General features: G+C 33.1%; 56 protein-coding genes and 3 pseudogenes (2 of these 59 cut by a window edge). 52 read left to right on the top strand and 7 right to left on the bottom strand.

Features of this window, described 5'->3' with window-relative positions; genetic code table 11:
• The 29 genes and pseudogenes from asnS to ulaA form a co-directional block, all read left to right on the top strand.
• Window positions 1-1,294 carry the 3' portion of an asparagine--tRNA ligase gene (asnS, locus tag ACYQ39_RS00300; protein ID WP_459839878.1) on the top strand. The gene continues 101 nt to the left of window position 1, outside the view, so the window shows 1,294 of its 1,395 coding nt (coding positions 102-1,395); its start codon lies beyond the left edge, outside the window; the stop codon is at window positions 1,292-1,294.
• A gap of 252 nt (window positions 1,295-1,546) precedes the next feature.
• Window positions 1,547-3,403 carry a methyl-accepting chemotaxis protein gene (locus tag ACYQ39_RS00305; RefSeq protein WP_459839879.1) on the top strand — a complete coding sequence of 619 codons (1,857 nt, stop codon included), beginning with the start codon at window positions 1,547-1,549 and terminating at the stop codon, window positions 3,401-3,403.
• A gap of 171 nt (window positions 3,404-3,574) precedes the next feature.
• Window positions 3,575-6,153, top strand: a pseudogene (clpB, locus tag ACYQ39_RS00310) (ATP-dependent chaperone ClpB).
• Between the two features lie 275 nt (window positions 6,154-6,428).
• Entirely contained in the window at window positions 6,429-6,953 is a 525-nt protein-coding gene (locus ACYQ39_RS00315; RefSeq protein WP_459839880.1) for an ankyrin repeat domain-containing protein, read from the top strand.
• 217 nt (window positions 6,954-7,170) lie between these two features.
• Entirely contained in the window at window positions 7,171-7,341 is a 171-nt protein-coding gene (locus tag ACYQ39_RS00320) for a hypothetical protein (RefSeq protein WP_459839881.1), read from the top strand.
• Window positions 7,280-8,293, top strand: coding sequence for a M48 family metalloprotease (locus ACYQ39_RS00325; RefSeq protein ID WP_459839882.1), 1,014 nt, complete (start codon window positions 7,280-7,282; stop codon window positions 8,291-8,293). The genes ACYQ39_RS00320 and ACYQ39_RS00325 overlap by 62 nt, the downstream gene beginning before the upstream one ends.
• A 76-nt stretch (window positions 8,294-8,369) precedes the next feature.
• Window positions 8,370-8,903, top strand: coding sequence for a spore coat protein (locus tag ACYQ39_RS00330; RefSeq protein WP_459839883.1), 534 nt, complete (start codon window positions 8,370-8,372; stop codon window positions 8,901-8,903).
• Between the two features lie 205 nt (window positions 8,904-9,108).
• Window positions 9,109-10,083 (top strand): sulfurtransferase, encoded by a 975-nt coding sequence (locus tag ACYQ39_RS00335; protein WP_459839884.1) that lies wholly within the window; start codon window positions 9,109-9,111, stop codon window positions 10,081-10,083.
• Window positions 10,084-10,165: 82 nt separating this feature from the next.
• Window positions 10,166-10,825, top strand: a complete 660-nt coding sequence (locus ACYQ39_RS00340; protein ID WP_459839885.1) for a methyl-accepting chemotaxis protein — start codon at window positions 10,166-10,168, stop codon at window positions 10,823-10,825.
• A 33-nt stretch (window positions 10,826-10,858) separates the two neighbouring features.
• On the top strand, window positions 10,859-11,737 hold the full coding sequence (locus ACYQ39_RS00345) for a nucleoside hydrolase (protein WP_459839886.1): 879 nt from the start codon (window positions 10,859-10,861) through the stop codon (window positions 11,735-11,737).
• A 21-nt stretch (window positions 11,738-11,758) separates the two neighbouring features.
• A complete protein-coding gene (locus ACYQ39_RS00350; RefSeq protein ID WP_459839887.1) occupies window positions 11,759-12,829 on the top strand; it encodes a PucR family transcriptional regulator in 1,071 nt (356 codons plus the stop codon).
• A gap of 12 nt (window positions 12,830-12,841) precedes the next feature.
• Window positions 12,842-13,042, top strand: a pseudogene (locus tag ACYQ39_RS00355) (helix-turn-helix domain-containing protein); the annotation flags it as partial.
• Between the two features lie 4 nt (window positions 13,043-13,046).
• Complete coding sequence (locus tag ACYQ39_RS00360; protein WP_459839888.1) at window positions 13,047-13,700, top strand: YeeE/YedE thiosulfate transporter family protein; 654 nt, start codon at window positions 13,047-13,049, stop codon at window positions 13,698-13,700.
• Between the two features lie 58 nt (window positions 13,701-13,758).
• Complete coding sequence (locus tag ACYQ39_RS00365; RefSeq protein WP_459839889.1) at window positions 13,759-13,980, top strand: sulfurtransferase TusA family protein; 222 nt, start codon at window positions 13,759-13,761, stop codon at window positions 13,978-13,980.
• Window positions 13,946-14,494: a YeeE/YedE thiosulfate transporter family protein gene (locus tag ACYQ39_RS00370; protein ID WP_459839890.1), complete on the top strand. Its 549-nt coding sequence runs from the start codon at window positions 13,946-13,948 to the stop codon at window positions 14,492-14,494. The genes ACYQ39_RS00365 and ACYQ39_RS00370 overlap by 35 nt, the downstream gene beginning before the upstream one ends.
• A gap of 332 nt (window positions 14,495-14,826) precedes the next feature.
• On the top strand, window positions 14,827-17,349 hold the full coding sequence (locus ACYQ39_RS00375; protein ID WP_459839891.1) for an FAD-dependent oxidoreductase: 2,523 nt from the start codon (window positions 14,827-14,829) through the stop codon (window positions 17,347-17,349).
• 24 nt (window positions 17,350-17,373) lie between these two features.
• Window positions 17,374-18,111: a TVP38/TMEM64 family protein gene (locus ACYQ39_RS00380; RefSeq protein WP_459839892.1), complete on the top strand. Its 738-nt coding sequence runs from the start codon at window positions 17,374-17,376 to the stop codon at window positions 18,109-18,111.
• 131 nt (window positions 18,112-18,242) lie between these two features.
• Entirely contained in the window at window positions 18,243-19,496 is a 1,254-nt protein-coding gene (locus ACYQ39_RS00385; protein WP_459839893.1) for an ABC transporter substrate-binding protein, read from the top strand.
• 27 nt (window positions 19,497-19,523) lie between these two features.
• Window positions 19,524-20,396: an ABC transporter permease gene (locus ACYQ39_RS00390; protein ID WP_459839894.1), complete on the top strand. Its 873-nt coding sequence runs from the start codon at window positions 19,524-19,526 to the stop codon at window positions 20,394-20,396.
• 15 nt (window positions 20,397-20,411) lie between these two features.
• A complete protein-coding gene (locus tag ACYQ39_RS00395; RefSeq protein ID WP_459839895.1) occupies window positions 20,412-21,218 on the top strand; it encodes an ABC transporter permease in 807 nt (268 codons plus the stop codon).
• Window positions 21,219-21,252: 34 nt separating this feature from the next.
• The gene (locus tag ACYQ39_RS00400) at window positions 21,253-22,311 is read left to right on the top strand and encodes an ABC transporter ATP-binding protein (RefSeq protein ID WP_459839896.1); all 1,059 of its coding nucleotides are present in this window, start codon (window positions 21,253-21,255) and stop codon (window positions 22,309-22,311) included.
• Window positions 22,312-22,317: 6 nt separating this feature from the next.
• Entirely contained in the window at window positions 22,318-23,007 is a 690-nt protein-coding gene (locus tag ACYQ39_RS00405) for a TIGR04283 family arsenosugar biosynthesis glycosyltransferase (RefSeq protein WP_459839897.1), read from the top strand.
• A gap of 207 nt (window positions 23,008-23,214) precedes the next feature.
• On the top strand, window positions 23,215-23,937 hold the full coding sequence (locus ACYQ39_RS00410; protein ID WP_459839898.1) for a TIGR04282 family arsenosugar biosynthesis glycosyltransferase: 723 nt from the start codon (window positions 23,215-23,217) through the stop codon (window positions 23,935-23,937).
• Window positions 23,918-24,943, top strand: coding sequence for an aminoglycoside phosphotransferase family protein (locus tag ACYQ39_RS00415; RefSeq protein WP_459839899.1), 1,026 nt, complete (start codon window positions 23,918-23,920; stop codon window positions 24,941-24,943). Before ACYQ39_RS00410 ends, ACYQ39_RS00415 begins: the two co-directional genes overlap by 20 nt.
• A gap of 107 nt (window positions 24,944-25,050) precedes the next feature.
• A pseudogene (locus tag ACYQ39_RS00420) lies at window positions 25,051-25,381 on the top strand (4-hydroxythreonine-4-phosphate dehydrogenase PdxA); the annotation flags it as partial.
• An 80-nt stretch (window positions 25,382-25,461) separates the two neighbouring features.
• Window positions 25,462-25,758, top strand: a complete 297-nt coding sequence (locus tag ACYQ39_RS00425; protein WP_459839900.1) for a hypothetical protein — start codon at window positions 25,462-25,464, stop codon at window positions 25,756-25,758.
• Window positions 25,759-25,907: 149 nt separating this feature from the next.
• Window positions 25,908-26,372: a PTS sugar transporter subunit IIA gene (locus ACYQ39_RS00430; RefSeq protein ID WP_459839901.1), complete on the top strand. Its 465-nt coding sequence runs from the start codon at window positions 25,908-25,910 to the stop codon at window positions 26,370-26,372.
• Window position 26,373: 1 nt separating this feature from the next.
• Window positions 26,374-26,658: a PTS sugar transporter subunit IIB gene (locus tag ACYQ39_RS00435; protein ID WP_459839902.1), complete on the top strand. Its 285-nt coding sequence runs from the start codon at window positions 26,374-26,376 to the stop codon at window positions 26,656-26,658.
• Between the two features lie 15 nt (window positions 26,659-26,673).
• The gene (ulaA, locus tag ACYQ39_RS00440) at window positions 26,674-27,951 is read left to right on the top strand and encodes a PTS ascorbate transporter subunit IIC (protein ID WP_459839903.1); all 1,278 of its coding nucleotides are present in this window, start codon (window positions 26,674-26,676) and stop codon (window positions 27,949-27,951) included.
• A 54-nt stretch (window positions 27,952-28,005) separates the two neighbouring features.
• Here the strand turns inward: ulaA and ACYQ39_RS00445 are convergent, their stop codons facing one another.
• Complete coding sequence (locus tag ACYQ39_RS00445; RefSeq protein WP_459839904.1) at window positions 28,006-28,365, bottom strand: DUF6075 family protein; 360 nt, start codon at window positions 28,363-28,365, stop codon at window positions 28,006-28,008.
• A 218-nt stretch (window positions 28,366-28,583) separates the two neighbouring features.
• On the opposite strand from ACYQ39_RS00445, the gene ACYQ39_RS00450 reads away from it, so the two are divergent.
• Both ACYQ39_RS00450 and ACYQ39_RS00455 read left to right on the top strand, forming a co-directional pair.
• Entirely contained in the window at window positions 28,584-28,661 is a 78-nt protein-coding gene (locus ACYQ39_RS00450; RefSeq protein WP_459841593.1) for a hypothetical protein, read from the top strand.
• Window positions 28,662-28,856: 195 nt separating this feature from the next.
• Window positions 28,857-29,219, top strand: a complete 363-nt coding sequence (locus ACYQ39_RS00455) for an ArsR/SmtB family transcription factor (protein WP_459839905.1) — start codon at window positions 28,857-28,859, stop codon at window positions 29,217-29,219.
• Window positions 29,220-29,372: 153 nt separating this feature from the next.
• Here the strand turns inward: ACYQ39_RS00455 and ACYQ39_RS00460 are convergent, their stop codons facing one another.
• A complete protein-coding gene (locus ACYQ39_RS00460; RefSeq protein WP_459839906.1) occupies window positions 29,373-29,864 on the bottom strand; it encodes a hypothetical protein in 492 nt (163 codons plus the stop codon).
• A 167-nt stretch (window positions 29,865-30,031) separates the two neighbouring features.
• Between ACYQ39_RS00460 and ACYQ39_RS00465 the strand changes: the two genes are divergently transcribed.
• The 4 genes from ACYQ39_RS00465 (at window position 30,032) to ACYQ39_RS00480 (ending at window position 34,350) form a co-directional block, all read left to right on the top strand.
• Complete coding sequence (locus ACYQ39_RS00465; RefSeq protein ID WP_459839907.1) at window positions 30,032-31,132, top strand: GerAB/ArcD/ProY family transporter; 1,101 nt, start codon at window positions 30,032-30,034, stop codon at window positions 31,130-31,132.
• A 122-nt stretch (window positions 31,133-31,254) separates the two neighbouring features.
• Window positions 31,255-32,484 carry a family 4 glycosyl hydrolase gene (locus ACYQ39_RS00470; protein WP_459839908.1) on the top strand — a complete coding sequence of 410 codons (1,230 nt, stop codon included), beginning with the start codon at window positions 31,255-31,257 and terminating at the stop codon, window positions 32,482-32,484.
• Window positions 32,485-32,877: 393 nt separating this feature from the next.
• The gene (locus tag ACYQ39_RS00475) at window positions 32,878-33,156 is read left to right on the top strand and encodes a WDGH domain-containing protein (RefSeq protein ID WP_459839909.1); all 279 of its coding nucleotides are present in this window, start codon (window positions 32,878-32,880) and stop codon (window positions 33,154-33,156) included.
• A gap of 117 nt (window positions 33,157-33,273) precedes the next feature.
• Window positions 33,274-34,350: a glycerol dehydrogenase gene (locus tag ACYQ39_RS00480; protein ID WP_459841595.1), complete on the top strand. Its 1,077-nt coding sequence runs from the start codon at window positions 33,274-33,276 to the stop codon at window positions 34,348-34,350.
• 292 nt (window positions 34,351-34,642) lie between these two features.
• On the opposite strand, the gene ACYQ39_RS00485 is transcribed toward ACYQ39_RS00480, so the two are convergent.
• From ACYQ39_RS00485 to ACYQ39_RS00495, 3 genes are read right to left on the bottom strand one after another with little or no spacing between them, the layout of a single operon-like run.
• Complete coding sequence (locus ACYQ39_RS00485) at window positions 34,643-34,945, bottom strand: AzlD domain-containing protein (RefSeq protein ID WP_459839910.1); 303 nt, start codon at window positions 34,943-34,945, stop codon at window positions 34,643-34,645.
• On the bottom strand, window positions 34,945-35,670 hold the full coding sequence (locus ACYQ39_RS00490) for an AzlC family ABC transporter permease (protein WP_459839911.1): 726 nt from the start codon (window positions 35,668-35,670) through the stop codon (window positions 34,945-34,947). The genes ACYQ39_RS00485 and ACYQ39_RS00490 overlap by 1 nt, the downstream gene beginning before the upstream one ends.
• Window positions 35,671-35,730: 60 nt before the next feature.
• Window positions 35,731-36,972, bottom strand: a complete 1,242-nt coding sequence (locus ACYQ39_RS00495; RefSeq protein WP_459839912.1) for an LL-diaminopimelate aminotransferase — start codon at window positions 36,970-36,972, stop codon at window positions 35,731-35,733.
• Between the two features lie 257 nt (window positions 36,973-37,229).
• Here ACYQ39_RS00495 and ACYQ39_RS00500 point away from each other — a divergent pair, with 257 nt between their 5' ends.
• A complete protein-coding gene (locus tag ACYQ39_RS00500) occupies window positions 37,230-38,276 on the top strand; it encodes a HEAT repeat domain-containing protein (protein WP_459839913.1) in 1,047 nt (348 codons plus the stop codon).
• A gap of 36 nt (window positions 38,277-38,312) precedes the next feature.
• Here ACYQ39_RS00500 and ACYQ39_RS00505 read toward each other — a convergent pair whose 3' ends face one another.
• Window positions 38,313-38,444, bottom strand: coding sequence for a hypothetical protein (locus ACYQ39_RS00505; RefSeq protein ID WP_459839914.1), 132 nt, complete (start codon window positions 38,442-38,444; stop codon window positions 38,313-38,315).
• A gap of 321 nt (window positions 38,445-38,765) precedes the next feature.
• Between ACYQ39_RS00505 and glgA the strand changes: the two genes are divergently transcribed.
• The 8 genes from glgA (at window position 38,766) to ACYQ39_RS00545 (ending at window position 47,417) form a co-directional block, all read left to right on the top strand.
• Window positions 38,766-40,460, top strand: a complete 1,695-nt coding sequence (gene glgA / locus ACYQ39_RS00510; protein WP_459839915.1) for a glycogen synthase GlgA — start codon at window positions 38,766-38,768, stop codon at window positions 40,458-40,460.
• Between the two features lie 22 nt (window positions 40,461-40,482).
• The gene (locus tag ACYQ39_RS00515) at window positions 40,483-41,187 is read left to right on the top strand and encodes a DUF4912 domain-containing protein (RefSeq protein WP_459839916.1); all 705 of its coding nucleotides are present in this window, start codon (window positions 40,483-40,485) and stop codon (window positions 41,185-41,187) included.
• Window positions 41,188-41,325: 138 nt separating this feature from the next.
• On the top strand, window positions 41,326-42,978 hold the full coding sequence (locus ACYQ39_RS00520) for a glycoside hydrolase family 57 protein (protein ID WP_459839918.1): 1,653 nt from the start codon (window positions 41,326-41,328) through the stop codon (window positions 42,976-42,978).
• A gap of 83 nt (window positions 42,979-43,061) precedes the next feature.
• Complete coding sequence (glgP, locus tag ACYQ39_RS00525; protein ID WP_459839919.1) at window positions 43,062-45,617, top strand: alpha-glucan family phosphorylase; 2,556 nt, start codon at window positions 43,062-43,064, stop codon at window positions 45,615-45,617.
• 101 nt (window positions 45,618-45,718) lie between these two features.
• A complete protein-coding gene (locus ACYQ39_RS00530) occupies window positions 45,719-46,384 on the top strand; it encodes a DUF421 domain-containing protein (RefSeq protein ID WP_459839920.1) in 666 nt (221 codons plus the stop codon).
• 75 nt (window positions 46,385-46,459) lie between these two features.
• The gene (locus ACYQ39_RS00535; protein WP_459839921.1) at window positions 46,460-46,633 is read left to right on the top strand and encodes a hypothetical protein; all 174 of its coding nucleotides are present in this window, start codon (window positions 46,460-46,462) and stop codon (window positions 46,631-46,633) included.
• 11 nt (window positions 46,634-46,644) lie between these two features.
• Window positions 46,645-46,794: a DUF1540 domain-containing protein gene (locus ACYQ39_RS00540; protein WP_459839922.1), complete on the top strand. Its 150-nt coding sequence runs from the start codon at window positions 46,645-46,647 to the stop codon at window positions 46,792-46,794.
• A gap of 98 nt (window positions 46,795-46,892) precedes the next feature.
• Window positions 46,893-47,417, top strand: a complete 525-nt coding sequence (locus tag ACYQ39_RS00545; RefSeq protein WP_459839923.1) for a transcription repressor NadR — start codon at window positions 46,893-46,895, stop codon at window positions 47,415-47,417.
• Window positions 47,418-47,442: 25 nt separating this feature from the next.
• On the opposite strand, the gene ACYQ39_RS00550 is transcribed toward ACYQ39_RS00545, so the two are convergent.
• A complete protein-coding gene (locus ACYQ39_RS00550; protein WP_459839924.1) occupies window positions 47,443-47,673 on the bottom strand; it encodes a cold shock domain-containing protein in 231 nt (76 codons plus the stop codon).
• A gap of 451 nt (window positions 47,674-48,124) precedes the next feature.
• Between ACYQ39_RS00550 and nadA the strand changes: the two genes are divergently transcribed.
• The 8 genes from nadA to ACYQ39_RS00590 all read left to right on the top strand — a co-directional run.
• Window positions 48,125-49,033 carry a quinolinate synthase NadA gene (gene nadA, locus ACYQ39_RS00555; RefSeq protein ID WP_487247288.1) on the top strand — a complete coding sequence of 303 codons (909 nt, stop codon included), beginning with the start codon at window positions 48,125-48,127 and terminating at the stop codon, window positions 49,031-49,033.
• 13 nt (window positions 49,034-49,046) lie between these two features.
• Window positions 49,047-50,660, top strand: a complete 1,614-nt coding sequence (gene nadB / locus ACYQ39_RS00560) for an L-aspartate oxidase (RefSeq protein ID WP_459839926.1) — start codon at window positions 49,047-49,049, stop codon at window positions 50,658-50,660.
• Entirely contained in the window at window positions 50,647-51,489 is an 843-nt protein-coding gene (gene nadC / locus ACYQ39_RS00565; protein ID WP_459839927.1) for a carboxylating nicotinate-nucleotide diphosphorylase, read from the top strand. Before nadB ends, nadC begins: the two co-directional genes overlap by 14 nt.
• 1 nt (window position 51,490) lies before the next feature.
• Window positions 51,491-52,501 carry a PTS sugar transporter subunit IIC gene (locus ACYQ39_RS00570; RefSeq protein ID WP_459839929.1) on the top strand — a complete coding sequence of 337 codons (1,011 nt, stop codon included), beginning with the start codon at window positions 51,491-51,493 and terminating at the stop codon, window positions 52,499-52,501.
• 169 nt (window positions 52,502-52,670) lie between these two features.
• Entirely contained in the window at window positions 52,671-53,738 is a 1,068-nt protein-coding gene (locus tag ACYQ39_RS00575) for a substrate-binding domain-containing protein (protein WP_459839930.1), read from the top strand.
• Window positions 53,739-53,742: 4 nt separating this feature from the next.
• Window positions 53,743-55,659 carry a methyl-accepting chemotaxis protein gene (locus tag ACYQ39_RS00580; protein WP_459839931.1) on the top strand — a complete coding sequence of 639 codons (1,917 nt, stop codon included), beginning with the start codon at window positions 53,743-53,745 and terminating at the stop codon, window positions 55,657-55,659.
• A 190-nt stretch (window positions 55,660-55,849) separates the two neighbouring features.
• The gene (locus ACYQ39_RS00585) at window positions 55,850-57,160 is read left to right on the top strand and encodes a glucose-1-phosphate adenylyltransferase (protein WP_459839932.1); all 1,311 of its coding nucleotides are present in this window, start codon (window positions 55,850-55,852) and stop codon (window positions 57,158-57,160) included.
• Window positions 57,161-57,276: 116 nt separating this feature from the next.
• Window positions 57,277-57,671 carry the start of a glucose-1-phosphate adenylyltransferase gene (locus ACYQ39_RS00590; RefSeq protein WP_459839933.1) on the top strand. Its footprint extends 862 nt past the window's final position, so only the first 395 of its 1,257 coding nucleotides appear in the window; its start codon is at window positions 57,277-57,279; the stop codon falls past the right edge of the window.

The following is a 57,671-nucleotide window of genomic DNA, read 5'->3' on the forward strand; positions in this document are numbered from 1 at the left end:
TAAAAATATTGCTTTTATTGAGTTAAACGATGGAAGTTCACTTGAAAACTTGCAGGTCGTTGTTTTAGAACCAACTGATTTTCCTATGTTAGATAAGATTAATACAGGGACTAGTTTGAAGATTCAAGGTTATTTAGAAGAGGTAGAAGGTAGAGAACAAAGCATTGAAATGAAGGCAGAAGAAATTGAGATTGTTGGAGATTGTCCAGAAGATTATCCATTACAGAAGAAAGCCCATTCTCCTGAATTTTTACGAGAGATTGCCCATTTAAGACCTAAAACTAATACTTTTGGAGTAATTAATCGTTTTAGAAGTAAGATGGCTTATGCTGTTCATCAGTTTTTCCAAGAACGTGACTTTAATTATGTACAGACACCAATTATTACAGCTAATGATACTGAAGGAGCAGGAGAAATATTTAATGTAACTAATTTTGATTTGGCAGAGGTGCCATTAACAGAAGAAAGTGAAGTTGATTATAGCCAGGACTTTTTTGAAGAAGAGACTGGTTTGACAGTCAGTGGTCAGTTAGAAGCTGAGATTTTGGCTTGTGGTTTAGGTGATGTTTATACTTTCGGGCCAACTTTTCGGGCTGAAAACTCAAATACCTCTCGTCATGCAGCAGAATTCTGGATGATTGAACCTGAGATGGCTTTCTGTGATTTAGAAGAGAATATGGCAGTAATAGAAGACTTCTTAAAGTATCTCTTCCAGTATGCTCTAGATGAATGTCAAGCAGAGTTAGAATTCTTTAATCAAGAAGTTGCTGATCATGATAAGATAGCTATCTTAGAAGAATTAATAGATACTGACTTTGGTCGCATTACATATACTGAAGCAATTGATATTTTAGAAGAGGCTGACCAAGACTTTGATTATCCAGTTGAGTGGGGGATTGACTTAAAGACTGAACATGAGCGTTACTTAACAGAAGAGCATTTTAAAAAGCCAATTATGGTAACTGATTATCCTTTTGATATTAAAGCTTTCTATATGAGATTAAATGAAGATGGCAAGACAGTAAGGGCTGTTGATTGTTTAGTACCTGGTGTAGGTGAGATTGTCGGTGGTAGTCAACGTGAAGAACGTTATGATGTTTTAGTTGATCTTATGAAGGAGCAGGATATGGATCTAGAGCAGTATGATTGGTTCTTAGAATCTAGAGAATACGGAACTGTACCACACTCTGGATTTGGATTAGGTTTTGAACGGATTTTAATGTATATTTCTGGTATCAGTAATATTCGTGATGTAATTTCCTTCCCACGAACTCCTGGTAACGCTAAATTTTAAAAGATTTTAAGGCGCCTGCAGAGGTGCCTTTTTATTTTGCATAAATTAATTATTTATATTATAATAAATGTTAATCAAAAAATAATTTGGATTATCTGTATCTCTTTCATTTTTAATGATTATTTCTGTCGAAGGAAGAATAATTTTACTAGGTGGTTTTAAGTTATGAAGTTTTTAAGTTCTTAATCTCGATCTAAAGTTATATTTTATATTAATAAGTGATTTAATTAGTTTATAAGAGGAGGAGTAAAAGTGTTTAATAGTATTAAAAACAAGATGATGTTATTTATTAGTTGCTTGATCTTAGTATTATTAGTTGGTAGTTCATTAGTTACATATAATCAGTCTAGAAATATTTTAGAAGAGACTATCTCTGATGCAGCTACTAGAAGTGCTAAACAGAATGCTAAGATTATTACTCAATGGTTAGAAGAGATGCAGGGAAAGGTAAGTTTATTAACAGATACTGATATTATTAAGAGTATGAACTGGAAGAAACAGAAGAGTATACTTCTTAAATTAATGGAACATCAGAAGGATATAGAGAGTATGTTTATAGCTGATTCTAGTGGTAAGTATACGATTACTGCTGGTAAGAATGGTAATATTTCTGATCGTGATTACTTTCAAAAGTTATTAAAAACTGAAAAACCAGTAATTTCTAATGTAATAATTAGTGAGGCTACAGGAAGACCAGTTATTGTAGTAGGTAGCCCTATCTTTAAAGATAATCAATTGGTAGGAATGATAGGAGCTAATATAAACCCTGGTTATATGCAGAAGTTGGTTAAGGATATGAAGATAGATGGTTATGGATATGGCTGGATTGTTAATAGTAATTTAAAGACTGTTGCTCATCCTAAAGAAGAGTACTTAGGTAATAAAAAGATATTTGATGGTAACCAAAGTTTAAAAGAAGTAGCCCAACAGATGAATCAAGGAAAGTCAGGTCTAGCCCACTATAAGTTAAATGGAGTTGGTAAGGTGTTAGCTTTTGCTCCAATAGAACTGACAGGCTGGTCAGTAGCTATGACAGCTGAGACTAATGATGTATTGAGTCCATTGACATCTATCCAAAAGTCTAGTTTAATTGTAGGAATAGTAGCTATTATAGTAGGGTTAGTGGTTGCTTATTTACTAGCTACTAGAATTGCTAATCCAATTGAGAAGGCTGTTGAGTTAGCTAATAAGTTTGCAAGTAAAGACTTAACAGCTACCAAGATTGAAGTTGATACTGAAGATGAAATTGGTGACTTAGTTGACGCTTTAAATAGAATGCGAGATAGCTTAAGAGATATTATAGTCAGTCTATTAGAAACAATAGAGAATCTATCGGCTTATAGTGAAGAGTTATCTGCCTCTGCTCAAGAAGGAAATGCTACAATAGAAACTACTAACCAATTAATTAATGATATGTCAGCTAGTATTCAACAGATTTCTGCTAGTGCTCAGGAAGTAACTAGTTTTGCTCAAAAGTCTACTGATAAGACTCAAGCTGGTAGTGAGAATATTGATCAGACTATATCAAGTATTGACCAGATTAAAGAGACAGTTGAGGGCACAGTAGATATAATTAATGATTTAGATAGTAATTCTCAAGAGATAGGACAGATTGTAGATTTAATTAATAATATAGCTGAACAGACCAATCTATTGGCTCTAAATGCAGCTATTGAAGCAGCTAGAGCAGGTTCTACTACAGATGGTTCAGGACAAGGTTTTGCTGTAGTAGCTGATGAAATTAGAGAGTTAGCAGAAGAGACTAACCAGGCTACAGAAGATATTAAAGAGTTGATTGAGGATACTCAAGCTAAGTCTACTCAAAGTCTGGAAGCAATTGAGCAGTTAGCAGATATAACTGAAGAGAGTCAGGATATTGCTCAACAAGCAGGAGACGTCTTTTCTGAAATTGAAGAGGTCAGTCAGGAGACTACAGTTCAGATTAAAGAGACGGCTAATGCTACTCAGAATTTAAGTCAGAATAGTAATCAAGTTATTGATGCGACTGAGGATATTGGTAATATCTCTGATGAAATTACAGATTCATCACAGGAATTAGCCTCTATGGCACAACAATTACAACAAATAATAGATGATTTTAAAGTTTAATGTTAAGTGAGAGGGCCAACTCCCTCTCACTATTTTATTTGGCCCTCTTATTGTTGACAAATAAGATTTATTATTCTATAATTTTATTAGCACTCGACGTTAGTGAGTGATAATAATTCAAAATACATATTTAAACCAGTAATATATAAGTAAATGGAGGTGCTAGTGAAAATGAAGATGGATGATTTAACGAGAAAAGCTCAAGAAGGTTTAATGGAAGCCCAGTATTTAGCTGATGATAAAGGGCACCAAGAGGTTCAGCCTGCTCATTTACTATTAGCATTACTCGAGGGAGAAGGTATAGTTGGCCCTATCTTACAGAAGATTGGTTTAGATATAGAAGAGTTAAAAGATGATCTAGTGAAGACTATGGATAAATTTCCTAAAGTCTATTCAGATGACAATGAATTATATTCTTCTCGAGCTTTAGGTAAGGTGCTACGCCAAGCTCGTAAAGAGGCTAAAGAGTTAACTGATGAGTACATATCTACTGAACATCTATTGTTAGCTATGTTAGATACAGATAATAAAAGTGAGTAAACTATTACAGAATAAAAGTGTCAATAAATCTAAACTAGAAGAAGGAATTCAAGAGATTAGAGGAGGTGAAAAAGTGACTAGCAGACAGTCTGAAAATCAGTATCAGGCATTAGAGAATTATACTGTTGATTTGACTGAACAGGCTAAAGAAGGGAAGTTAGATCCAGTTATCGGTCGTGATGAAAAGATTCGTCGTTTAATGCAGGTATTATCGCGAAGAAAGAAGAATAATCCAGTTTTAATTGGTGAACCTGGTGTTGGTAAGACGGCTATTGTTGAAGGGTTGGCCCGGAGAATTATTAATGGTGATGTACCTAAAGCTTTAAGGAATAAGCGTGTTATCTCCTTAGATATGGGTTCATTAGTAGCAGGTACTAAGTATCGTGGTGAATTTGAAGATAGATTAAAGTCAGTTTTAAAAGAAATTAAGAAGGCAGAAGGTCAAATTATTCTCTTTATTGATGAAATGCATACTTTAGTAGGTGCTGGTGCTACTCAAGGTGCTATGGATGCTGCTAACCTACTTAAACCTGCTCTAGCTAGAGGAGAGTTACATTGTGTAGGAGCTACTACTTTAGAGGAGTATAAACAACATATTGAAAAAGATGCAGCTTTAGAGGCGGAGATTCCAGCCTGTATTAGTTGAAGAACCAAATGTTGGAGATACTGTTGCTATCTTGCGTGGTTTAAAAGGAAAGGTATGAGATTCATCATGGAGTAAAGATTCAAGATAATGCTTTAGTAGCGGCGGCTAGATTATCAGATAGATACTTGACAGAACGGTTTCTACCTGATAAAGCAATTGATCTAGTAGATGAAGCTGCTTCTAAGTTGAAGATGGAGATTGATTCTATGCCGCGAGAATTAGATGAGTTAAATAGAAGATTAAGAAGGTTAGAGATTGAAAGAGAAGCCTTAAAGAATGAAGAAGACAAGTCAGCTAAAGAAAGATTAAATGAGATAGAATCAAAGATAGCTAATTTAAAAGAAGAAATGAGACCATTAAAAGCTCAATGGGAGAGAGAACAAGGAGTCATCCAAGATATTCAGAATTTAAAAGAAGAGATTGAAGAGACAAAGTTGGCAGCTGAAGCTGCTGAACGAGAGGCTAATTATGAGAAAGCAGCTAGGTTAAAACACGGTAAGTTACATGAATTACGTAGAAAATTAGAGGAAATTAATCAGAAGGAAACTAGTTCAAAGACAGAGCGAAATCTATTAAGAGAAGAGGTCAAGGAAGAAGATATTGCTCAAGTGGTAGCTTCTTGGACTGATATTCCTGTAACTAGAGTAATGGAGAGTGAAAAGAAAAAACTAATTAATTTAGATGAAGAACTGTCTCAACGAGTAGTAGGCCAAAAAGATGCTATTAAAGCAGTTAGTAATGCAATTCGTCGTTCTCGAACAGGACTGCAAGATGAGAATCGACCTTTAGGAATCCTTTCTCTTTATGGGGCCAACTGGTGTTGGTAAGACAGAATTAGCTAAGACATTGGCTGAGACATTATTTGATGATGAATCAGCTTTAGTTAGATTAGATATGTCTGAGTATATGGAACGTCATGCAGTAGCTAAACTAATTGGTTCACCTCCGGGTTATGTTGGATTTGAAGATGGTGGGCAGTTAACAGAAAAGGTTAGACGAAAGCCTTACTCAGTTATTTTATTAGATGAGATTGAGAAGGCCCATCCTGATGTCTTTAATATCTTATTACAGATCTTAGATGATGGCATCTTAACTGATAGTCAAGGGAAGGAAGTTGATTTTTAGAAATACAGTTATTATTATGACTTCTAATATTGGTTCAGATTATATTCAGGAGATTGATAATGAAGAAGAGATGAGAGAAAAGGTATTAGAAGAAGTGAAAAGCCATTTTAGACCAGAATTTATTAATCGAATTGATGAGCAGATTATCTTCCACTCTTTATCTAAAGAAGATCTAAATCAGATTATTGAACTTAGATTAGCAGAGTTAGAGGAGAAGTTGGCCCAGCAGAATTTAACAATTGAGTTGACTTTAGAGGCTAAAGCTGAGATTAGAGAATTAGGTTATGACCCAACTTATGGTGCTCGACCATTGCAGAGAGTAATTCAAAAATATATTAAAGATGAGTTGGCTATGGAAATGTTAGAAGGAAGAGTTAGAGAAGGAGATGAGATTATAGTAGATTATAATCAGGAAAGTTTCCAATTTACTACTACTTAATATATTATGGGTCAGGGCCAACTTCCTGACCTTTATTATTTTATCTTATCTTTAAAAGTAGCTAATCCTTCTTTACAGTAGTTATACTCACTCCATTCACATAAGTTACAAAGTTCTTTTCTATCTTCTTCATTAGATTCTTAATATATAGAATTATAAAGGTTTTAATTTTAATTGTCAATCTGTTATATATAGTAAATAATAGGTTGAAAAAGGGATTTGGCAATTAGTAGAGAAGTATAAAGTAGTACTTAATTATTAAGGAGGAATAGGATATGAAAAGGAGTAATATTTGGTTAGTATTGAGTCTATTGTTAGTGATAATGTTAGTAGGTTGTTCTAGTCCAGATAATACTGAGACTATAAGTAATTCATCTTCGCAGACTACAAAGCAGGAAACAACTGTAAAGGAGTCAAAAAATAAGAAAGAATCTAATAAGGAGAAGGCAGCAGAGTCAGATGCAAAAACTACTTCTGGAACTAATTTTAAGTCGGCTAAATTGGCATTGATTAAAGCTGCTAAAGAAGGTAATTTAGATTTAGTAAAGCAATTGTTGAAAGAAGGATCTAAAGTAAATTTTCAGGATCAAAAAGGAAGAACTCCTTTAATCTATGCTGCTTATAATGGTCACTTAGCAGTTATAGATCAACTGCTTGATTATCAGGCAGATTATAATTTAAAGGACAAGAAAGGGCAGACAGCTTTAGATTATTTACAGCATTATCTAGAAGCTAGTAAAAGGTCACCTGATAGTGTAGAGGTTTATCAGCGTTTAAAGAAACTTAGTAATGGAAAATAGTCTGTTATAATAATTTTTTAGATACATAGGGTTTTAGGTACATAAAGAGGGATTGGTATGTTACTACAATAGAAAGAGAGATATAAGTTAGGTATTGATAAGAGTTGATAATAATTAGTCTTTAGAGTGCCTACTAAGGCACTCTTTTATATTTTTCTAGGAATATAATTTTAAATAAAGAAGAATAATAAATGAATTAAAATTAGGAGGGATAGAAATGGAAAGTTTGTATAATGAAGAACGCCGTAAATTAGCTAAAGAATACAATCAAAGCCAAAAACGTTTTAGTATTTATAAGTTAATATTTAAACTTTTATTTTGGGGGATTGTTATTAGGCTTATCGACAGAAGAAAAATTTTATCACTTATTAGAAGTAAAGATCAATAATTTTGATTTAAGGTTAATTCTATTTATTATTGGAATCTATGCAGTCTATTCTTGTTTGGCTTGGTTATTAGATTATCATCTTAGTTACAAGTTAAATCGTAACTATGATTTATCTAATCAAAGTTCAAAAGAATGGCTGATAGATAAAGTTAAAATGTTTATTTTAAGTAGTTTACTTTTATATTTAATAGGGCGAGGCTTTTTAACTTCTGTAACTTGGCTTGGTGATAAATGGTGGTTATTGTTTACTATAGGAGGAATATTATTTGTTGTAGTGCTCAACTTTTTATTTCCAGTTGTAATCTTTCCTCTCTTCTTCAATTTAACTTCTTATCCTGACTCCCCTTTACGTAAGAGGTTAATGGATCTTTTTAGGCGAGCTAATATTCCAGTAGAGGACATTTATGAATTTGACTTGAGTTCTAAAATGAATGCAGCTAATGCAGCTGTAATGGGGATGGGCCAAACTAGAAAGATAATTTTAGGTGATAATCTTAAGGAGAGATATAGTAATGCTGAAATTGAGGCAGTGTTGGCCCATGAGATTGGTCATCATGTACGTAATGATATATTCAAGTTATTATTTATTCAAGCTGGAGGTCTATTGGTGATGACTTTAGGGGTAGTAACTTTTTTTCCTTCACTTACTAAATGGTTAGGTTATAATCAAGTTTATAGTATTGTGAGTCTACCATTATTCTTTATTTTAATAGGTTTATTGAATTGGTCTTTAAGCCCTATTGAGTTATTTATTAATCGGCAGTTAGAGAAGAAAGCAGATAAATATGCCTTAGAATTAATTGATGATCCAGAGAAGTTGGCTACTGCTTTTGCTAAATTAGCCGATGAAAGTCTATCAGAACTAGAGTTTGGTTGGTATAAACTATTATTTGAGGCATCACATCCACCTATTGGAGAACGAGTAGAGCGTGCTTTAAACTGGAAAGAATAAAGATATAATATAATGAGTAATTTTGTAAAGGTTACATATACTAATGATACATTTTCTCAGTAAAGGAGGGGCCAAATTGCAACTGACAGCCAAAGAAGAAGAACTAATTTTAGATAATTTAGCTGCTGAAGAGATTTGTATTCACAAATATGAGATGTATGCTAATAATGCTTCTGATAAGCAGATTAAAGGTTTATTTAATAATTTAGCAAATCAAGAAAGAAAACATGCTCAAGCCTTAACTGATATGTTAGATGGAGACTTTCAAAGTGTAAAACAAGGTGGACAACAAGGACAAACAGAGCAGATGCAATCTGTTTCAGATCTGGCAATGACTGATAAGCAAAATAATATGGAAATAGCTAATAGTGCTATGGCAACTAAAAATGATCAAGATTATGATTCTTTTAGTGATCGTCAGTTATTACAAGATGCGTTAATGACAGAAAAACATGTTTCAACTTCTTATGATAATGCTGTTTTAGAGTCTGCTAATCGGAAAATAGTTCAGAACCTTGAACATATCCAACAAGAAGAACACAATCATGCCCAACAGTTATTTGAGATGATGAATCAAAAAGGATGGTATACAGTCAGTCCATCTCAATAGAGTCTTATAGGTCAACTTCTATGAAGTTGACCTTCTTTTGTAACTTTTCTACAAAATAATATTGAAAAATTAGTTTGTGATAATAATTACAAATCAGTTTATAAGAGATATCATTATTTATGAGAGATAGTTATAAATATCTTTCATTAGTTATTTTTGATTGTGAAAGATAAATCAAGTACAATAAGAATAAGGGGGCAGAAAAATGAAGAGTAAAAAGATGAAGTTGATTGCAGGTGTATTAACACTTATTGTAGGACTTATGTTAGTATCTGGATGTAGTAATAGCCAGCAGGCCAGTAGTGATAGTGATTATGTACCAATTAAGGAGCGAGGTTATGCTCATCCTGAATCTGTAATTAGTGCTAAAAAATTAAAGGAGATCAAAGATAAAGATGATGTAGCAGTTTTTGATTTTAGGCATAAAGCTAAATATTTAACAGGACATATTCCAGGAGCAGTTCAGATTTATCGTAGTGATGAAGAGAATTCAAATCATAAGTTTGGTGGTATGCGAGCTACTCCTGAGCAGATGGAAGAGATGTTACAGAATAAAGGTGTCAATAAAGGTGACTTAATTGTTATCTATGATGATCGTGGTGAATATGATGCTGCAAGAATGTGGTGGCTATTAACAATGTATGGTTATGATAATGTTAAATTGTTAGATGGAGGAATTATACGTTGGAAGGCGTTAGGTTTTGATACAAATCTTACTGGACCTGATGTTAAGAAAGGTAACTTTGAATTTGATCAAGCTAAAATTAATAAAGAACAGTGGTTAGCTACACTTGAAGATGTAAAGAAGGCTCTTGATAGTCAAGATAACATTATCTTAGATACTCGTACTCGTGAAGAATATACTGGAGAAAAGACATATACTGATCGGGCAGGGAGAATTCCAGGAGCTACTTGGATTGAATGGAAGAATGCTGTTAATGGTGGTAAGTCTGAAGGCCCACGTACTTTCAAGACTGCTAAAGAGTTAAAGAAAGTTTATCAATCTAAAGGTATAACTGATAGTAAAGATATTATTCCTTATTGTCAGTCAGCAGTTCGTTCTTCTCACACTACATTTGTTTTAACTCAATTACTAGGTTATGACAATGTAAGGAATTATGATGAATCTTGGATTGGTTGGAGTGCCAGAGAAGAATTGCCAATTGAACAAGGAGAATAGCGATCAGTAATAGAAGTACATAGGAGGGATGCTATTGCAGCATGCCTCTTTTTTTATATTGATGAAAATTAGGAGGTAGAAAATGATTACTGATCAGAAAGAGATTAAAGTTGGAATTATTGGAGCAGGTGAAGTAGGTACTGAATTATTAAAGATATTCTTACAGATGGATTCAATAACAGTCAAATATATGGCTGATATTGACTCTGAAACTGCTGGCATGTTATTAGCTAGAGAAGAAGGAGTAGAAGCTACTACAGAAATAATGGAATTAATTGGTGATTCAACTTTAGATTTAATAGTAGAAGTTACAGGTTCGCAAGAAGTATTGACTACTATTGAAGATGAAAAAACAGCGACTACTGAACTAATCAGTGGTGAGGTTTCCTATCTAATCTTTAATATTATTCAAGAGTATAAAGAGCTAGAAGGTAGTTTATTACAGACAGTAATTAAACATTTAAATGAAGTCTATACTTCTATTGAGTCAGATTCGAAGAATATTAAAAGTTTATTAAATGAAATTAATAAGATAACTAAAAACTTAAATATATTAGCTATGAATGCTTCAATAGAAGCAGCTCGGGCTGGTAAAGAAGGAGAAGGATTTTCAGTAGTAGCTAATGAGGTAAAAGATTTATCTTCTGAATCGAATCAGATAGTAGGAAAGATTGAAGAGATTAATACAGATATTATTAGTTTAAATGAGAAGATTAGTCAAGCTATTGATGATCTTAAGTAGAAGAGGAATTGTTTTAGATAGGAGGAATAACAAATGAAAAAAGTATTATTTGATTGTGATAATACAATGGGGCTAGATGAAAAAGATGTAGATGATGGACTTGCCTTATTATATTTATTAGGTAGAGAAGATGTTGAATTACAAGGAGTTACTAGTGTTTTTGGTAATGGAACTTTAGCTGAGGCTAATCAAGTAACCAATCAGATGCTAGCTGAATTAGAAGAAACTAGTCTTTCTGTTCATTCTGGGGCAGTAGATAAGGATGATTTAGATACTGATGCAGCTAGTTTTTTAGTAGAAGAGGCAAAAAGGTTAGCTGGAGATGTAACTTTCTTGGCTACTGGGCCATTAACTAATCTTAAGGCTGCTTATGAATTAGATAATAATTTCTTTAGTTATCTAAAAGAGATTGTAGTAATGGGAGGGATTACAGAAACATTATGTTTTAATGGTAAAGAAGTAGAAGAACTTAATTTCTCTTGCGACCCAGAAGCTACAAAATTAGTTTTAGAAGCAGAAGTTTCTGTCACTGTAGCTACAGGTAATCTCTGTTTAGATGCTTTATTTAGTTCAAAGGAGTGGAACAGGATACAAAATAGTGATTTGGAAGTTTACCAGTATATTTATAATTATATTAGTCACTGGTATAAGTATGGAGTAGAGTTGATAGGTGAAGAAGGATTTTATATGTGGGATTTAGTATCAGCTTTATATGTTACTTCTCCTGAACTATATGTTGATAAGTACTATACTTTACAGTCTACAGCAGATGATTTAACTACAGGAAGATTGATTTTAAAAAGAGCAGCTAGTAGTCAAGAGGAGAATAAAGCAGTTATTAATATTCCAACTAGAATTAAAGATATAGCTAAATTTAAGAATTTAGTTTTTGGAGCTTGGGCCAATATTTAATTAATAAAGGAGTTTGTAATAGTGGATACTAAAGATCTATTTTCTTTACAGAATCAGTATCAACAGATACTACTTAATAATGGTGGATTAAGGACCTTATGTAATAGATTACAAGATGATATTACTAATCAAGTCTTTATTCTAGATAAGTATCGAGAGAATATAATCTATGTAGACCGTAAATTGCGGCGCGAGAATGAAGAATTTTACTCTTATTTAGATGAAAGAAAATTAGTTACCAGGCAGGTTGTCTTTAGTGAACATGGGGTATGTATAGAAAGATGTAGTTATGATTGGCAGCAAGAAGAAGTAATAGAGTTACAGGTTAAGTTGAGAAATGAAGATAAAGTTTTAGGTATCTTATCTATTTTGGAAGAGGAGCAGCTAACAGAAGATGATTTTCTAGTAGTTGCTCAAGCTGTTTATGCTTTATCTTTAAAGTTGCATCAGAATGATTTGGTCCAAGGGTTGGCCCAAAAATGCAGTAATGATTTAATTGAAGATTTATTGCAAGGTAAAATTAAAAATAAACAAGAGTTGATTAAACGTGGAGAACTAGCTGGCTGGGACTTAACTGTTTCTTACCAGCTATTTATTTTGCGATTTACTTCTCAAAAAGAAAAGCAAGTTGATATTAGTGATGAACGAACATTATACAAGTATGAACTAGAAGAAAAGGTTATCCATAGTCTGCACCGGATTATTAGGTCTAATATTTCTAGCAAGTATATTATTTTTTCTTATGATGGAGATATTTTACTATTAATTCATTATTCAAAAGCAGAAGAAAAGATTAAAAGAGATATTCAGGACATTCATTCTAAACTACAACAACGATTCTCTAACCTATCTTTCTCTATTGGAGCAGGTGATTTCTCACATGATTGTTCACAAATTCCAGATAGCTATCAACAAGGTCTTTATACATTAGATTTTTTATCTTCTACAAATCAAGAGAATCGAGTATTCTTTTATCAAAACTTAGGCGTTTTACGGCTCTTATGGCAATTAGGTAATGAGCAACTTGATCAATTTACATCTGAGTTTCTAGTTGAACTATTAGACTATGACCAGCAGAATAATACAAATTAGGTAGAGACATTAGGGGTCTTTTTACAAGAGGGAGGTACTATTCAGCAGGCAGCTGAAAAGTTACATATTCACCCTAATACTATGCGTTATCGAATTAAAAGGATTCAAGAGATTATTGGCTTAAACTTAAATGATTTTGAGAACCAGCTAAATTTAGCTATTGCTTATAAAATTAATAAATTTATTCTTGCTAAATCAGATGAAGGAGAATGATAGTATGAGGAGACTGGCAGACCAATTACAGATAGAAGTCATATGGCAGAGAAAATTAGGCTTAGGGTTGGTTATTATAGCTGGAGTAGTCAGTTATTGTATTTATAATTTATTGGCTCCAGAGTTAGCTTATGCTTGGATCTTTGGTTTATTAGTTGGTTTTACTCTACAGCGTTCTAGAATCTGTTTTACTGCTAGCTTAAGAGATCCCTTACTATTTGGGATGACTGAGTTGGCACGAGCTATAATATTGTCATTAATAATTACTAGTTTAGGTTATGCTGGGATTCAGTATTATCAATTTGGGCAAGGATTAGAGCCAGCAGGAAAATTTCTTTCTTTGGGATTACATATACCTATTGGTGCTTTTGTTTTTGGGATTGGTGCTGCTATTAGTGGTGGTTGTGCTTCTGGTACATTGGTTCGTTTAGGAGAGGGATTTCAATTACAATTAGTTGTATTAATAGGTTTTATTTTAGGTTCAACGCAAGGAGTACATGATGGAGCTTGGTGGTATCAATTATTTACTAATTATCAAATAACACACCTTCCTTCTTTAGTTGGCTGGAAGGTAGGATTATTATTACAATTGTTACTATTAATAGGATTATATATAGTAGCTTATAAATGGGAAAAGCATAAGTTTCCCTCGGCATAGAGCTATGAATAAAGAGCTAGTTTTAACTTAAATTTTATATTGGTTAGGAGGATTAAAAATGGAAGATTTAGATTGTATTGGAGAGCCGTGTCCATTACCACTAATGAAGGTAGAGAAGAAGATTAGAAGATTAAGTCCTGGAGAAACATTATCTATTTCTATAGACCATACTTGTGCTATGACTAATGTGCCAGAGTGGGCTAGGAAGCAGGGATATGAAGTAGAAATTCAAGAGGTGATTTTTGGTGAATGGGAGATCAAAATCACCAAATCAAGATAATAAATGGTGGGCTAAAGTAATTAGTTATATTTTTGAAAAGCCTTGGCCTTATTGGGTAGGAGGAGTAGCTTTAGCAGTCTTTAATATCATATATTTATTATTGACTGGTAAGTACTGGGCAATTACTACTGGGTTGGCCCGTTATGGAGCTTGGTGTTTGCAGTTGGTAGGCTATAATATACAGAGTTGGTCAGCTTGGAATTATTATGATTATATACATCCTATCCAAGATAGATATACTTATTCTAACTTAGGAATTATCTTGGGTAGCTTAATAGCAATTCTATTAGCTAGACAGTTTCGGATAAAGAAAGTTAAGAATAAGAAACAACTATTAATTGGATTGATTGGTGGTTGGTTAATGGGCTATGGGGCTAGAGTAGCTATTGGTTGTAATATTGGTGGGTTATATAGTGCTATTTCTTCTTTGGCCCTTAATGGTTGGTTATATTTGCCTTTTTGTATGTTAGGTATTTATTTAGGTAGTAAGCTTTTAACAAAGTGGCTTACTTAACTGGAGGGATAGATGATGAGATTAGGTTTAATCAGATGTTTATAGACAGAAGATAATTGCCATGGAAGGCATTGTTTAGGATCTATAATATCATTTTTAGATCAAGTGGTAGATCATAATAAGATATTAGGTATTAGTTACTAATTACAAATAACTAGGATATATTATTAGATCTAATCTATTTTAATCGGTTTTTTTGTAGGTAATACACAAAAAAAGGCTTAAAACTTATTTTGAAGATATAAAGACAAAGTAATCATAACAGGTTATAATTTTAATAGTAAGTTGATTTGTGAAATTTATATCTTATTGTTTAGAAAGGAGAGGTTATTTTGTTATCAGAAAAAGTAATTAACAAAATGAATGAAGTAGTTGATAATTGTATGGGTGATGCTCCGCCTGCTTGTGTAGCAACTTGTCCATTACACATTGATGCTAAAGGTTATATTGATTTAATTCAAGAGGGGAAATATAAAGAATCTCTAGAATTAATTCGAGAGACTACACCTTTTCCAGGTATTTTAGGACGTATCTGTGCTCACCCTTGTGAAGAAGAGTGCAAGCGACAAGATTTAGAAACAGCTTTATCAATTAAAAATTTAAAACGATTTGCTGCAGATCATGACGACCCAAGTAATTGGGATCTAAATATTGCTCCTGAGACTGGAAAGAAAGTAGCAATTATTGGTTCTGGTCCAGCTGGTGCTTTGGCAGCTTATGACTTACGTAAGAATGGTCATCAGGTGACTATTTATGAAAAGTTACCAGTAGTTGGTGGTATGTTACGAGTTGGTATTCCAGCCTATAGACTACCACATGAAGTAATCGATGAAGAATATAGTATTCTAGAAAAGTTAGGTGTTGAGATTAAATTAAATATTGAAGTTGGTGAAGATATAGCTTTTGAAGAGTTAGAATCAGATTATGATGCTGTATTTGTAGCTATTGGTGCACATGAAAGTGTTATGCTTCCTTTAGATGGTGCTGACCTAGATGGTGTTAAGCCAGGTGTTGATCTATTAAGAAAAGCGGGCTTAGAGAAGTATGATGAGATAGATTTAGGTAAAAAAGTTACGGTTATCGGTGGCGGTAATGTAGCTATGGATGTCGCTCGAACTGCTTGGAGAACAGGAGCAGAAGAAGTTGAAATTGCTTGTATAGAAGAAAGGTCAGAAATGCCTGCTCATGAGTGGGAGATTGAAGATGCTGAGGAAGAAGGTATCAAAGTTCATGATGGTTGGGGGCCAATGAAGATTAATGGTAATGATCAAGTAGAGAGTATTACTTTAAAGAAATGTACTAGGGTATTTGATGAAGAAGGAGATTTCAACCCTGAATATGATGTCTGTAAGACAAAAGAGTTAGATGTAGATAATGTAATCTTTGCTATTGGTCAAAGTGCTCAATCTGAATTCTTAGAGGAAGAGTCATCTATTGAACTAAATCGTGGTGGCAAAGTTGCTGCTGATTCTGTTACTTTACAGACAGATAGAGAACATGTCTTTGCTGGTGGAGATGTTGCTGGTAGACCACTATTGGCTATTGAGGCTATGGCTCATGGTAGAAAAGCAGCTGAATCTATTGAACGATACTTTAATAGAGAAGATCTACATGAAGATAGAGCTAATGAAGGTAGTTATAAGACTTGGTTAGATAAAGATGTAGATGAGCCATGTAAGGACCGAGTTGACATGAAAATGCTACCAGTTGAAGAACGAAAAGATAACTTTAAGGAAGTAGAATTAGGCTTTGATGAAGAGATGGCTCAACGTGAATCTGACCGTTGTTTACAGTGTGAGTGTAAAGACTGTGTTGCTGAGTGTGAATTCTTAGAAAACACTTGTGAACACCCAAAAGAATTAATGCAGAAGATCTTAGAGAATCCAGAAGCTAATACAGATATGTCTTACTTCTGTAACTTATGTGATACTTGTACAGTCTATTGTCCAAATGACTTTGAATTAGCAGATATCTTCTTACAGGTTAGACGCGAGTTAGTTAGACAAGGAGAAGGGCCACTGGAAGGGCATAATCCAGTAACTAAATTCCATCAACCATTAGGATTTTCTAACTTCTTTACTACAAAACTTAATGATGATCAAGTTGGTGAGACTAAGAGAGTATTCTTCCCTGGCTGTAGTCTATCATCTTATGCACCTGATGTTGTACAGGAGACATATCAGTACTTACAAGATAATTTACCTGGGACTGGATTTATCTTAAAGTGTTGTGGTGCACCAACTAATATGGTAGGACAGGAAGAAGAGTTTGAAGAAAGATTCCAAAGTTTAATTGATGATGTACGGGCTTTAGGAGCAGATGAGATAATTACTGCTTGTCCAGACTGTAATCATAATATCATTGATCATAAGCCAGATGATATTAAGGTTACTCCATTATATGAAGTGCTAGATGAGATTGGCATTCCTGAAGAACGTAAGGGAGTAGCTCAAGGTAAGACAATTTCTATTCATGATTCTTGTACAGCACGCCATTTCCCTGAAATTCATGAAAGTGTACGGAATATTGCTCAAGATTTAGGATTAGAAGTTGATGAGTTTGAACATAATCGTGAGGATACTCGTTGTTGTGGTTTTGGTGGTATGGTATTACTTGCTAATCAAGATTTATCAACAGATGTAATGGCTAGAAGAGCTAATCAAACTGATAGAGAAGTTGTAACTTATTGTGCTGCTTGTCGAGAGTCTATGGCTATGGTTGATAAGCCAGCTTATCATCTGCTTGAATTTATCTTTAGAGATAATTGGAAAGCAGGAGCAGAAGGGCTTGATAATCCAGTTAAGCAGTGGTTTAAGCGGTGGAGAACTAAAAGAAGAGCCAAAAAAGTTAAGTAATAAATTATAGAGGAGGCTATATAGATGAGTAAAGAGTCTAAAGCTCAGGAAGAAAAGAAAGGTGGCTATGGTAAGATAGTAGCTTTTGTATTAGTAATTGCTGCTGTTATATTGTTTGTTAACCAGATGGGATATATGAAGTATTTTAAAGACCCGCAAAAGCTTAAAGTAGCAATAGATGGATTGGGCGCTTGGGGACCAGTAGTATTTATCTTGTTATGGGTTGCTTCAGCTGTCTTCTTACTACCAGGTGGTGCTTTAGGTTTAGTAGGAGGTCTGTTGTTTGGCCCTTGGATGGGAACATTGTACACTATTTTTGGAGCAACTATTGGAGCAGTTTGTTCTTTTTTAGCAGGTAAGCATGTAGCTCGTGATATGGTAAAAGGTATGGTAGAGAATAATCCTAAGTTACAGAAGATTGATAAAGGGGTAGAAGAAGAAGGATGGCGTTTTGTAATGTTGACGCGTTTAGTACCTGTTTTTCCATATAATGTGCAAAATTATGTGTATGCGTTGACAAGTATTGATTTATTCTCTTATACTTTAGCTACATTTGTATTTATGTTACCTGGTTGTTTAGCTTTCTCATTTGCCGGTGGAGCAGTTAGTTCGGGAGGAAGTCCAGTCAAGATTATTGCTTATTTAGCAGTTGCTGGTGTCTTATTATTTATTATTTCCTTAATTCCTAAATGGTTAAAGAAGAAGAATGGTGACTTATTAGAGGAAGAAGAGGAAGAAGAAGAAGAAGAAGTAGCACAATAGTATATTCTTAAAGGTAGGTCTATTACATAGAGTAATAGGCCTATCATAATATCAAATTTGTAGTTTAAATTAAAATTAATATGCTATAAAATTGGTAGCTGATATTATAATTAATCAAAGGAGTGAATAAAGTGGAAAAGAAGAAGTTGTTTATATTGACTATAGTTTCATGTTTGCTTATTTCTTTATCTATGACAGCTAGTGCTTGGTGGATTTTTAGTGATGATAATGAAACAACAGAAGAGAATCTATTAAAGCAAGATTGGAATAAGATTGTAAAATCGGCTCAAGGAATGGAAGTCAACTTTTATATGTGGGGTGGAAATAGAACAATAAACCATTGGGTTGATACTTATGTAGTTTCTCAATTGAAAGAAGAGTATAATATTGAATTGAATCGAGTTCCAATGGGGCCTGATGATTATCTAAATAAGCTATTAGGTGAAAAACAGATTGGAAAAGAAGAGGGAAGTATTGATTTATTATGGATTAATGGTGAAAACTTTAAGACGGCTAAAGAGAATGACTTACTATTTGGCCCATTTGTTGATGAGTTACCTAACTATCATAAGTATATAGATAAAAGATCTGATAAGAATACTACTGACTTTGGATTTTCAACTAAAGGTTATGAGGCACCTTATAGTAGAGCACAGTTTGTTTTTGTCTATGATCAAGCCAAAATTACAAATCCTCCAACTAGTTTTGATAAATTAGTATCTTGGATTAAAGAACATCCAGGTAAGTTTACTTATCCTGCTCCACCTGACTTTACTGGGAGTGCTTTTGTTCGGCATGTTATCTATCGTTTAACTGGTGGTTATAAGCAGTATTATGATATGTCAAAAGAAGAGTTTAGAGCCAATATTCAGCCTGCACTTGAATTTCTAGCTGAATTAGAGCCTTATTTATGGCGTAAAGGTAGTACTTATCCAGCTACAATAGCCCAATTGGATAATATGTTTGCCGATGGTGAGATCTGGATGAGTATGGGCTATGATCCAAGTAAAGCTACATCTAAGATTGCTAAAGGAAATTATCCTGATTCTGCTAGAACTTTTGTGCTAGAGAAAGGTACTATTTCTAATACTAACTTTTTAGCTATTCCTTTTAATGCTCCTAATAAAGCAGGAGCTTTAGTTACAGCCAACTTTTTAGAGAGTTTTTCTGCTCAAGTATCTAAGTATAAGCCAACTAACTGGGGAGCGTTACCTGTCTTTGATTATGATAAGTTGAGTAGTGAAGAGAAGAAGAAGTTAGATAACGTTGATACAGGAGTGGCTACCTTATCTCAAGAGACTTTAGATGCTCATAGTGTACCTGAAATACCAGCCCATTTAGTTCCTATTATTGAAGAGGAATGGCAAAAGGTAGTAGGGAAATAGCTAGATTATAGATCGGAGGAATAGATAGTGAAATTAGCTAATGATTCAACTTGGAAACCATATCTTCTTTTATTACCAGTATTAACTGTACTAGTTGGTCTCTTTTTAGGGGGAGTAACTTTAGCTTTGGCCCAAAGCTTTGGTTATTTCCCTCTTTTGGGTTTAAAGAATATAACTCTTAAGTATTACACTGAGATATTATCTAGTCCAGAATTTATCGATGCTTTGGGATATAGCATTTATATATCATTGATTTCTGCTTTTGTGGCTGTAGTTATTGGAGTCTTTTTAGCTTATCAGTTAGTTAAACTGTCTCCTAAACATCAATTAGTAAGATTAGTCTATAAGTTACCGATTATTGTACCACATATTGTTGCCTCATTATTAGTCTTTTTATTCTTTACTCAGAGTGGATTATTATCACGTTTATTACATCAGTTAGGTTTAGTTGATAAATTACAACACTTTCCTCAGTTAGTCTTTGATCGTTGGGGAATAGGAATCATTTTAGTCTACTTATGGAAAGAAGTTCCTTTTGTTGCTTTAGTAACTTATACTGTTTTAAAGCATATTAATAGTTCATTTACTCAGGTAGCAGCTAATCTAGGAGCCAATAGGCGACAGATATTCTGGGATATTTATTTTCCACTATCCTTACCTAGTATTGGTTCGGCATTTATTATTGTTTTTGCTTTTTCTTTTGGCGCTTTTGAGATTCCTTATTTATTAGGGCCAACTTACCCGAAGACTTTACCAGTTATGGCCTACCAAAGATATGCTAGCTCAGACTTGACCCAACGACCATATGCTATGGTAATAGCTATGATTCTGACAGTAATCTGTTGTGGACTTATCTATATATATAAACGGATACTTGATTGGATGTTGTGTTATGAATAGAGGAGGAGACAAACAATGATAGATAGAACTAAACTAATAAGGCTAATAGCTGTATATGCATTAGTATTTATTTTAATTATTCCTTTAGTAGTCTTGGCTATATGGTCTGTAACTGATAGTTGGTCTTGGCCTTATTTAGCACCTCAGAAATTAACTTTAGAAGGTTGGGAATATTTTATTAATCCTATTAATGAAGGTTGGCAGGCCTTAAAAATTAGTTTCATAATTGGTATCTGGGTTACTTTATTAGCCCTATTAATCAGTATCCCTGCTGCTAAAGCATTAGGGTTGTATGATTTTCCTGGTAAAGAGTTAGTCAAATTATTGGTTTTAGCTCCTATAATAGTCCCTCCATTGGCTGTTACAATGGGGATCCATGTTAATTTTATTAAGTATGGACTAAGTGATAATCTATTAGGAGTAGTTATAGTTCATTTAATACCTACTATTCCTTATTCAATTCGAATCTTGACTCATGTCTTTGAAGCTCTAGGAAAGAGATTAGAAGAGCAGGCAAGAGTATTAGGGGCTAGTAGTTGGCAGACTTTTATTAAGGTTACATTACCTTTGATCTATCCAGGAATTTTTGCAGCTGGAATCATGGTCTTTATTGTTTCTTTTAGTCAGTATTTTTTAACTTTTTTAATTGGTGGTGGCCAAGTAATAACTTTTCCTATGGTCTTATTTCCGCTAGTTAAGAGTGGAGATAGAATGTTAGCTGCTGTGTATAGTTTAGTATTTATCGGCGCAGCTTTAGTATTTACTTTAATTATGGAAAGGTTATTTAAGAGTGATCAAGTAAGTGATCAGTTTTATATGTAGTGGAGTACTAACAGAACTAATAAGGAGATTGATAATGCTAGAAATAAAGCTACAGGATTTAACAAAGAGTTTTGATCAAGATATAGTAATTGATTCCCTAGATTTAACTATTGAACCTGGAGAAGTTATGGCTTTATTAGGCCCTTCAGGTTGTGGTAAGACGACGACTTTAAAGATAATAGCTGGTCTGTTAGAGCCAGATCAAGGTGATTTATTATTTGCTGGTGAATCTGTATTGGATACTTCTACTGAAGAGAGGGAAGCAGTTTTAGTCTTTCAAGATTATCTATTATTTCCCCACTTAACAGTAGCTGAAAATATCTCTTTTGGATTGAAGATGCAAGGAGTCAGTAGTACTAAACAGAAAGAGAGAGTTAAAGAGTTATTGGTTTTAGTTAATTTAGAAGGTTATGAAGAATATTATCCTCGTGAGTTATCAGGGGGCCAACAACAACGTATAGCTTTAGCTAGAGCTTTGGCTATTAATCCAGAAGTCTTATTATTAGATGAACCATTAAGTAATTTAGATGCTAATCTACGTGGTGAAATGCAAGAGCTAATTCGCAAGTTACACTTGAAAGAAGAAATGACTACTGTTTTTGTAACTCATGACCGTGATGAAGCTATGTTGATTGCTGATCGAATTGCAGTTATGAATCAAGGTCAAATCGAGCAGGTTGGTAGTCCAGAAGAATTATATAAATTGCCGAAGACGAAATTTGTAGCTGACTTCTTTGGGCAGGCGAATTATTTAACTGGGCAAGTAAAAGATGACTTATTTCAATTTGCAACAGGTCAGTTACCTATTAGTCGGCAATCAATGGCTACTAATTTCAACTTAAGTTCTGGTCAAAAGTTAAAGGCTATGATTCGTCCTGAGTTTATTAATCTTACTACTGAAGAGGATACTAGAGAAGTCTTAAATGGTACTATTATTGAACGTAAATTTGTAGGAGAACGTATTCTTTATCAAGTGAATATTGGTGAACAAAAGTTAGCAGTAACAGCTTTACCTCCTTCTGACTTTAGAGTTGGAGAGCAGGTTAAATTAAAGGTTGATATAGATAATATCTGGTTTATGGATCTGGAGTGATTTGTTATGGTAAATCTTATTTCTGTAATTATACCTGTTTTAAATGAAGAGAGTACAATTAAAACTACTATTAAGCAGGTGCAGAAGGTGGCTGGAAATAAAGAGATTGTAGTTGTTGATGGTGGTAGTCAAGATAGAACTGTTGAATTAGCCAATCCATTGGCTGATAAAGTCTGCCAGACTAGAGCTGGACGTGGCCATCAGATGAATGTAGGGGCCAAAGCAGCTAGGGGAGATATTCTATTCTTCTTGCACAGTGACTCTCAGTTAGAGAAGGATGCTCTGTTAGCTATTGATACTGCTATGCAAGAATCTAGAGTGATTGGTGGCTGCTTTAGCTTTAAAATAGATGATGATTCCTGGCCACTTAGATTTATCTCTTGGACATCTAACTTGCGGGCCAAATACCTAAATTTAATCTTTGGTGACCAAGGGATTTTTGTACGGGCTGATATCTTTTCTCAGATAAGTGGTTATCCAGACCAAGAATTGATGGAAGACTGGGAATTCTCTCGTAAACTGGCTAAGGTTGAAGGAAAACTTGTCCAGCTGGAGTCTAAAATCTATACTTCGGCCCGAAGATGGCATGAGTTTGGTATCTGGAAGACTATTCTGTTAATGCATAAGATTAAGTTTCTTTATCTATTAGGAGTAGAGCCATATAAATTACGAGAGATATATCGTGATGCAAGATAGAATCAATTAACAGTTAACAATTTACAATGTACAATTGACAGTTGAAAACAATAAATATAGTGTGAGGAATCAGTGTCAGTAAAATCAAATCCTTAATTCTTATGCCCTTAAAGTTGCTCACACTTAATAGCAATAGTTATAAGTTATATTTTGATTTTATGGATTTAACTATAAACTGTAAACTAAATAAGTGGGGGAGGTGAGATTATGTCGGTAGGAGTTATCTTAATGAGTCGGGCGCCTATTCCTGGTCAGACCAAGACTAGATTACAGACCCATTTGACTGGAGAAGACTGTGCTAGGCTGCATAAAGCTTTTTTACAAGATTTAAGTCAGATGCTAACAGAGGTTAGTGAGGCAAGAGATAATATTAATTTATATCTAACTTATACACCTCAGGGTAAAAAGGATATGTTTGATGATTTAGTAGCTGATGACTTTCATTTTTTTGCTCAACGAGGTAGTAATTTAGGAGCCAAGATGTATCATGCTTTAGATTATGTAGCCTGTGAAAATGATAAACAGATTATTTTAGGGAGTGACTTACCTACTTTACAACCTAGTGTTATTTTAGCTGCTATAGATAAACTAGAAAGGCAGGATCTAGTAGTTGGCCCTTCACAAGATGGTGGCTATTATCTATTAGCAACTAAGGAACCAGCCTCTTTCTTATTTAATGATATTATCTTTGGTGAAAATGATGTATTACAGGCTACTATAAAAGAGATAAAGGAACATAATTTAAGTTATGGTTTAGTAGATACTTGGTCGGATATAGATATTTATCCTGAATTAGTAGAGCTTTATCAAGAGTTGATTATAGATAGTAAGTGGGAGAGCTATCCTCAAACTACAGCTGATTTAGTAACTGATTTATTAGAAGATGACCTAATGGAAGGAGGAAAAATATATGGGAGACAAGCTAAGTAAAGAAAAGCTATTAAAGCAAGTAAAGAGTTATGTTAAAGAAGATTCACTACAAGAGAAGTTAGGGTTAAATAAGGCTCCTGAAGTCTCTTTTTTGGCCCAAGGAGAATATAATATTAATTTTTTATTAACTGGTCATCAGAATAAGTTTGTACTACGGTTGAATACAGGCAGTCAGATGCAGTTAGATAATCAGATAGAGTATGAATATCAGGCCCTTGATTATTTACAACGCTCGAGAGTAACTCCTGAGCCTCTATTATTAGATGATTCTTGTAACCAACTACCATTAGGAATGTTAGTGATGGAGTATCTGCCAGGGAGAAACTTAGATTATAGAAGAGATTTAACTAAAGCTGCTAGGGTGTTGGCCCAAGTACATGAGGTTGAAGTTCCTCCAAAACACCAGTTAATTATTGAAGATGATCCACTATCTGGTATCTGGAAGGAATGTTCTAATTTAGTGCCTACTTATCTTGATTCACCATTAGGTAAAGATAATATTAAGCAGTTTTTAGAAAGAATGGTAGCAGAGCTAGATGAGTTGCGTAGAGAAGAAGAGGAGATTATGAAGCTACTTCCTTATTCTATTGTTAATACAGAAGTTAATTCAGGAAACTTTTTAGTGGATGATAAGAATAATAATGCCTATTTAGTTGACTGGGAGAAACCATTAGTAACTTCTCCACTGCAGGATATAAGCCACTTTATAGTACCAACTACAACTCTCTGGAAGACAGATTATCGTTTGACTGAAGAAGATATAAAAATGTTTCTACAAGCTTATTGTGATGAACGAGGTTTGGATAATGAAAAATTAGCAGAGGTTAAGAAAGCTTTAGATGTATTTGATAAATTTTCTGCTATGCGAGGTATTTCTTGGTCAGCTATGGCTTGGGTTGAATATCAACAATCTGATCGGTTATTAAAGAATGATGATACCTTTAAGACAATGGATAGCTATTTACAAGATAAATTTTTAGCAGATTTATTTCCTAACCTTGTATAGTTTTACAGAGCCCATAAGGGCTCTTTTTTAATTTTTTTGATAACTAAAATTGTTAAATTAACATTTTGGGAGGCAGAACCCAGATTTCCTATTTAGAAGATAGTTATCAGGCTTTAGAAAGATTAGGAGTTAAAGATGGAAAGTTTGCCATAGCAGCTTTAAATCCTCATGGTGGAGAGTATGGCTTATTTGGATAAAGAGATAGATCAAATAGTACCTGCTATTGAAGAAGCGCAGAAAAAAGGTTATAATATAGTTGGCTCAGTCTCAGCTGATTCAGTCTTTCATCAAGCATTAAATGGTAATTATGATGCTGTATTATCTCTATATCATGATCAAGGACATATAGCTACTAAAATGGTAGACTTTGAACGGACAATCTTAATTACTAATAGTATGCCTTTCTTAAGAACTTCTGTGGATCATGGTACAGTTTTTGGTACATAGTTAAAGATTAATAGAGGAAAAATCATACTAGATGGCTAAAATGAATAATGAATCTAATAAGGAGGGATAGAATGAGCAAAGAATTTATGCTTCCTGGGCAAGTTCGTAAGGATTATCAGGAAGGTCAGATATCCAAAGAGGTTTATGAACTTCTCTGTATTATCTATAATAATTTCTTAGATAAGAAATTTGGGGCGGCGGATTTAGTAGAATATATTTCAGAAGAGAAGGTTGTTATTGAAAATAATTTACAGCAAGCAGCTAGAACTGATTATGTAAAACAAGCAATGAATAAAGAAGGTAATTATGAAGTTAATGATTTTTATCGTCAAGGTGTCAAGCTTGCTTTAGAGCAGATGAAAGGATAGTTTAAGAAAAAGGGGAGTAGCCAACTGGCTACTCCCCTTTTTTATGTATAATTATTTTAGAAAAAATATAGTTAATTAAACCTTCTTTTTTGTTTCTGCAACTTATAAAATATAGTAATACATGAATTATTAGGTAAGGAGGACAATATATGTTATTGGATTTATTAACTAAAAAGCGAATAGAAATTAAAGTTAAGGCTAGTGATTGGCGTGAAGTAACTAATGAAGCAGGAAATCTACTTTTACAAGATAATTTAATAGAACCGCAGTATATTCAGGCAATGATAGATTCTATTATAGATAAAGGGCCTTATGTAGTTATAGCTCCAGGAATAGCTCTTTTACATGCTCGACCAGAAGATGGAGTCAAGGAATTAGGTATGAGTTTAATTACTCTTAATTCCCCAGTAGAGTTTGGACATCAGACTAATGATCCAGTTAAAGTAGTTTTTGCACTTGGAGCAGTAGATCAAAAAAAACATATCAAAGCAATATCTCAATTAGTGACTATTTTGATGAAATCTAATTCTATCAATGATATGTACCAAAAAAGTAGTGTTCAAGAGTTATATCAATATTTAGAAAAAACTATAGATGAGAATAAGGAGGGATAAAGTGAAGATTTATGCTGTTTGTGGTCATGGATTAGGTAGTAGTATGATGCTTAAAATTAATATTCGGAAAGTATTAAAGAATTTAGAAAAAGAAGCGGAAGTAGATACAGTAAGTTTAAGTGAATCTACAGGGTTAAATGCTGATTTATTTGTTACCTTTCCTGACATTGTTACTAAGTTAGTTGAACAACATGACCGAGATAAGATTGTAGTTATTAATGATTTCTCAAATATAGAGGAAGTAGAAGAGAAGATAATTCAAGCTTTGAATGATTTAAATTTATAGAAAGAGGTGATATTTGTGGGAGTTATTAATGTATTTGTTAAACAGATCCTAGGGGACCCAGCAGTTCTGATTGGGTTAGTAGCTTTAGTTGGCTTAATAATTCAAAAAGAAAAACTAACTAAAGTTGTTTCTGGAACTCTAAAGACTACAATTGGTTTTTTAATTATTGGAGTTGGTGCTGGAGCAGTTGTTGGTGCTTTAGCTCCTATGGGAGATTTATTACAGGAGACTTTGAATGTTAAAGGTGTTGTTCCTAATAATGAAGCTGTAATTTCAATTGCTATGAAACAAGTGGGAACTCAAGGCGCTTTAATTATGATTGGTGGATTTATAGTAAATTTAATTTTAGCTAGAATGACTAGATACAAATATATTTTCTTAACTGGTCATATTATGTTATATATATCTTTATTTTTAGCTGCTGTATTAGTTTCAGTAGCTGGTTTTAGTGGAATAACATTAGTAGTTATAGGTAGTCTCTGTGCTGGTTTATACTTTACTTTTATGCCAGCTCTAACTCAACCCTTTATGCGCAAGATAAAAGGCCATGATAATATTGCCTTTGGTCATACTGGAGCAATTGGTAATGTTATTTCTGGTTGGCTTGGTAATTTATTTAAAGAAGATACTAGAGATGCAGAGGAAATAGAATTGCCTGAAGGATTAAGTTTCTTTAGGGATAGTACAGTTTCAATGGCTATTACAATGGCTCCTATTTTTTTGATTTTGACTTTATTAGCTGGGCCAGAAAATGTGCAAGAAAATATTAGTAATGGTACTAATTTTATAGTTTTTTCTTTAATGCATGGGTTTGAATTTGCCGCTGGGGTTACTGTTATTTTATCAGGGGTTAGAATGATGTTAGGTGAGATTGTTCCTGCTTTTGAAGGTATCTCTCAAAAGGTTGTTCCTGGTGCTCGTCCAGCTTTAGATTGTCCAATTATATTTAATGATGCTCCTACTGCTTTATTAATTGGTTTTTTATCTAGTACTGTTGGTACAATTATAGGAATGTTTATTTTGATTTTATTTAATGCGCCAATTATTATTTTACCTGCAATTGTTCCAGCTTTTTTTGCTGGGGGAGCAGCTGGAGTTTTTGGTAATTCTACTGGAGGTTGGAAAGGTGCTATTTTAGGTTCTTTTGTAGGGGGAGTATTACTTTCGTTAGGTACTGCAATTTTAATTCCTATGTCAGGAATGTTAGAACAAGCTGGAACTACTTTTGGTGATCCATTTTATGCTATATTAGGGCCAATATTTACAGGGTTATTACATTTAATTGGAGGTTGATCTTATAAAAAGGATAATATAAAACAGCTACCAATTTTGGTAGCTGTTTTATATTTAGACCGACATAGTATCAGGTCTATATCTTAGCTGGATAGCATTTAGAGCCAACTCAGTATTTATTTCATCAAGTGGATCTAGAGTATCATTAACTGACATGCCAGAATCACCAGTAAATAAGTTATGAGCAAGATGTAGTAAGCAGTGCTCACTAGTTGGTAGCCAATGGTTATGTATCGATTGAGGTTTTATCATTTTATATTCAAAGTCATATAACTCTCCTTGTTTTAATTTACTTCTTAACTTTTGATTGCCAGTAACTAGATAAAAAAGTGATTTGTGACATGCATCATTTCTTTGAGCTTGTTCTAAAGCTGTGTAGTAGGCTGATCTATGTTCTTGATTAAGAAAATCCATTAATTATCTACTCCTTTAATATTCACTTGCAACCTTTCACTTTTTTCATTTTATCACCTAATCATTATTATGATATTAATCTACTACTAATATACACAAAAATAGATAAACTGCAATTTAAAATATATTCTCTTAAAAAGGTTAAACTAAAAATATAAATGAGTTTACTAGTTTAAATGCTGAGATTTTAACAATTAGTAAGGAATATAGAAGAAATAATAAGAAAACTTAAAGCTCTTCAGCATAATGAAGTAACTGGGGAAGTATTACCAGCTAATTGGACTGATGGAGAATAGACCTTATTTAGTGATCCTAGGTATTCAGGAGAGATATGGAGGCAGTGGCAAGTAGATAATGAGAAATCAAGAATAGAAGTTTTATCTATTTAGAAACACAGAGGCAACGTGCTTCTGTGTTTCATTTGACAATAGGTAAGATGGCTAATAAAATAGTAGTACATAATTGATTATTATTTCAGAGGAGGAATTTAAATGGGTGATGATATATTAGTCTGTGAAGAGTATTGTCTTCATCAAGGAGCAATTCAGCAAATAAGAGATGAGGAACTATCAGAAGAAACAATTAAGCAGTTAGCTGCTACTTTTAAGGTGTTAAGTGATCCGACTCGAATTAAAATTATCAATGCGTTAGCTAATAAAGAATTATGTGTCTGTGATATCTCAGAAATATTAGATATGAGCCAATCAGCTATCTCCCATCAACTACGGAAGATGCGTGATTTAAATTTGGTGAAATATAGAAAAGAAGGAAGGGTTGTTTATTATTCTCTAGATGACTGTCATATTTGGCGTTTATTTAATCAAGGATTAGAACATGTACTAGAAGAAAACTAATCTTATTATTGACATAATCTAAGTCAGCTACAAAGTTTTTAGTGAGTAAAGCAGGAATAGTTACAGCACCTAAAACTGAGGCTATAAAAGCAGTAAGAAAAAGAAGAAGCCTACTTTGGTAGACTCCTTCTTTAAGAATATAAGAAATAGATTCTAGAATTTATATCCTACTCCAATCTTTAATCCAGTAAAATGTTCGTTGCCAATAAAACCATCAAGTCCTGCTCTTAAATCAACTTGATTATCTAAATCAAGTTTAACTCCTAGGTCATAATGGACTGATAAATCATGTCCATATGTTGATAAATCAACTTCATAAACTCCAGTCAGATCATTAGTGATCATTCTAGCTCCATTGATACCAAGAAAGGGACTGTCTTCAGTAATTCCTGCTACTAGAGCAAGACTGGGACCTACTTGATACTTCCCTCCAATTCTTGAGAAATAATCTCCAAATTCACCTATTAAAGCTATTTCCGATGTAAGACCATATTTTCCTTCTAGTGTTAGTCCATTATCACTAATTATCATACCAGTTACTACGCCATGATTATAAGAAACTTCTGGAGTAGTAAAAGCTAGTGAGGTTCCAGTAAATAAAAATAAAGTTGTAATTATAGAACAAATAGCTATCAATCTTTTCACCAATATTCCTCCTAGTTTATTAAATATATTGTCATTATATATATTCTAATTTAGTTACCTATTTCCTGTTAGAAAAAAATGGTTTGAATATAATAATAAAAGTTGGTTTTTATGAGATAATATTTAGTGTGTAAGGAAAAAGAATTATAATAGTAGGTGAAACTAGCGTGCAGATAATTGGGAACCGGGCTTTATTCTGTCTAGTATTAATATTTGTACTTGGTAACACAGGGCTTTATGCTTTAGGAGTTAATTTAGCCGAACAAGATGCTTGGATTGCTCTATTGTTAGCAATGTTTTTAAGTTATATATTATTATGGATTTATGTTAAGCTACAGAGTTACTATCCAGAAGATAACTTAGCTCAAATAATCATTAAAGTGGTAGGAGGATTGTTTGGTTATATTTTAATTCTATTATATTCAACTTATTTCTTTTATATAACCCTATTAAATTTGAGTATGTATGCTGAATTTATTCAATTTTATCTTGTACCAAATGCTACACAATTTATAATAAGTATCTTACTTATAGTCAATTTTCTTCACCTTATATTTTCAGGAGCTGAAGTTGTAGCAAGAGTATCTCAAGTAATAATGTCACTGGTATTATTATTTATAATTATCGTATATATATTGGTTTTTAGTTCAGGAATAGTTGATTTTCAGAGATTACAACCAGTACTAAGTAATGGAATCCAACCTGTAATTAAAGCCGCAATACCTGAATTAATAATATTTCCTTTTGGTGATCTAGTTCTTTTTTTAATGTTCTGGAAATATGTAAAATCTAAAAAAAGCATCTTTAAGATCTCACTTTTAGCTATGACAATTGCTGGATTGATAATTACCTTTGGGTTAGTTATAATGTTATCTGTATTAGGAGTTAAATTAGCTAGGATAGCATATGTAGCTAATATGATAGTAAGTCAGGTGATTCAAGTAGAATTACTAGGAAATGTAGATGTTATAATTGTTCTTATACTATTAATGTTAGGATTCTATAAAATGGTTCCCTTCTTTTATGGTAGTATAATGATAGTTATTACAGGATTTAATATTGACAATAAACTTTTAGTTCATATCTTCTTTGGGATATTGTTGTTAATATTTTTATATGTTCCTTTTACTGGAATATCCTTTTATAAATGGATCAATAGTTTTGGCCCAAGAGTAGAAAATCTGATGGAATATATGCATCTGTCTTTTCAAATTATTATCCCTACAATATTATTGGTAGTTACTTGGTTTAAAAAAGATAATAATTAAACTGATAAAGTCGCTCTCTTAAAGGAGCGACTAAATATATTATTAAAACTTAAAAAGAGGTTATTTACAGGAATTTAGACTTTGATCAAGAAGTTAAAGGACATAGAAGAGGGGGAATTAAGATGGGAAGTAAATTAACAGTTATTGGTGGGAGTGGATTATACACACCATTATTATTTGATGCAATTATTAATAGTAAACATGAAGTTGATTATGATGAAATCTGTTTAAATGGAAGAACAGAACCTAAACTAGAGAAGATAGGTAAGTTATGTCAGAATCTAATTGATCAATCAGACTATGATTTTGACGTTACATATACAACTAATCGCCAACAGGCTTTAATAGATGCTGACTATATACTCTGTCAGATTCGAGTAGGAGGTATGAAGGCTAGGGCCAATGATGAGGCTTTTCCATTAGAGTATGATATTATTGGTGAGGAGACAGTTGGCCCAGGAGGATTTGCTAATGCTTTACGGACAGTACCTGTTATGATGGAATTAGCTAAAGAGATAGAAGAGTATGCTCCAGATTCTTTATTAATTAATCTAACTAATCCAGCTAGTATTGTCCAGCAGGCTATTGAAAGTAGAACTGATGTAAATGTAGTTAGTGTCTGTGATCTGCCAGTTGGTATTATTGGCAAGATAGCTGATTTATTAGATGTTGACCCTGCTCAGGTAGATGTAGATTACCAAGGTTTAAATCACTTAGGTTGGTATACTGGAGTCTATGTTGATGGAGAAGATAAGCTAGAGGAATTATTGACTAAAGTAGAGGAGTTAGGATTAGATGTTGATAGTGACTTTGTTAGAAACTTAGGTGCTATTCCACTACCATATCTTAAATATTATTATCACCATGCGCAACAAGTAGAGAAAGTTCAAGCTAAAGATGAATTAAGGGCCAATGAACTTTTAGGTACACAAGGAGAGATTACTCAGAGTCTAGAAGAGGATCTAACTGAGATTCCAGAGCAGATTTATGACCGGGGGGCAATCTGGTATTCTGATGTAATTGTACCTTTAATTGCTGCTTTAGAAGGATCACAAACAGAAGAATTTATAGTTAATCTATCTAATAATGGTTTGGTTGATGGAGTAGATAATGAAGTAGTTGTTGAACTTCCAGCAGTAGTTAATTCAGCTGGAATTAAACCACTACAAGTACCAGAACTGCCAGCAGAAATCAAGACTTTAATTCAGCAAGCAGCTAATTATCGTAACTTAGCTACGCAAGCTGCTTTAAGTCAAACTAAAGGTGATATTCTAAAAGCCTTAGTAGCCAATCCACAAGTGCCTGATTATGATACTGCTTATCAAATCTGGGAGAATGATTTGGCTCGATAGCATAGATAGTTGAAAAAGAAATTTAATATCTGATTTTAATTGTAAAATTGTGGCTTAAGTAATATATTATGTTACCCCAGGTGACATAGTTGTGTGTCGTGTGCTTTGAGCTATGAGCTAAATCAAAACCTTTAAAATAAAAATTTAGAACTCTATAGTCTCATATTCTAAAGGTGATTTGAAGTAGACTTATTGTTTTGGTGTTGATTGGGCTCACGACTTACAGCCCATAGCTCATGACAATTGATATAGGGTAAAATTTTAATATCAATAATGTCTCATTAGTAAAAATAAACTTATCTAATAAGTTACAATAGTAGATTGTTGATGTTAATTATGATTTATGGTAATATATAAGCAGAATATTTTTTAGAAAGTAGGGTTATAAGAGTAATGACTTTAGAAGAAACATTAAAAAAGATCAAGCAGACTGATAAACAAGATTATGAGGCAAGAAATAAAGCAGTAATTAAGGCTATGTCTTTGGCTCTAGAGAAAGGATATGAAGCAGGAATTAGAATGGACTATACTAAGCCTGAATATCCAGTTGTTTATATTGAACTACCAACTGGACAAGTAAGCTGGCATATGCCAGAACATACTAAGGCCTGGGATGGTCATAGTACTCAAGAAAAGTATAAAAGAATAGATAGATATTTAGACTGTATTTAATTTTGGCTATCTCTTAGAGGTAGCCTTTTTCTTTTTTTGCAGGATTAATATATGAATTACAGAATATTATACATAAAATGGTTAAATTTATATAAAGAATAAAGAAAGGGTGATAGTATCGCTAAGATATTAACTTGTCCTAGTAAGTATGTGCAAGGTAAAGGAACTTTACAAGAACTTGATGATTATATAGCTGATTTAGGAGATAAGGTATTAGTTATTTGTGATCCTATAGTTTTAGATTTATTTGAAGATCAGATTCAAGAAGGATTAGAAGGTAAACAGATATTGTTAGAAGAGTTTACTGGTGAATGTTCTATGCTAGAGATTGATCGTTTAAAGGAGTTGGCCCAGGCTGAAGAAGTTGAAATAGTAGTTGGAATTGGAGGAGGTAAGGTTTTAGATACTGCTAAAGCTGTTGCTTATTATGCAAAGTTACCAGTAGGAATTGTACCAACAATTGCTGCTAGTGATGCTCCTTGTAGTGCTTTATCAGTAATTTATACTGAAGAAGGAGTTTTTGAGAAATATTTAACTTTACCTTCTAATCCAGAATTAGTAGTTATGGATACACAAATTATTGCTCAAGCCCCTGTTAGATTTTTAGTTTCTGGTATGGGGGATGCCTTAGCTACCTATTTTGAGGCCGATGCATGTGCTGTAGCTCAAGTAGGTAATCTAGCTGGTGGTAGTCAGACTGTAGCTGCTTTAGAGTTGGCCCGGTTATGTTATGATACTTTATTAGAGTATGGAGCAGATGCTAAAAAGGCGGTAGAGGCTGGAGTAGTTACTGAAGCTGTAGAAAAGATAGTAGAATCTAATACGTTATTAAGTGGATTAGGATTTGAAAGTGGTGGCTTAGCAGCAGCTCATGCTATTCATAATGGTCTGACAGCTTTAGAAACAACTCATAATAAATCTCATGGTGAAAAGGTAGCTTTTGCTACTATTGTCCAGTTAGTTTTAGAAGATAGAGAGCCTGCTGTAATTACAGAAGTTATTAACTTCTGTCAAAGAATTGGGTTACCAACTACTTTATCTGATCTAGGAATTGAGAAAGTAGCTGAAGAAGACATATTAGAAATAGCTAAAGCTAGCTGTGCTGAAGATGAAACAATGGATAATCTACCTTTTGAAGCAACTGCAGATATGGTTCAAGATGCTATTTTAACAGCAAATAAATTAGGAGCATAAAAGAAAAGGAGATCTACCAAGCTTGTATACAAAACTGTAAATTTATTCAGGGCCAACTATTATCAGTTGGTCTATTTTTTTAATATATGGATTATTAAAAAGAAAGAAAATAATTTCATAATCTATTCTAAATAGGTGCTAGAGAGAAACCATCAGGAGGTTATGGTGTTACAATTGAGTCAGTAAAGTAATAACTACTGAAGGTGATCTTTTAGTAGATATAAAGGATAAATCTTTAAAAGATAAATAATAGAATCAATAATCAAGTATACCCTTTAGGGTATACTTTTTATTATAATAGAACTTTTTCTAAATAAACTCCTAAAATACTACTTAAGACTATCAGTAATAAGTTAAAACGATAAAAGGCTAGAATAATAGCAACCATTCCTCCTAGCATTGCAGATTGAACTGTTCCAGTTGAAGATAAGATACCAGGAAAGATTAATGCTCCTAAAGCTGCATAGGGGATAAACTCTAAGATTTGCTTAATAAAAGACGGTAATTTAATCTTTTGTAATAGAACTAAAGGAAACATTCTAGGAATGTAAGTTACAACTGCCATTCCAATTATAAGTAACCATAAAGAATCCATTATTTTTCTTCCTCCTTAGAAAATAATAAAGCACCAAGTAGTGAAGCTATCATTGTTGTAATAATAATACTTCCTGCTTCTGAAAGAGAAGTAAATTGATTTAAGTTTGCATTAATTGCCATAGCAAGTAATGCAACTGTTAATAGAGGTATTGATTCTTTAATACTTGGAATTAATAAACCAATAAACATAGCATATAAGGCAATTCCCATGCTACTTTGGATTACTGGTGGTAATTTTGTTCCTAAAAAGACCCCTAGGGCTGTACCTCCAACCCAGGCACTATAACTGATTAAATTTAACCCTAATATGAAGTAAGGAGCTAATTCTTCTTCGGGCCGTAAAGAAGAGACAGAAAAGGTTTCATCAGTAATTCCAAAGGCTAAAAGTGATCTTAATTTTTTAGAAGTACCTGGTTTGATTCTTTGTGAAATAGATGCTGTCATTAAAAAATGTCGTAAATTAATAATAAATGTAGTTAGTATAATCTGTCCTATACTTGTACCTAGTGCTAATAATTTAACAGCTACAAATTGACTTGCTCCAGCAAAGACCAATACTGACATTATAATACTAATATAATTAGGAATATCAGCTGAATTAGATAGCAGTCCAAAAGTAATTGCTATTGGTATATAACCTAAAGCAATAGGAAGACCTTCTTTAATACCTGATAGGAAGGTTAGATTACTACTATTTTCTGCTCCTATATTACCATTCTTCATTTATATTACCTCCAATATAAAATAAAGGACACGGGTTACCGTGTCCTTAATCTTAGCTATTTAAAATACAAATTCAACTTCAGATAATCTATCTTTAATTTCTGCCAAGATTCTTTCTTCTTCTTCTTTATCTTCAGCTTCAAATGTAACTGAGAACCGAACAAAGTTACCAGCATCATCCCAAGGTACAGTAGATAGTAATTTTTCTTTGATTAAAAACTGACTAAATTCTTCAGCATTTTCAAATTCTCTACCATCTTTTGTTCCTTTAGGAATCTCAACATACATATAGAAAGAACCTTTTGGCTTTTTAGCGTCAAAACCAACTTCTCGTAGAGTTTCAGCTAACTTTTCATGACGACGAGAATACTTCTTAGCAGTCTTTTCTGTGATTTCAGGATGATTCAGAGCATAAACTCCAGCTTTTTGAATAGCTCTAAACTGTCCAGAATCATTATTATCTTTAACAGTAGCAAATGCTTTGACTACTTTTTCATTACCTACTACAAAGGCTAGTCTCCAACCAGTCATATTAAAGGACTTAGACAGAGATTGAATTTCAATTCCTACTTCTTTAGCTCCTGGAACAGATAAGAAACTAAGTGGTTCAGTATCATCAAATACTAATCCAGCATATGCAGCATCATGAATAACTACAATATCATTCTCTTTAGCAAATTCAATTACTTCTTCGAAAAACTCTCGAGTAGCAGAAGCTCCAGTAGGATTATTAGGATAATTTAAGTATAAAAGTTTTGCTTTCTCTTTTTGTTCATCAGTTAAACTATCTAAATCAGGTAAGAAATTATTCTCTTGAAGTAGAGGTAATTCAACTACTTTTCCTTCATACCATTCGGTATGAGTTCCTAGCACTGGATATCCTGGAGTAGTCATAATTGTAATATCTCCTGGATTGATGAAAGCGCTAGGAAGCATAGCTAAAGCTGGCTTAGATCCAATAGAATGGTTTACTTCAGTTTCATTATCTAATCCAGTTACCCCAAATACTTCTTCCATGTAATTAACTGCAGCATCCTTAAATTCTTGAATCCCATTATCAGCATAGAACCTATTTTCAGGCTTTTGAGCTTCTTCATATAATTTTTCTACTACTCCTTCATCAGCCATCCAATCTGGTTCACCAACACCTAAATCAATTAACTCGATATTAGGATTTTCTTCTTTAGCTTGTCTTTTAGCTCGCTTAATCTTTTCAAACTTATAAATATCATTATCTTTACCAAACTGTTTACCGCCAATTCTTTCTGCAAATAAATTTTGAATATAACTTTCTTCTGGCATATGTAGATTCTCCCTTCTCTATAATGTTCAATATAATATTATATAATATTTTTTCTATTATTCAAATGTTTTAGTCAAAATTATAAAAATATTTTTTTGTTTAATTTTGCAGGGAAGAGATTATTATTGTCGAAATTAATAGATAGACTTTGAATTAGGAGATAAGGGGGGGAGATATTATTTCGTATTTAGAGCTATTAATACAAGATCATAATTTTTTTATATTATCATTGAGTGGTGGACTAATAATTGGATTATTGATCTTATTTAATAATCGAAATATAGAGACAGATATTGATTATGAGGATGTAGTACAAAAATTAAGAGTTGATTTAAAGAGAGGTTTAGCTGAGATTGATAATTTAAGTAATATATTAATTAAAGAAAGATTAATCTTAGAAGGGCATAAGGATTTAGATAAGAGTACTTACCAACAGGTTAAACAAGTATTAATTAATAATCAATTTTTACAGCAAGTATTACAAGAAGGGATTATAGCAACAAAAGAAGATAAAGAAAGGGCTGTACTTACTTTATTTGAAATTGGTACTCCACAAGCAGTTGACTATGTTATACCTTTCTTATATGTTGATGATAAGGAGGTTAAAAAGTTAGTAATTAAGAATTTAGCTCAGATAAATAATTCAAAAGCAGCTATTACTTTAGTTGATTATTTAGATTATTGTAATGAAGTTTCAGTGCAGCAGACATTAAAAAAGAGTTTTTGTAATTTAGGAGAAGAATGTGTACCTAAATTATTAGAATTGCTTAATTCAGATAACCAACATTTGAGTTGGATTATTAAATTATTAGGGGAAATAGGTGCTGAAGAAGCTATTAATCCTTTATTAGAAATACTAGCTGATTCTTCTCAATCTGAGATAAGAGTTAGTGCTGCTAAAAGCTTGGCCCAATTTATAGATCAGCCAGAAGTCTTTAATGAATTATTGCAGGCCCTTAATGATGATGACTGTCATGTTAGAGCCCAGATAGTTAAGTTATTGGGGCAAGTTGAGAAACCTCAAGTTTTAACCTATCTCTACCATATGCTTCGTGATAGCAGTGGAATTGTAAGAAATAATGCTGCTAGGGCTTTATTGCAGTCTGGAGAGCCAGGTATTAAGTATTTAATTTTGGCTGCCGAAGAAGAAGAAATTCCAGAGATAATCAGTTGCTTAGAACAAGTTGATACTTTAGAATTAATCAAGTTTGTTAAGGAAGCTTATCAGGCTGGTAAATTAGATGAAGATTCTAATTTATTACGAGTGGTAGAAGAGTCTGATCAAGAAGAATTAATAGGATAAGAGAGAGATAGAAAGGACTGGAGGCTAGCCTCCAGTCTATTTTTTTAGCTTACGCTTTTTTTGTTGTGACTTATCTGCTGCTTTGTGTTCTAGTTCTACATGATGGGCGTCTCGATCTTCTTCTTGTTTGCAAGACTTTACATAATAAAAACTGCCTTCATAACACATATTATTCACCTCACAAGTTCTATTACTTGCTCGGCTACTCAATACTTTAGTATTTTAGATGAGACACCTACTAGATTACTTTTCTTCTCACTTATATTATATCTAATTTATTCTAATTTGTTAATACTTTTTTTAAATTTTAATTAAATTATTAAAAAAATAAATTCATCTTAATAAAGCAGCAGGTCTCATTTCCAAAAGAGAATAATGTTTGACAATTAATGGATATGGTATTATAATTTAATTGACTTGCTGAGAAAGTTAACTATAAATTCAATTTTATAACTATTAAATCCTAATTATAGATTTGGAGGTAGTAAAATGAAAGAAGAAAGAAAGAAAATTTTGTTTGTATCATCAGAAGTAGTCCCTTTTGCTAAAACTGGTGGATTAGCAGATGTAGCAGGTTCACTACCACAAGAATTAAAAGAGTTAGGTCATGATGTTAGAGTAGTAATGCCTGAGTATAGTCAAATTTCTGACGAATATTTGGTTGAATTAGAGCATAAGCTTCATTTTAGAACTAAGGTTGGCTGGAGAGACAAATATGTAGGAGTTAATAGTCTAGAGAATAATGGAGTAACTACCTACTTTATTGATAATAAGAATTATTTTGATTCTCCAACACTGTATGAAGGTAAAGATAAGCATATTAGATTTGCTTACTTCTGTCGAGCTGTATTAGAAATGTTACCTAAGCTTGATTTTCAACCAGATATTATTCACTGTAATGATTGGCAGACTGGTCCTTTAAGTATGATGTTGAAGGAAAATTATCAGATTTATGACTTCTATAAAGATATTAAGACAGTTTATACAATTCATAACTTACGTTATCAAGGCATTTTTGGAAGAGATATTCTAGAAGATACTTTGGCTCTAGATTCTAAGCACTGGATTTCTGGAGTTGTACGCCACGATGGCTGTGTGAATTATATGAAGATGGGGATTAATATGTCAGATGTTGTTAATACAGTTAGTAAAACTTATGCCCAAGAGATTAAAACACCTTACTTTGGTGAAGGATTAGACTATGTGATGCGAATGAATGATAATGATTTATATGGTATTGTAAATGGTATTGATTATGATGACTACAACCCAGCAACAGATGAAGATATTTATGATAATTATAGTGCTGATGATGTAGCTGGTAAATTAGATAATAAGTTAGCTTTACAAAAGGAGATGGGACTACCACAGCGAGAAGATGTACCTGTTATTGGTTTAGTTTCTCGACTAGTTGATCAGAAGGGCTTGGACCTGTTGGCTTGTGTACTTGATGACTTATTACAAGAAGATCTTCAATTTGTCTTGTTAGGTACTGGAGCTGATAAGTATGAGAAGATATTTAGTAAACTAGGTAATCGCTATCCTGATAAGATGACAGCCAACATTAAATATGATGGAGCATTAGCTCGTAAAATTTATGCTAGTAGTGATATGTTTTTAATGCCATCTAAGTTTGAACCATGTGGTTTAGGGCAGTTAATTAGTCTACGTTATGGTACAATTCCTGTTGTTCGTGAGACAGGTGGCTTAAATGATACTATTCAATCTTATGATGAAGATACTGGTCAAGGAAATGGATTTAGTTTCACTAATTATAATGCTCATGATATGTTATTTACTATTAGGCGAGCAGTTGATTTTTATTATAATCAACCTAAGGTTTGGAATAAGTTAGTTAATAGGGCAATGACAGGAGATTATAGCTGGAAGAACTCTGCTAAGGAATATCTTGATCTTTATGATAAGTTAACAGCAGAAGATTCTAAAGAGAGAAAGGAGGAACAAGAATTATATAAAGAGGAGGTTACTAGAAAAGTAGTTAATATTAATCAGGTTAATGAATATGATTTAAAGCAGTTGCCTGGAGTTGGCCCGGCATTGGCAAAAAGAATTGTTCAATATCGTAAGCAGAATGGAGCTTTTGCTAATCGCCGTGAATTAAAGAAAGTATCTGGAATAGGAAGTAGTCTGTTTCAGAGAATAAGTGATAATATAAGTTGTTAATGTTAATAAGGAGGTAGATTTGATGACTAAGGTTAAAGAATTGAGTAGAGAGCAGTTAGAAGAGCAAGAGTATTTAGGTAGTCAAGCAAGCTCACAAACAAGTGGAGTAGCTCAAAAGAAACAGGAAGATCAAGATTCAGAAGTTGATATTATCAATCTATATCAGATTCCTGACAAGTATGGAATCAATAAATTGGCGTTACAGGTTAAGAATCCTACTACATCTTATTTATACTGGGATTATAGTTTTGATCAGCTTAATAAAGTTGCTTATAAGGCTGGTTATGAAGATGTTAACCAAGCAGATTTGGTTTTAAGAGTGTATGATTTAACTGTAGATAATAGTCATGACCTTGATATAACATTAGATGTCAATGATTGGTATTTAAATGATTTAGAACCAGGCCATACTTATCAGGTCAAATTAGGTATTTTAGATAATGAAGGAAACTTCCATAGTTTCTTAACATCTAATAAGTCTTCTCAACCGCGTAATTCTGTAAGTAATATTACAGATACACGTTGGATGACAGTAGGAAAGAAACAGAAACAAATCTATCTATTATCTGGTCTAGGTAGTACTGATAATTATAGCTCAGTTGAATTGGCAGAAGAGCTAAAAGAAATTGGCTTAGAAAGCTTATCTGAGATAGCAGATGATTATAGCTCAGCTGAATTATTTGTAGGATCTTCTGATTTAGCTGGCTCAAGTGAAATTTATAGTTAATACATAATAGCTATAGGTATTTGATAAGGGAGTTGCTGTTAGTTGATTTATTTAAATTAACAGTTACTTCCTAATGCTTGAGTTTTATGTTAAATAAACTATTTCATAAATTATTAACTATAATTGGGAGTGATGATCATGGGAGAAGAAAAAGGATACATATCACTAGTATTACATGCTCATTTACCTTATGTGCGTCATCCAGAGCATGAAGATTTTATGGAAGAAAATTGGTTATTTGAAGCAATTACTGAGACATATATTCCATTGTTAAATCATTTTGAAAAATTACATCGTGATGGGATAGATTACAGATTAACTATGTCACTGACTCCACCTTTGATTTCAATGTTAACTGATCCATTATTACAAGAAAGGTATCTGCAACATTTAGATAAGTTAATTGAATTAGCTCATAAAGAAGTAGAAAGAACTAAAGATCAACCAAAACTTAATAAGAGTTCCCACCATTATTTAGAGAGATTTAAGCAGGCTAGAGAGATTTTTGTTGAACATTATGATTCTAATTTAGTCAAAGGGTTTAAGAGATTTCAAGATTTAGGATATCTAGAGATAATCACCTGTGGAGCTACTCATGGTTATCTGCCTTTAATGCAACATAATCCTGAAGCAGTAAGAGCTCAAATTGAGGTAGCAGTGGAGACACATAAGAAACATTTAGGGCGAGCTCCAAGAGGAATTTGGTTACCTGAATGTGCCTATTATCCTGGAGTAGATAAAATTTTAAAAGAGTATGGTATTAGATTCTTTGTAGTAGATACTCATGGTATTCTACATGCTGAACCTAGACCTAAATATGGAGTCTTTGCTCCAATTTATACTGAATCTGGTGTAGCTGCTTTTGCTAGAGACCAAGAGTCTTCACGACAAGTATGGAGCTCAGAATCTGGCTATCCAGGTGATCATAATTATCGTGAATTCTATCGTGATATAGGCTTTGATGCACCAAAGGATTATATTGAGCCTTATATCCATCCTGATGGTATTCGGATGAATACAGGAATTAAGCATTATAAGATTACAGGTGATAAAACTACTTTAGATGGGAAAGAACCTTATGACTATGAAGTGGCACTTGACAGAGCTGCATCACACGCAGGAGATTTCTTATCTAATCGGATTAAACAGGTAGAATATTTAGATAGTTTAATGGATCGCAAGCCAGTCGTTCTGTCTCCTTATGATGCTGAATTATTTGGGCATTGGTGGTATGAAGGCCCTGACTTTATAAATTATTTAATTAGAAAGACTGCTTGTGATCAAGATACAGTAAAGATGATCTCACCAATTGATTATTTAGAAGAGTATCCAGAGAATCAAGTCTGTCAGCCACCAACATGTAGTTGGGGAGCTAATGGTTATAATGATGTCTGGTTAGATGAGAGTAATGATTGGATTTATCGTCACTTACATCAGGCTGCTGAAAAGATGATTGAATTAGCTAGTACAATTGATAATCCTGATCAATTGACTGAGCGAGCTTTAAATCAGATGGCAAGAGAACTTTTATTAGCTCAAAGTAGTGATTGGGCATTTATTATGATGACTGGAACAACTGTTGAATATGCTGTTTATCGAACTAAATCTCATGTACATCGTATACTTGAATTATATAAGCAGATTAAAGAGGGAAGAATTGATAGAGATTGGTTAGGAGAAATAGAATGGAAGGATAATATCTTCCCAGAGATTGACTATAAGGTATATAGTAAGAATCATCAGGTACAAATTGAAGGAAAGTGTGAAGAGATAGCAGTTATAGCTGAATAAATCTAAAAATTCAGGGAGTTCTACAAGGGGACTCTCTGATTTTTAATTAGTATCTTATAATTGGACTGTTAGAGGTGATAAATATGAAGTTTCATGGTAGTTTTTCAGTAAAGTCTAGATTGCCTAAACGATTGAGAAGGTTAGAAGATTTGGCTTATAATCTATGGTGGTGTTGGAATTATGAAGCAGAAGAATTATTTATTGAAATTGATGATGAACTATGGGAAGAATATAATGGAAATCCAGTAGAGTTGATTTCTAAAGTTGAACAGGAAAGATTAGAAGAGTTAGCTAAAGATGATAACTTTTTAGAGCAGTATGATAAAGTCATTAATAGTTTTAATGATTATTTACAGACTGATAAGACTTGGTTTGAGGAAAAATCATCTGAGTGGTCAGAAGAAGATATAATTGCTTATTTTTCTGCTGAATTTGGTTTTCATGAATCCTTACCTATCTATTCAGGTGGGTTAGGAGTTTTAGCTGGTGACCATTGTAAGTCAGCCAGTGATTTAGGATTGCCATTAGTTGGAGTTGGTTTATTATATCAACAAGGATACTTTAAGCAGGAGATTAATGGTCAAGGATGGCAAAAAGCATTATATCCTAATTTAGATCTTAATTATTTGCCATTAACTCCAGTACAAGATGCTAAGGGCAATGATTTAAAGGTAACTATTAAGCTAAATACTAGAGAAGTTTATGTTAAAATTTGGGAATTAAAAGTGGGAAGAATCAAAGTCTTTTTATTAGATACTGATGTAGAAGAGAATAGTAGTCAAGATAGACAGTTGACTTCTTGTTTGTATGGCGGAGGAGAAGAGACAAGAATCTGTCAAGAGATTATTCTAGGTATTGGTGGTACTAAAGCTCTAGCTGCTATGGATTATAGTCCTGCAGTATGGCATTTAAATGAAGGGCATTCTGTTTATTTAGGATTAGAAAGAATTAAGGAATTAATGACAGATAAAGAATTGGATTTTAAGGAAGCATTAGAAGTTGTAGCAGCTAGTAGTGTTTTTACTACTCATACTCCTGTGCCAGCTGGTAATGAAGTCTTTCCTTTTGATTTAAAGGAAAAATACTTTGCTGATTATTGGCAGGAAGTTGGCTTGACTAAAGAGGAGTTTATGGAGCTAGGTTGTGTTAATGGTTGCCAACAAGAAGATGGTTTCTGCTTAACTGTATTAGCTTTAAGGTTGGCTCAATTTAATAATGGTGTTAGTAAGTTACATGGACAGATTTCTAGTAAAATGTGGGAAGATGTCTGGGATGGAGTACCAACAGATGAGAATCCAATTACTGCTATTACTAATGGAATCCATACTCTGACTTGGTTAGCACCAGAATGGGAAGAACTATTAGACCAGTATCTACCTACTGATTGGCGACAAAAAATTGAAGATAAAGACATGTGGAAACAAGTAAGGAAGATACCTAATCAACAGTTTTGGTCAGTTCATCGTAAGTTAAAGAGTAAGTTAATTGATTATGTCCGCGAAAAAGATTTAGATCGTCGCCAGAGATATGAGGAATTAGCAGTTAAGGATAAAGCTTTATTGGATAAGGATAAATTAACGATTGGTTTTGCTCGTAGATTTGCTACTTATAAACGGGCTACTTTAATATTCAGAGATTTAGATAGGTTAAGTAAGATCTGTAATCAATCAGGCAAAGAGGTACAGTTTATTTTTGCTGGTAAAGCACATCCAGCTGATGTACCAGGTCAAGAGTTGATTAAGAGGATACATGAGGTTAGTCAGCGAGAAGAGTTTAAAGGTAAGATAATAATTTTAGAAGATTATGATATGGAGTTGGCCCGTTATTTAGTACAAGGAGTAGATATCTGGCTTAATAATCCAAGGCGACCATTAGAAGCAAGTGGAACTAGTGGTCAAAAAATAGCAGCTAATGCCGGGTTAAACTTTAGTGTACTTGATGGTTGGTGGTGTGAAGGATATAATGAAAAAAATGGCTGGGCAATTGGACATGAGATCGATTATGATGACCAAGAGAAACAGGATCAAATAGATAGTAATTCTTTATATAGAGTATTAGAAGAAGAGATTGTACCACTTTATTATGATACTAACCAAGGGATTGCTGATAATTGGATTGAGCGGATGAAAGAAGCTATGATTACTAATACACCTGTGTATAGTACAGATAGAATGGTTCAAGATTATACTAACAAATTATATCTGCCAGCTTATAAGCAAGGTCAAAAGCTTGTAAGTAATGATTATAGTGTAGCACAAGATTTAGCAGAGTGGAAAGAGAAGTTAAGAGATCAATGGGATAAATTGAAGATACGTTCTAATAACCAAGGTAGTAAACAGAGTGCGTATCAATTAGATGATAAAATAGATTTTTCTGCTCAAGTATATCTGGCTGATTTAACACCTGAAGAAATAGAAGTAGAGTTATATTTACTTCCTGAAGAAACAGAGGAAGTTCAAATTTTCACTATGAACAAGGTAAAGGATTCAAATATAAGAAATAATACTTTTAATTATGAATTAACTATTGATTTATCTAAATTAGAAGGCAGTGGAGACTATAAGTATAGTTTTAGAATTGTACCACAAAATAAATTGTTAAGTAATAAGCATGAATTAGGTTTAGTTAAATGGATATAGCAGAAAGTGCTGGGTTAACCCAGCACTTTTTTATTTTTTTGTGATTAGAATTTTATAAAAATTCTTTAAGTGGGCTAAACTAAATTTAGGGAGTGATTTATATGACTATATTGATTAAGACACTATTTATTTATTTTATTACACTATTTGCTATGAGATTAATGGGAAAAAGAGAGATTGGTGAGTTAACTCCCTTTGACTTAGTAGTTTCATTGATGATAGCTGAGTTAGGAGTCTTAATTATTGAAAATGAAGATACTCCTTTATTAGATGGACTAATTCCTATTTTCACTTTAGTAGGAATCGAAATAATAATTTCCTATTTATCATTAAAGAATAGTTTTATCCGTGAATTAATCAATGGAAGTCCATCTATCTTGATAAAAAATGGAAAATTAATGGTAGAAGAAATGCAACGTTCGCGATATACTATTCATGATCTCTTAGCTCAGTTGAGAGAGAATGGGATTTTCAATATTTCTGATGTAGAATTTGCAATTTTGGAGACATCTGGCGATTTAACTGTATTACCTAAATCACAAAAAAGAGGAATCACACCTGAAGATTTAGATATAGAGACACCATATGAAGGTGTACCAGCAGTCTTAATAGAAGATGGAAAGATTAATAAAGAAGCTTTAATTAAAACAGATTTAGATAAAAAGTGGTTATTAGAAGAATTAAACAAACGAAATATTAATGATCCATCTAAAGTTATATTAGCAGCATTAGAGACAGATGGTAATCTTTTTATTTCAACTAAATAATTAACGGTGGAGATAGGTGATAATTTTTCAAGAAGGAGGGAATATTAGAATTAGAACTGAAAAGGAGGTAATATAATGGTTCAAGATCCTAAAGATAAAAAGGAGAAAGGAAAACAAGTTGAGTGGGTTAGAGAAGTTAACCCTGATGATGTAGAAGCAGGAGAAGAATTACCTGGCTTTAAAAAAGTTAATGGTACTCTTGGTCAGATTGAGAAGGAGCGAGACTTAAATCCTGATGACTTTGAGTAAGGAGTGGTAGTATGGCTAAGATTAGTTGTATTGTAGATAGTTGTGTCAATAATGCTGGAGGAGAGTGCAAACTAGAAGAGATAAAAGTAACTGCTAATGATAATGGGCAATTTTCTAGACGAGCTCAGGCTACCAAATGTCAATCCTTTATTCGTGAGTAGTAAACAAGGAATTTAAAGAGTATGGAAGAATAATAAAAGCAGGGGATAAGTATATTATTTAATCCCCTGTTTTATCAACTCGAATGGGAGTGATACTTATGTCAGCAAGCGAAAGAAGAAAAAAATTATTATATGAGTTACAAGAAAGCAATCAACCAATTACTGGATCTGATTTAGCTGCTAAGTTTCAGGTTAGTCGGCAGGTAATTGTTCAAGATGTAGCATTATTAAGAGCTAAGGGAGAAGAGATACTGGCTACTTCTCGTGGTTATGTAATACAAAATGATAAAGAAGATTTACCAGAAATGACCATTGCTTGTCAACATAGCGATTCTAAAGAGGATATTAAATCAGAGCTAGCTGTAATAATTAAATATGGTGGTAGAATTAAAGATGTAATTGTAGAACATCCTATCTATGGTCAGCTTAAAGGATTATTGATGATTCAGTCTCAATCAGATTTAGAGACTTTTATCGAACAATATCAAGCAGGAGAAGCTAAAGCCTTATCTTCATTAACTGATGGAGTACACCTACATACTATTGAAGCTTTAAATCAAGATGTATTAAAATTAATAAAGGAGAGATTATCAGAAGAAGGTTATCTGTTAACAGAATATTAAAAACCTCCCCTACGGGAGGTCTATTTCATAGTTTAACTACATTTTTAGCTTCTAGCCCGTCATTGCTTTCCATTACTTCAAATGCTACTTTAGCTCCTTGTGGTAGATTATTATATAGTGGGCTTATAGTAGCATAAGCTTCGTCTTCATCTGGTAGAATATTACTTGAATTAACTATAACTTCTTCTTGGTTATCCATTTCAATTACTCCTTGGCCATCTGTTGTATTGAAGTATTTTACTCTTCCATATTGCATTATATAGACCTCCTAAGTTTATTTTGATTAGCCTATTATTAATTTTTACAAACTATAAGTCATTTATGTATTATGCTACTTATAAAAGTGGAGTTTAGTTGATATAGTGTATCACTTTCAGAGACACAGCTATCAGCTGTCTGCTATGTGCTATGAGCCAATTCAAAACCATTATATTAAAAATCCAATTCCTTATGAATTCTATATTCTAAGAACTTGATTGTATTTATGATTTTGACTTTGATTTAGCTCACGACTCATAGCACATGGCTAATAGCTGTGGCACAGAAATATTAATAATGAATCACTAAAGATTGGAGGGAGTAATTATAAGAGTATACTTATAACCTAGTCACTTATGACTATAAAATAACAAGTGTCTTTACACTTGACATTACAATAATATAATTGTAAAATGAGTAACGAAACTAATTATAAGGAGGCACTAACAATGGAAGTAAATTTAAATAAAAAGATAAATAAATTAAAAGAAGAACGTAATGCAATAATTTTAGCTCATAATTATCAAATAGATGAAGTACAAGCGATAGCTGATTACACAGGAGATTCTTTAGGGCTAAGCCGTAAGGCAGCAGAAGTAGATGAAGAAGTTATTCTCTTTGCTGGAGTAGATTTTATGGCAGAGAGTGCTGCTATTTTATCTCCTAATAAAAAGGTGTTATTACCTGAGAGGAATGCAGGATGTCCAATGGCTGATATGATTGGTGTACAACAGTTAAGGACTAAAAAGGAGGAGTATCCGGAGGCTGCTGTAGTATGTTATGCAAACTCTTCAGCAGCAGTTAAGGCAGAGAGTGATATCTGTTGTACTTCTTCTAATGCAGTAGATATAGTAGAATCAGTTGATAATGATCAGATTCTATTTGTTCCTGATCAAAACTTAGGTCAGTATGTAGCAGAAAGAACAGATAAGGAGATTATTCTATGGGAAGGATATTGTCGGACTCATCATCGAGTCTGGGCTAAAGATATAAAAGCTGTTAAAAAAATACATCCCAATGTTCCTATAATAGTTCATCCTGAATGCAGACCTGAAGTAGTAGAATTGGCTGATTATGTTGGTAGTACTGCCCAAATTTTAGATTTTGCTCAAGAATCTGAAACAGAAAAAATTATTGTAGGAACTGAAATGGGAATTCTATATAGATTAAAAGAAGAGAATCCTAGTAAAGATTTTTATTTATTGAGTCAGAGCTTAGTCTGTCAGAATATGAAGATGACTTCCTTAGTAGATATTAGTTTAGCTTTAGAAGAGATGCAATATGAAGTGACTGTAGATGAGGAGACTAGAGTTAAGGCTCAAAATGCTTTAGATAAAATGCTAGAATTTAGTAATTAGTGGAGGCTAAAGAATGATTCCTCGATATTTAGCAAATTTTAATTTATCAGAAATAAAGAAAGTAAAGACAGACTTTATAGTTGTAGGAACAGGTATTGCTGGCCTAATTAGTACCTTAAATTTATCTACTGCAGGGGAAGTAACTTTATTGACTAAAGGAGAGTTAGAAGACTGTAATACTCAACAAGCTCAAGGGGGTATTGCTGCAGTAGTCAGTGAGTTTGATACTACTAGGTCACATTATAAAGATACTTTAAAAGCTGGAGCTGGCTTATGTAACTCTAAAGCAGTTAAGCAGTTAGTAGAGGAAGGAAGTCAGCAGATAAAAGAGTTAATGGAGTTAGGAATGCAGTTTGACCAACAAGCTAGAGAACTAGCTTTGACTAAAGAAGGTGGTCATAGTTGTTCTAGAGTTTTACATGCTGGAGGAGATGCAACAGGAAGAGAATTAAGATATTTTTTGGCTGGTCAAGTATTAGGTCTGCCTAGGGTAAATGTTAATAAAGAAGAATTTGTAATTGATCTGTTAACTGAAGGTGAAGAATGCTACGGAGTATTAGCTTATAATGAAGACGAAGGTTTAGTTGCTTATTTGGCCCAATCAGTAGTCTTAGCTACTGGTGGAGCAGGTCAGTTATATTCTGCTACTTCTAATCCTCAAGCGGCTACTGGAGATGGAATTGCTATGGCTTATCGGGCTGGAGTTGAGGTAATGGATATGGAGTTTATACAATTTCATCCAACTACTCTCCAGTTAGAAGGGGCTCCTAATTTTTTAATTTCTGAAGCTGTAAGAGGAGAAGGGGCAGTATTGAGAAACCATTCTGGAACTAGATTTATGCCTGACTATCATAAGTTAGCTGATTTAGCTCCTCGAGATATTGTAGCTCGAGCTATTTACCAAGAAATGAATCAAGCGAATAGTGATCATGCTTATTTAGATGTGACAGAACTAAACGCTGACTTTGTTAAAGATAGATTTCCTACTATTTATCAGAAGTGTTTAGAAACTGGAATTGATATTACTAGTGAGTATATTCCTGTTGCTCCTGCTGCTCATTATTTAATGGGAGGCATTAAGACTGATCTGACTGGTGAAACTAATTTAGCAAGGCTCTTTGCCTGTGGGGAAACTGCTTGTCTAGGAGTTCATGGTGCTAATAGATTGGCTAGTAACTCTTTATTAGAAGGATTAGTTTATGGAAAACGGGTAGCTGATGAAGCCAAACAGTATTTAGCTAAGAAGACTGAGTTAGAAGGTTTAGATTTATCTTTTCAAGAACAGAAGGGTACTCAGATCTCAATTGATAAAGTTAAAGAAGAATTAAATGATATAATGATAGATAAAGTAGGAATAGTACGTAGTAAATCAGGTTTAAAAGAGGCTTTAAATAAGTTAGAAACTTTATTGAAAAATTTAAATTATAGTTTTAATAGTTTTGTTGATTTTGAAATACAGAACTTACTGTTAGTGGCTTATCTAACAGTTAAAGCTGCTCTGCTGAGAGAAGAGAGTAGAGGAGCCCATTATCGAAAAGATATCCCTATTAGTAGTTCTGATTGGCAGAAACATATTGTTTTTCAGATAGAGCAAAGTTGGGAGGGGTTAAACCTTGAATTTGAATAAAAGGCAGGTTAGTGAGATAATTGATAGAGCATTAGCTGAAGATATAGGTACTGGCGATTTAACTACTGAAAGTGTAATTAGTGAGGCTAAAGTTGGTCAAGCTATTATTTTGGCTAAAGAATCAGGAGTAATTGCAGGTCTAGATGTTGCTAGGTGGGTTTTTCAACAACTTGATACTGACATTGAGTTTCAGTCTTTAGTGGCAGAAGGTACTGAAGTAGAATCTAGAACAGAAATTGCTAAGGTTGAGGGAGCAGTTTCTTCCTTATTGACTGGAGAGCGCTTGGCCCTTAATTTTTTACAACGTATGTCGGGAATTGCTACTAAAAGTGCTAAGTATCAAAAGTTAGTAGATCTTTATGATGTGAGAGTTGTTGATACAAGAAAGACTACACCTAATTTAAGGGTTTTAGAAAAGTATGCTGTCCAAGTTGGTGGAGGTTTTAATCATCGGTTTGGTTTATATGATACAGTAATGATTAAAGATAACCATATTCAGGCTGTAGGAAGTATTAAAGAGGCTGTCAGCCGGGCCAAATCCAATGTAGCTCATACAGTGAAGGTTGAAGTAGAAGTAGAAGATCTGACTCAAGTAGAAGAAGCTCTAACTGCTAAGGCAGATATTATTATGTTAGATAATATGTCACCTAATTTAATGGTTCAAGCAGTAGATTTGATTGGAGAGCAGGCTATCGTTGAGGCTTCAGGAGGTATTACTGTAGAGACTATTACTGAAGTGGCTCAGACTGGAGTAGATGTCATTTCTATTGGAGCTTTAACTCATAGTATCAGTTCATTAGATATTAGTATGGATTTGAAAGGGGATTAGAGTGCAAGATATTAAGTCATTTTTGAAGAAGAAGAATATTGAATTATCTCTAGAAAGATATGGGATTAAAGCCTTATCGGCTATGGCTCAAGGTTTATTTGCTTCTTTGATTGTAGGATTAATTTTAAAGGTATTAGGACAGAGATTGAATCTTACTTTATTAGTTGATTTTGGTAAGAGAGCTATGGATATGATGGGGCCAGCTATTGGGGTAGCAGTAGCTTATGGTTTAGAGGCTCCACCATTGGTTATTTTTACTTCAGCAGTAACAGGGGCTGCTGGAGCTAGCCTTGGAGGGCCAGTAGGTGCTTTTTTAGCAGCAGTTATTGGTGCTGAAGTTGGTAAGTTGATTTCTAAAGAGACTAAGTTAGATATTGTATTAACACCTAGTCTAGTAATTATAACTGGATTATTGATGGCTAAGTTTGTTGGCCCAGGAATTGATCAACTGATGAAGAGTTTAGGTCAATTAATTATGACGGCTACTAAATTACAGCCGGTACCTATGGGAATTATAGTTTCTACTTTAATGGGGATGGTCTTAACTCTACCTATTAGTAGTGCTGCAATAGGTTTAATGTTAAATTTAAGTGGCTTAGCTGCTGGAGCAGCAACAGTAGGTTGTAGTGCTCAGATGATAGGTTTTGCAGTAATGAGTTATCGGGAAAATGGCTGGGGAGGATTAATTAGTCAAGGTTTAGGTACTTCTATGTTACAGGTATCCAATATTGTGAAGAACCCTTATATTTGGTTACCTCCAACTTTAAGCGGAGCTATTTTAGGACCACTAGCTACTACTATTATGCCTTTAAAGAATATTCCTATTGGTTCAGGAATGGGCACTGCTGGTTTAGTAGGTCAGTTTGGAACGATTGAGGCTATGGGAGTGGAGGCAGTTAGTTCGATTATTTTACTTCACTTTATTTTGCCAGCTATTTTAACTTTAATTATTGCTAAGATAATGCGTAAGCAAGATCTAATTAAGAGTCAAGATTTAAAATTAGACTTATAATTTTTTATAGCCAGACTGCTTTAAGCAGTCTGGTTTTTATTTTTTTGACAGTAATTTATTATTTTGTATACAAAAAAGATATTTTGTAGTTATTTAGTGATAAAAAAGGAATTATGTATATTTTATATAATATTTTATATTAGTAAGAATATATTAAGGAGGATAATTAATGAGAAAAAAATTAATGATAATAATTGTTCCTTTATTATTTGTAAGTTTATTTAATAATATAGTCTATGCTGGATGGTTTAATGAAGAGATGAATAGTGAAGTTCAAATTGGTTTTTTATTAAAAACAGTAAAAGAAGAAAGATACTTAAGAGATAAAAGGGCTTTTGAGAATAAAGCTCAATCTCTAGGAGTAGATGTTGTTTTTGATGCAGCGGCTAATAATGAAAATATTCAGTTGTCGCGTTTTAAAAGGATGTTGGCTAAAGGGGTGGATGTAATTGTTTTACAACCTGTAAATACTAATACAGCAGGAAAGATGGTTAAGTTAGCCCATAAGCAAGGAGTTAAAGTAATAGGTTATGATACTTTATTAAAAAATGGTCCGTTAGATGCTCATGTTATGCAAAATAGTTGGGCGGTTGGTAAATTACAAGGAAGAGAGATGTTGAAGTGGTTTAAAGAAAAAAAGGGCCAAATTAAAGGTAATGTTGCTTTAATTAAAGGCCATCCTAACGACTCTAATGCAGTTGCTATGACTAGTGGTGCTAAAAAGATAATTAAAGAACACTCTGGACTTAATTTAGTAGCTGAGAAATGGCATGAAAACTGGTCTTCTGATAGAGCTATGGCTACTACTAATAGACTTCTAAAAAAATATGACAAAATTGATGCCTTTATCTGTAATAATAGTGGTCTAGCTAGTGGAGTTATTGCAGCATTAAAGACAAGAGGACTAGCAGATACAGATAAAGTTTTTGTAGCTGGCTCAGATGCTGATTTAAAGAACATTAGGTATCTAGTTGAAGGAAAACAAGGAGTAGAAATTTTTAAGAAGATTAAACCATTAGCTCAAAGGGCAGCTCAGGTAGCTTACAAAGTAGCTAGTAATCCAAATAAATCTATTACAGAAATCATTGATTATGATCGAATTATCAATAATGGATATCAAAATATTCCTACAATTATTACACCAATTGAAAAAGTCACCAAAGATAACATTAAAGAAACAGTAGTAGAAATAGGGTTTTATCAACAGCAAGATATTTATAATCAAAAGGAGGACTAATTATATGTTAGGATGGGATAAGCTGAGTATAAAGTGGAAGATGTTATTAAGCTTGACTCTTATTATTGTAGTTCCATTAATTATTACTACAACCTTTATTCAAATAAATAATTATAAAAACCTTAAAGTGTCGTTAGCTAATCAAGGGAAGACAAATGTTGAAGTAGTTAAAAATAAATTACAAGATGAAAATAGGAGATTAAAAAGAGTTGGTAATGATATATTAAATAATCAACAGTTAGTAAACATTCTAAAAAGAGAAGATGCAGAAATGCTTTATGTAAAGTTAAATAAAATTATGAAAGAACAAGATTTAGATTTATTAACTTATTTTTTACCTGATGGAAGAGTAGTAAGAAGAGGTAATAATAGTAGGCAGTTTAAAGATAAGCTTCCTTTTCAGAAGATATTGAATAAGTTAGAAGAAAGAGAGGATGTATTTACTACATATATTAAATATCCTCAGGAGTTAATAAAGAAGGAAGATACTTCGAATAATAAATTAAGTAATAAAGTGATAGTTAATAATCAACAACAAGATGGGTTAGTCTTAGCAAGTATAGTTCCTGTCAGGTTCTTAGGAGAAGTAGTAGGTGGTTTTCTATTAGGAGAGGTAGTTAATAATAGTGGCTCAATTTATGATCAAAAGTTAAATAAAATGTTATTTAGCAAGCAAGAAGATAAAAAAGGTTTTTCAGGTATTAAGTTAGGTAGTGATTATATTGTTGCTTCTAATCAGTTTTGGGATAAGGATAGTGGTTTAAAGAATATTTCAAAAAAGAAACTTGATAGAAATTACTTATTATTTGAAACGCCTATTAAAAATATTATAGGAGATCAATTAGGGAATGTAGTATATGGGATTCCTAAATCTCGATTAAAAAAGAACTTGACTGAAAGTATCTGGATTTTAGCTAAAAGTATTCTTACTGCTGTAATAGTAATGTTCTTTATTTCGATATTTATTTCATCTAAAATTAGTACTAGATTAAAGAAGATAATAAATAAGTTAAGAAGAGTAGCTCAAGGTGATTTGACTGTTAGATTAGATATGGAGAGAAAAGACGAATTAGGACAGTTGACAGATGAATTTAATAAGACAATTAAAGCAGAACAAGAGTTTATGAATAAGTTATTAGCAGCAATTAATGAGATTTCGGCTTACAGTCAGCAATTATCTTCTTCAGCTGAAGAAGGAAATATAGCAGTAGATTCTACAGTTACAAATATTAATCAAATAAGCACTGCTGTGCAACAGATTGCTAGTAGTAGTCAAGAAGTAGCAGGTTTAGCTGAAAATGCTCATTCTAAGACTCAACAAGGAGAGCAAAAAATTGAAAAAACAATGACTAAAATAGAGGATATTGATAGTTCTATTAGGGAGTCTGAAAAAGTTATTAAAGAACTTGATAATACTTCGCAACAGATTGGTAAAATTGTAGAGATGATTACTGAGATTGCAGAGCAGACTAACCTTCTAGCCTTAAATGCTAGTATTGAGGCTGCTAGAGCCAATAAAGAAGGAACTGGTTTTGCTGTAGTAGCTGATGAAATCAAATCATTGGCTGATGAGACTACTGCAGCAGCTGATAAAGCAATTGAATTAATTGAAGAGACTCAAGAAAAATCTAAAGTAGGATTAGCAACTATTAAAGATGTTACTAAGCAGACAGAAGAAGGAGTAAAATTAGTTAATGAGACTAAAGAAGTATTTATAGAAATTTCAGATGTAGTTGAAGATACTTCAGCTTATACTGAGGAAACTACAGCTTCAACTGAGGAAGTTGCAGCTAATAGTGACCGGATTACTAATACTACTGATGATATAAATAATATGTCTCAGGAAATATCTAAATCAGCTGAAGATCTGGCCAATTTGGCCCAGGATTTAAAAGAATTAGTTTCTAAGTATAATTTATAATTTTTGTGATTAATAGTTTTTATTTGAAGAAACCTGTTGGATTAACAGGTTTCTTTTTTATTTTATTTAATTTCTATATCCTATTTGGAACAAATTTGAATTATTATATCCATTTTCTTGAAATTAATCGTAATATATACTAAAATAGATTATGTCAGTAGGAAAAAATATACAATTCAAGGGGGATTTCATGAATAATTTAGCATTAGTTTTAGCTGGAGGTAGAGGAACAAGATTAGATGTGTTATCAGAGCATAGGGCGAAACCAAGTGTGCCTTTTGCAGGAAAGTTTAGATTGATTGATTTTGCTTTGAGTAATTGTGTTAATTCAGGAATTTATGATATAGGAGTTCTAACACAATACTTACCTATGTCATTACATGACCATATTGGAATTGGTAAGCCTTGGGATTTAGATAGAAGAATGGGCGGTATAACTTTACTACAGCCTTATACTGGTAAGAATAAAAAGAGTAGTTGGTACCGTGGAACTGCTCATGCTGTTTATCAGAATATAAACTATATTAAGAAACATAATCCTGATAATGTAATCATTCTATCTGGAGACCATGTCTATAAGATGGATTATAGTCGTATGATTTCTTATCATGAGCAAAAGGATGCTGATTTAACTATTGCGGCTCAACGTGTACCATATGAAGAAGCAAGTAGATTTGGAATTTTGGAACCAAATGAAGAGTTAGAGATAATGGACTTTAAAGAAAAACCTGAAGATCCACCAAGTAATCTAGCTTCTATGGGGATTTATGTCTTTAAGACTGAAGCATTAATTGAAGCATTAGAAGGTCATTGTACACAAGAAACATCTGATTTTGGTCATCATATTATTCCACCAATGATTGAGAAAAATAGAGTATTCAGTTATGAATTTGAAGGTTACTGGAAAGATGTAGGAACCCTTAAATCATTCTGGAAGACTAATCTATCTTTGACTGATTTAGTACCTGATTTGAATCTATATGATGAAGGTTGGAAATTACATACTAGAAGTAAAGAAAAGCCACCGGTTAAGTTTGGTAAGAAAGGTAAGGCAGTAGGTAGCATTGTAGCTAATGGATCAATTATTAATGGTAAAGTAGAAAACTCTGTTATTTCTCCTGGTGTCTTTATTGAAGAAGGAGCAGTAGTGAGGGATTCTATTATCTTTGATAATACTGTTATAGAGAAAGATTCTATTGTTACTAAATCAATTATTGATAAAAAAGTAGAGGTTGGTTCTAACTGCCATATTGGTTTTGGTAATGATTTAACTAATAATAAAGAAAAGCCTGATCTGTTAAAAGATGGTTTGAATGTAATTGCTAAAGGAGCTAAGATTCCAGCTGATACTCAAATTGGTCGTAATTGTAGAGTTTTTTCTTATGTTGCTGAAGATGATTTTGAAAGTAAAATTGTAACTAGTGGTAGTACTGTTAGAAATAAAACGGCTATTTCGGCTGTATCTGATGCTGATGCAGAAGTAGCTGCGGCTAGTGAATAATAAATAAAAGATTTCAAGTCCTCCTCAAGGAGGACTTTTTTTATTTTTTGTCATAATAGGATCTCTAAATTAATATTATTTAATATGTAAAAATTTCCAAACAAGGGGGTTATGGTATGAAGACATTAGCTTTAATTTTAGCTGGTGGTCGAGGAACTAGGTTAGATGTTTTATCAAATCATAGAGCCAAACCTAGTGTGCCTTTTGGTGGTAAGTATCGGCTTATTGATTTTGCTTTAAGCAATTGTGTTAACTCTGAAATATATGATATAGGCGTCTTAACTCAATATCTACCTATGTCACTACATGAACATATTGGTATTGGTAAGCCTTGGGATTTAGACCGGAAAATAGGAGGGGTTACTCTACTTCATCCTTATACAGGAAATAATAAAACAGGAGGTTGGTATCAAGGAACGGCTCATGCAGTTTATCAAAATGCAAACTTTATAAAAAAACATAATCCTAAATATGTGATTATTCTTTCAGGAGATCATGTTTATAATATGAA

The organism is Halanaerocella petrolearia, from assembly GCF_054657875.1.

Excerpts from the sequence above, each read along its gene's own strand:
- ACYQ39_RS00410 (WP_459839898.1), top strand. The coding sequence starts at position 23,215 with ATGTCGGTAGGAGTTATCTTAATGAGTCGGGCGCCTATTCCTGGTCAG.
- ACYQ39_RS00545 (WP_459839923.1), top strand. The coding sequence starts at position 46,893 with ATGTCAGCAAGCGAAAGAAGAAAAAAATTATTATATGAGTTACAAGAA.
- ACYQ39_RS00455 (WP_459839905.1), top strand. The coding sequence starts at position 28,857 with ATGGGTGATGATATATTAGTCTGTGAAGAGTATTGTCTTCATCAAGGA.
- ACYQ39_RS00335 (WP_459839884.1), top strand. The coding sequence starts at position 9,109 with ATGAAGAGTAAAAAGATGAAGTTGATTGCAGGTGTATTAACACTTATT.
- ACYQ39_RS00360 (WP_459839888.1), top strand. The coding sequence starts at position 13,047 with ATGAGGAGACTGGCAGACCAATTACAGATAGAAGTCATATGGCAGAGA.
- ACYQ39_RS00495 (WP_459839912.1), bottom strand. The coding sequence starts at position 36,972 with ATGCCAGAAGAAAGTTATATTCAAAATTTATTTGCAGAAAGAATTGGC.
- ACYQ39_RS00315 (WP_459839880.1), top strand. The coding sequence starts at position 6,429 with ATGAAAAGGAGTAATATTTGGTTAGTATTGAGTCTATTGTTAGTGATA.
- ACYQ39_RS00535 (WP_459839921.1), top strand. The coding sequence starts at position 46,460 with ATGGTTCAAGATCCTAAAGATAAAAAGGAGAAAGGAAAACAAGTTGAG.
- ACYQ39_RS00470 (WP_459839908.1), top strand. The coding sequence starts at position 31,255 with ATGGGAAGTAAATTAACAGTTATTGGTGGGAGTGGATTATACACACCA.
- ACYQ39_RS00475 (WP_459839909.1), top strand. The coding sequence starts at position 32,878 with ATGACTTTAGAAGAAACATTAAAAAAGATCAAGCAGACTGATAAACAA.
- ACYQ39_RS00490 (WP_459839911.1), bottom strand. The coding sequence starts at position 35,670 with ATGAAGAATGGTAATATAGGAGCAGAAAATAGTAGTAATCTAACCTTC.
- ACYQ39_RS00540 (WP_459839922.1), top strand. The coding sequence starts at position 46,645 with ATGGCTAAGATTAGTTGTATTGTAGATAGTTGTGTCAATAATGCTGGA.
- ACYQ39_RS00575 (WP_459839930.1), top strand. The coding sequence starts at position 52,671 with ATGAGAAAAAAATTAATGATAATAATTGTTCCTTTATTATTTGTAAGT.
- nadA (WP_487247288.1), top strand. The coding sequence starts at position 48,125 with ATGGAAGTAAATTTAAATAAAAAGATAAATAAATTAAAAGAAGAACGT.
- ACYQ39_RS00485 (WP_459839910.1), bottom strand. The coding sequence starts at position 34,945 with ATGGATTCTTTATGGTTACTTATAATTGGAATGGCAGTTGTAACTTAC.
- ACYQ39_RS00515 (WP_459839916.1), top strand. The coding sequence starts at position 40,483 with ATGACTAAGGTTAAAGAATTGAGTAGAGAGCAGTTAGAAGAGCAAGAG.
- ACYQ39_RS00345 (WP_459839886.1), top strand. The coding sequence starts at position 10,859 with ATGAAAAAAGTATTATTTGATTGTGATAATACAATGGGGCTAGATGAA.
- ACYQ39_RS00505 (WP_459839914.1), bottom strand. The coding sequence starts at position 38,444 with ATGTGTTATGAAGGCAGTTTTTATTATGTAAAGTCTTGCAAACAAGAA.
- glgP (WP_459839919.1), top strand. The coding sequence starts at position 43,062 with ATGAAGTTTCATGGTAGTTTTTCAGTAAAGTCTAGATTGCCTAAACGA.
- ACYQ39_RS00415 (WP_459839899.1), top strand. The coding sequence starts at position 23,918 with ATGGGAGACAAGCTAAGTAAAGAAAAGCTATTAAAGCAAGTAAAGAGT.
- ACYQ39_RS00580 (WP_459839931.1), top strand. The coding sequence starts at position 53,743 with ATGTTAGGATGGGATAAGCTGAGTATAAAGTGGAAGATGTTATTAAGC.
- ACYQ39_RS00425 (WP_459839900.1), top strand. The coding sequence starts at position 25,462 with ATGAGCAAAGAATTTATGCTTCCTGGGCAAGTTCGTAAGGATTATCAG.
- ACYQ39_RS00340 (WP_459839885.1), top strand. The coding sequence starts at position 10,166 with ATGATTACTGATCAGAAAGAGATTAAAGTTGGAATTATTGGAGCAGGT.
- ACYQ39_RS00585 (WP_459839932.1), top strand. The coding sequence starts at position 55,850 with ATGAATAATTTAGCATTAGTTTTAGCTGGAGGTAGAGGAACAAGATTA.
- ACYQ39_RS00550 (WP_459839924.1), bottom strand. The coding sequence starts at position 47,673 with ATGCAATATGGAAGAGTAAAATACTTCAATACAACAGATGGCCAAGGA.
- ACYQ39_RS00380 (WP_459839892.1), top strand. The coding sequence starts at position 17,374 with ATGAGTAAAGAGTCTAAAGCTCAGGAAGAAAAGAAAGGTGGCTATGGT.
- nadB (WP_459839926.1), top strand. The coding sequence starts at position 49,047 with ATGATTCCTCGATATTTAGCAAATTTTAATTTATCAGAAATAAAGAAA.
- ACYQ39_RS00530 (WP_459839920.1), top strand. The coding sequence starts at position 45,719 with ATGACTATATTGATTAAGACACTATTTATTTATTTTATTACACTATTT.
- glgA (WP_459839915.1), top strand. The coding sequence starts at position 38,766 with ATGAAAGAAGAAAGAAAGAAAATTTTGTTTGTATCATCAGAAGTAGTC.
- ACYQ39_RS00395 (WP_459839895.1), top strand. The coding sequence starts at position 20,412 with ATGATAGATAGAACTAAACTAATAAGGCTAATAGCTGTATATGCATTA.
- ACYQ39_RS00365 (WP_459839889.1), top strand. The coding sequence starts at position 13,759 with ATGGAAGATTTAGATTGTATTGGAGAGCCGTGTCCATTACCACTAATG.
- ACYQ39_RS00430 (WP_459839901.1), top strand. The coding sequence starts at position 25,908 with ATGTTATTGGATTTATTAACTAAAAAGCGAATAGAAATTAAAGTTAAG.
- ACYQ39_RS00405 (WP_459839897.1), top strand. The coding sequence starts at position 22,318 with ATGGTAAATCTTATTTCTGTAATTATACCTGTTTTAAATGAAGAGAGT.
- ACYQ39_RS00445 (WP_459839904.1), bottom strand. The coding sequence starts at position 28,365 with ATGGATTTTCTTAATCAAGAACATAGATCAGCCTACTACACAGCTTTA.
- ACYQ39_RS00520 (WP_459839918.1), top strand. The coding sequence starts at position 41,326 with ATGGGAGAAGAAAAAGGATACATATCACTAGTATTACATGCTCATTTA.
- ACYQ39_RS00400 (WP_459839896.1), top strand. The coding sequence starts at position 21,253 with ATGCTAGAAATAAAGCTACAGGATTTAACAAAGAGTTTTGATCAAGAT.
- ACYQ39_RS00320 (WP_459839881.1), top strand. The coding sequence starts at position 7,171 with ATGGAAAGTTTGTATAATGAAGAACGCCGTAAATTAGCTAAAGAATAC.